Below are 52,610 nucleotides of genomic sequence, written 5' to 3'. Positions count from 1 at the left end.
ATCGCGAAGGGTCATGCCTCCTTCTGGAGCCCATTGCTCGAAGCCTGATTGCGGGAAAGCTGCGCCTCCGTTTTTCTGGATCATTTCAATCTCCTTGCTGATTAACCAAACACACGGAACTGCCCACGCAAGAACGCGAACGGCCAAATAGGCAGCGGAGAATGGGCAGTGCGGTGTGCTCGGGAGGGGAAGGGGTGACGCGCTTACATCAAATGGATAGCCAGCATCCCGCGATCCATGATCGACAGTTCGCCGGTGCTGTTCATGATTTCTCGTAAGGCTTTTACGCCTCCGGCGATGCCGGTGACTGCGGCCACCACCTGTAACTGACCGCTTTTATCTGCGCGGCGCAGTGCTGCGCGAATCCGATCGTCTTGCTTTGGATCAAGTACGCTCATCGCAATCTCCTATTGCTCGCTCACTGGGAGGCAGTGGCTACCTGTTGAATGGGGTGATGCAGAAGGCGGGCGCTGAACTCCCGCTTGCCAAGATTCCCAACGTTGAGGACTCAAAACCTCATCCGTACCTGGCTGGCGTCACATGCGCATCAGCCTGCGCTTGTTGCTTCATCTGCATCCCGAAGCTGACCGCCGCATGAGAGGAACGGCCACTAAGTCGCAACCTTCTCGATCAGCTTCGGGATGGGCACTCTTGCGAATGCCAATGACTTATTCGATGACGTGATCGGCGTGACGGGCATAGCGCTCCAGTTCATCCTCGGCGATCACCCCCTCACACTCGCCGGTTTCGAACGAGTAAGCGCTGATAGGGGTGTCGTTTGCAGCCAGAAGACCCGCCTGCTCTTCGTTATCTGCCGTCACGATTACTTGGCATACCGCAGTCAGGTAGAAGCTGTATCTGGGCATTCCGCATTCCTCTTGTTGATTTGGTGAGACTCAAAACCACACCGCCATCAGCCCCAACGCAAGGGCGTGCAGCGCAATGATTACTGTCAGCAGCCCCCATGCTTGGGGTGGTGATGGGATGGGTATCATGGGTGGCTCCGGGGTTAGCGTTTGGCTCGCGCCTTGATTTCTTGTTTTGCTTTCTGGTGCGCTTCCCAGTCGGCAAGTGCCTGGGCGATTTCTGCAGGTGTCATGTAGTTCTCCTTGGGCTGATCGATCAGTCGTTGATGTGGATGCTTGACCTCGTGCAGAACTGCGCCGGCGAACTTGCGCTGATTCATATGAGCGCTCAGAGTCATTGCCCGTTGCTGCTTGATATGGCCCATCATTGCGATCTGCGCGGTGTCGGCCGCTTCCTGAGTCAGCGCCTGTATTGCCGCCTCCTCGCTGCCGTACCACTTTGCGAGGAGCTTTGCGCAGGACGCTGCGGCCTCGTTCACAACTTCTTCGCTGACGCCGAATGTTTCGCTGATTGCTGTGTTCATCGGTGTTTCCTCCGGTTTCCCGTCTGGCCCTGTTACCAAGGCCAGCCAGTGAAATCTGTTTTTCAAATCAGGCCCCGGTCGCTCACCCGGTATCACGCTTCCACCCTCGTTGCGGCTTGCGTGTCGCTTGAATGACAGCTTCATGGCCGTCACACCTGTTTGCAGCATTGCCCTGTTGGGTTGCTGGCCTGCTATGCCTGCAGGCTCGGCGGTCTATCAGGTTTAAAGAGCGCGGCCTTTTCAGGCCCTGCCACTTCGTTCTCTGTGGCGTTGAGGTAAATATAAGCGTGCTTATCCAAGCCGTCAATAAGATTGCTTATATTTTTTTAGGGGGACGAAAAAAAGCCCACTCAAGGCGGGCTTTTGCGGCTAAAGAACTATTGCGCAGATTTCAGATTTGTTACAGGGCGGTCACTTGCGGCGCGGGGAGCGCCTTACCGTAGACCACCAAAACACCCGACCCAGCATACGAACGTCCTCAGCGAACTGCTCGGCGGTCATGAACTCGTCGGGAAATTCTTCCGAGTTCTCGCTGCGTATCCTGACGCTGCCACCTGGCAGCCTATGCAGGTACTTCACCCTCAGCATCCCCAGCTGGTTAAAGGCATAGATTTCACCATCAATGATCGAGGTGTCATCCAGATCGAAGCCAATAGCTGCACCGTCAAGTATAAGGCGCTCCATGCTTCGTCCTTTGATCCTTGCGCACGCTGCGCTGCTAGCCTCTACACCCGCTGCCTTCAATGTTGCCCCGCTGAATCGTAGCTTCCTATCGGCAATTTCAACGACTTCAGACATACCTTGTCCACCAGCGAATTCGACTTCCGCAAAATACGGTATTTCATACTCGTCATCATCTAGGGACTCACCTTCTTCCCAGGTGGCAATGTCACCTAAAAGCTCCGCGTTGGCTTCGATGTGCGAAAGTCGACCTTTCATCTCACCAATACCGTCAGACAGCCATATAGCACTAACTGAGCAGGCATGTGCGATTTTTGCAATGTGTGCGCTCTGAAGGTTTTTCCCAGTCTCAAGCTGTGAGATTACAGGCTGTTCAACACCCACAATCTCGGCGAGCTTCTTCTGGGTGAGCCGGGCGCTCTGGCGCGCCATTTTGATTCGTTTGGCAAGAGTATTCATTCGCACAACGTTATAAGCCCTCTTATCTTGTTGCAAATAAGCCTGCGCATCACTAGGATATAAGCAGGCTTATCAGGAGGGCTCTCGATGACCCCCATCGAACGACTTGTCGACTACTTCGGCAGCCAGGCAAAAACAGCAGCAGCGCTCGGCGTATCTCAGGCGTCGGTCTCTTTTTGGGCCAACGGCATCACTCGCATGAGCGCTGACAAAGCATTTCTCGCCGAAGAACTGACTGGCGGGTCGATCACTGCCCGAGAGCTTTGCATGACCCCCGGCCAATCTACTGCCGCCTAACCACCTTCAACCGCCACAGAGGAGTAATACCGATGCCAGAAGAACCACGCTTAAACGAAAAACACGTCAACCAGATCAAGGTTTTGCTGGATGACGAATTTGAAGGCCTTTTGATCTACGCCGCAAAAATCCACGGCACCAAAAAAGGCGTTCTCGCACGCGAAGTTTTGAAGTCCTGGCTGCTTGATCTTGTTGGCAAGTCTATCCGCGATGACCGTGCGGCCTGAAGCAAAACAGTAAGGACCCAATAGGGACCGGAGGCCGTATGCCAGACGAGAAAGGCATGGAGCTTAGCGAGTTGCTTGATCCGGAAGAGGTGAAGTTGTTGGAGGCGGAGGCGGCAAGGCGGGGGATGACCCCGATTGAGCTGGCGAAGCTTGGAATCCAGCAAGAGCTTACGAGAAGGACAAGGCCGAGAGCCATGACAGGGACGATACAAGCGTTCCGCAGGAACACCTGAACTGCCGAATTACAGACATGAAAAAGCCACCGGGCAAGGGTGGCTAATTCGATACAGCAAGTGATGGAGAGATCATGACAGACAGAGCGATTTTCATCAATACCCCAAGCCACCAACCGCTGATTCAGCCTGTGGCAGGCCCATGGCCCGTATACGCAACGTTCAAGACCCTCCCTGAGCAAGACCGCTGGTACATGTACGAGACGGCCAAGGCGCACCGTCGCCTGCTTGAGGCGAGAGGCTTTGAAATGTCCGAGAGCTACGACGAGTTCATCAAACGTGTCACCGATGAGCTGGAGATCTGATCCATGAATTTCTTCCCGTTCCATCCTGGCGATTACATGCTGCGCACAGCTCACCTTGATCCTATTGAGGACCTGGCCTATCGCCGCCTGATCGACCTGTACTACGTCAATGAAGCGCCTCTCACTGGCACCCCTGAGGAGCTTGCTCGGGTCATTCGCCTTCGTTCAAACGCGGCTGAGGTTTCTGCCGTACTGCGCGAGTTCTTTATTGAGGAAGACGGTACCTGGAACCACGGCCATTGTGACGACGTTATTGAGCAATACCGCGCCAAAGCCAAGCAGGCTGCGGAGAACGGTAAAAATGGTGGCCGTCCAAAGAAAACCAAGCAAGAACCCAAAGCTAACCCAGAAGAAACCCAGCCGGTTATTTCTGATAACCCAGAAGAAACCGGATCGAAAGCTAACCAAGAACCAATAACCAATAACCAAATAGATCAAGATCAAGAGATTTGCGCCGCTACCGCAGCGCCAGCTCCTGCCGAGAATCTCCAGAAGATCATCGTCCCTGATCAACCCAAGTCCAGCCGAGGCACCAGACTTCCTGCTGACTGGACACTTCCTCAGGAATGGCGCGACTGGGCCGCTGCAAACCGTTCGGACATCAGCGTAGATCTGGAGGCCGACAAATTCCGTGATCACTGGCATGCAGCCACCGGCACCAAGGCCACCAAAGCTGACTGGTTGGCCACCTGGCGCAACTGGGTGCGCAACGCCAACACCTCTCGCAACGTCCACGCTTTCCCGGCGAAGTCCAGGTACACCAATCTTCCGCAAGTGAACGCCGACGAAATTCGCGCCAAGACCGAAGAAAACAAGCGTCTGGGGGTTCGTCGTGCAAATTTCTAAGTTCGGCGCGCAGCCGCGAGTGAAAAGTCGCGTGGACGACTGTGAAGTTCACGGTCCGTTTGATCGCAAGCTTGTCGAGGCCTTCGATGGCGAGAACCGCGTATTTGGTTGCCCAAACTGCCTGTGGGAGTCAGTCAACACGGCGCCTACCGATTCTGAAGATCACGTCAAAGCGGTGGAGTTGAAGCGCTGGGAATCGCTCAATGACCAGCTGTTTGCCACTGGTGTCGCGCAGCGCTTCCGCCGTTGCTCACTTGAAAACTACATCGCGACCGAGGCAGGTCAAATTCAGGCGTTGAAAACCTGCCGAGCGTATGTCGACCAGTTCGAAGAGTGCATGGACGCCGGCCGCTGCCTGCTCATGCTTGGCAATTTCGGAAATGGCAAAACGCATCTGGGCTGCTCGATTCTGAAAGCGGTCGTTACTCGATACGGTTACAGGGCTTTGTATGCCCCAGCTCCGGACATCATTGCTGCGCTCAAGGCCAGCTTTGCAAAGGGCTCGACTGATACCGAGCAGGCGATTCTTGACGACCTGTGTGCTGTAGACCTCCTGCTGATCGACGAACTAGGTGCGCAGAGCGGGACTGAGTTTGAACGCCATTCTCTGCACACGATCATCGACAAGCGCTACCGCGCCATGCTGCCGACGATCATCACCTCAAACCTGCCGTCGTCGGAGCTGGCTGACTACATCGGTGACCGCGCGCTGGACCGCCTTCGCGAAAATGGTGGGGAAGCCATCGCTTTCACCTGGGCGTCTCACCGTGGGGGTGAGGCATGAGCCGGGATCTGTTCAACATCGAGGCAGAGCATGGGCTTCTGGGTGCAGTCTTGCTCGACAATTCGTTGTTCGACGACATCGCCTCAAAGGTGGCTGTTGCAGATTTTTACGACGAGGACAACGCCGTTCTGTTCCAGGCCATGATCGCCTGCCAAGCCTCCGGCGATCCAATCGACGCGGTCACCGTCAGCCTGTACCAGCAAGAGCTTCCGTATTCGGGAAGCACGCTGGCATTCGCAGCCAACATTGCTCGAAACGTTCCAAGCGCTGCCAACTGGAAGTCGTACGCCCGCGTAGTCAGTGAGCGCGCCGTCCTACGTCGCCTTGTCGATGCTGCGGCTTCGGTCACAGATATGGCCAGTGAAGATGCGCCGCTTGCCGACGTAATCGCCCGAGCGCAACAAGCTATGGCCGATCTTCGCAACCTCGACGATGGCGATGAGGACTACAAGCGACTGGACCAGATCATCGACAAGAACCTCGAGGTCATGGACGACAAAGTAAGTCACCGGTTTCTGGCTGGCGTACAGACCGGGCTTACAGACCTGGACAAGATGATCAAGTGCCTGAAGCCAAAGACTGTCACGGTCATTGGCGGTCTGCCGGGTAGCGGGAAAACAACCCTCGGCATGCAGATCTGCCAGCACAACGCCCTCAATGGCTACGGTACCGCGCTGGTATTCAGCCTGGAAATGCCAGAGGAAGAGCTTGGTAACCGCATGTTGGCGTCAGTCGGCGGTATCGATTTCGGGCGCATCGACATCGGCACCACCATGGAAGACGAAGACTGGGCCAAGTTGACCGGTGCAGTCTCCAAGATCAAAGGGAAGCCGCTATTCGTCTCCGACAAATCTGGGCTGACCCTTTCCCGAATCCGAAGCATTGCCCGCATGGTTCAGAAAAAACACGGGCTCGGGATATTGGCGATCGACTACATCGGCCTCATCAAGTCGGAAGAGAAGTCGCAGAACCGCACCGCTGAGCTTTCGAAGATTTCCACCGGAATCGTCAACCTGGCCAAAGAGTTGAACGTCCCCATTGTGCTGCTCGCCCAGCTCAACCGCGAATCCACCAAACGCCCTGGCAAGAAGCCTCTGGCGAGCGACCTCAAGGATTGCGGCCAGATCGAGGCTGACGCCCACATGATCCTGATCGTTCACCGAGACGCCGACACCGAAGAGGGCCAGAACGGCGTGACCGAAATAATCATGCCCAAATGTCGTCACGCAAAGGTCGACAGCTGCCTCGTCCAGCAACAAGGTAAATACCTACGGTTCGTCAACTTCGCCGGCGCGCGCGAGATCAGCCAGGAAGAAGTCGAGATGGGCCGCAACTTCGGAAGGGAGCGTTTCTGATGATCGTCACCAAACATAAACACCTGCTGAAAGGCACAGCCGATTTCGGCCACCTGGTAGCTAAGTGCGGGAAGACGGTATCGAGCCGTGCCATCACCGAGCACGAGGAATGGGCGACCTGTTCGAACTGCCTGCGCCAGGCGGCCAAGTCAGAAAGCAACGTTCGCGTGATCAGGGGGTGTGTATGAACAGTCGCAACCAATTCGAAGCCCGCTTCCCAGTACCCGAAGGCGTTGCCTGGAACCCTGAAACCTCGCGCTACGTTCTGGTCCACCTGAAGCGCGCGACTGTATCCATCTATGAGGCGCACGTTGAGCGCTGGGCGGTGTGGCAGGCGGCCTGCGATGCCATGCAAAAGGAACTGCATCCGTTTCGGCCAGCACAGGATCTGCCAACTATCGGGCACACCGGCTGTGTGATCTGCGGTCAGTTTACCGATCATGGGGGTCTCCAGTGCCCAAAACTTCGCGCTTACTCCTTTTGCGAAACTCGGGAGGTCCACCAATGACCAACCGAATCTGGATAACCCTAGCCCTGATCACCCTGTTACTCGGACTGGGTGCCTTGCCAAAGGTTGAGCGTGCTGTTGCGCCTGTAAGTCGTGGGGAACTTTTCAAATGAATATCGAGAAGATGCGGGCCGCATGGTCTGCCGTGAAAAAAAACGCAAAACGCGAACTGGGCATTCTGCTCGTTATGGTCATCTTCGGATTGGTCGCAGCAGTTATAGCTGTGACGATCATTCTGGGGAGTGCCTTCTTGCCCGACTGGGCTGTGTGCTCTCTAGTCGCCGCTGGGGTCATATGGATGGTTTTTGGCGAGACCATCGCTGCCGGCGTCCGTGCCTATCGCGGGGTGAAGCCATGACCGACTACATCAACCTTCAATCTCGCTGCCAGCGCGGCGAATCCACCCTGGCTGGTGCCAACAATCTTCTGGCTGAGTGTCACGCAGCGCTGGGCAAGTTGCTCGCGGAGGTTGAAAGCCTGCGCAAGGAATGCTCCCGGTTGGCAGCAGACAATCAGGCTTTGCTGGAAAACCCCGAGGACGCGCTATGACCGACATCAAAGCTTTGAAGGCGCTGATCGAATCAATCAAAGGGTTTGACGCTCAGGAAGAAGTGGATGCTGACCTGTACGAGCAGACGTTTCTTCAGTTTGAAGCCGCTACAAATCCTGACGCAGTTCTGGAGCTGATCGCGGATATTGAGCGCCACAAGGAAAATGTCCACCGCGCCGGACTGAAATTCCTTGAGGTTTGTACCCAGCGCGACCAGCTCAAAGCCATCAACACCGACCTGCACGCAACCCTGCAAGCTGCCAAGGGGGAGATTGAGCGCCTGCGCCTGGATAACCAGAGCAAAGACGGTTCGCTCAAAGCGCTAGGCAAAAACCTCAAGGACAGAGAGCGTCAGTTGAGGAAGCTTGGCGGTGTTGTTGAGGAGAACAAGGCGCTGCGTGAGTTGACGACCGAGCTTTACCGCTCAGTTGAATGCAGCAACGTTCATCACTGCAAGGCTGAGCAACATGGCGACGATGAGCCATGCAAGGTGTTGGCGCGCATCGAGGCCACCATGAGCAAAGGAGAGCAGTCATGACCGACAACCTTGCTAGACCGAGCGAAGGCATGATCATCCGAAACAAGCGCAGCGGGACCATGTATCAGATTGCGGTAGTTGAGTCTGATCGGGTTTACATAAAGCCCTATTGGCCGGGTCGCAATGCTCGGTCAACTTGGAAAACTCTGACCCGCCTCTGGTGCGACTGCTATCGCGTAGACGATACGGCGGTGACTCATGGCTGAGAAGATCCGCATCAACTCGCTTGCCGACCTGTCGAGCATCAACGCCGCGATCCGCCAGAAGGGTTTCCCCTGCAATGTGACGATCACTGGCGCCACCCGAAGCCTTCCGCAAAACGCACTTTTCCATAAGTGGTGTGAATGCGCTGCCCAGTTCTTCGTGAGCATGGGCAAGACCACGTTCGCCACTGGCGCCCCGATGAACATGGAAAACATGAAGCGCAACCTGAAACTGACTTTCCTCGGTGAAGAGGTGGTGCGCGACATCAACCTCAAGACCGGCGAAGTCACCGAGCGTTACGAACTGCGCCACACCAGCAACCTGGACAAGGGTGAGATGCATTCCTTCATGACCTGCATCGACGCATGGGCGCAAGAGCACGGCATCTACCTGCCGCATCCGGAAGACAGTGAATACATGAAGATGAGAATCGTCTTCGGGGAGGCAGCATGATCACTCTCAAGACCCTAATCCGGTCCCTGCTGACCATCCTCGAAGCTGGCTACCACTCCAACCCCATGTCTGTTCAGGTAGGGGGTGGGATGTGACAGCCATCGCCAAATGCCCACCCAAGCGCAAATCCAAGGTCTGCGCCAACCCTGCCTGTGGGAGTGAGTTCGTACCCGCTCGCCTCGGGCAGAAGGTATGCAGCCCTCGTTGTGGAATCGCCATCGCTCCCGTGAACGAGGTCAAGGTACGCAAGGCACTCGCTGACATAGGCCGCAAGGAGCTGAGAGCGGCCAAGGAGCGCGTCAAGACGAAAGGGCAGTGGATGCGTGAGGCTCAGACGGAATTCAACGCTTGGATTCGCCTCAGGGACGCCGCGCTGGGCTGCGTGAGCTGTGACAAGCCGGCAACTTGGCAGGGCCAATGGCACGCGTCGCATTTTCGCAGCGTTGGCTCATCGCCGGAGCACCGATTTAACCCCCTCAACGTGCATAAGGCTTGTTCGGTCTGCAACAACCATCTCAGTGGAAACATCCTCGGGTTCACTCCTGAGCTGATCCGTCGCATAGGCGCTGAAGCGGTCGAGGCCCTATTAGGCCCAAGCGAACCCAAGCGCTACACCATCGAAGACCTGAAAGCCATCAAGGCCAAGTACCGGGCACTGACCAGAGAATTGAAACGAGGAGACGCAGCATGATCTATTCCAGCGTATCAGGAGCAGTAGTCGCTGCGTTGGCGGCGGGCGAGAAGGGGGCTTCGAAAGGACAGGCATGGCAGAAGCTCTACAATTCGAACGAAGAGGACACTGGATGTCTCGCCTCCCTCGGCGGACATTCGGGCGGGCTGGACCGCACCCAGGTCGACTATTGGCTATCGGCGCGCCTTCATCACATGCTCATCCCTCGCCATTGGAATGCGCTGGGCGCTAAGTACAGCACCAATCGTGCACGCAAGCTGCAGGCCATCACAGGCATCATTCCGCTGATTGCCAGTCCTGCGCCTGAGCTGTTTGTGCACAAAGCCGTCACGGCCTGGGCGATTCCAAAGCTCAAGGGCGAGCGCCGCAAAGGTCCAGCGTCCGTTTCTGTCGAGATCCCCCTCGACACTCCGCCTAGTCGTCGCGAGGCAATCGTCAATGCAGCATTGGCGGCAGGCCGATCTGCACGCGCCAAAGCAGAAGCCCAGCAAACAGACCTGATCATCCTCCCTGACAGCTTCTACGACATGAACACCTGGGATCTGGACGGCACACCAGAGTCGACGCGTTACCGGTGGCGTGACGGGATCAAAGAGAAATTGAATGGGATGATCAACGATGCTTTGGCAGAGGTCAGGAAGATCCTCGAGGAGGAAGGACTGCTAATTCAAAATGCTGCGTGATTGCCTATTGACATCTGTGAGAGAGTGAGAGAAATTATCTCCATCCTGTCATTCCTGCGTGTGTAGCGGATAGACATCGAAAGCCCGGCCACTGCGTCGGGCTTTTTCGTATTCGGCTCACCCACACCCATTGCTCCGAGCTGGGAGTGCTGGTGATGCCGACTTGATTGAAGTGGCCTAATCAGGCCCTCAGTTTCCATCGCTGTCCCTCCAGCGCCTTGGCCGCCACCAGTCGGCCCTTTTACTCCGGAAAGCCCATGACTGACGTATCCCGCATCGCCGACAGCACGGTGTTTAAAATCGTCGTGCCTGTCCTGCAGACCGTTTTGTCTGCTGCCGCGATCGGTGCGTTCGTGTATGTCGTGGGTTCGTTGTCCACGCTTCAGGCCTCGCTGAACGCATACCAGACCAGCCAGGCGCTACTGACCCAGCGAGTTGACTCCCTTGAGCGCTCCCGCGACGCCGGTGACAAATTCATCGACACGCTGCGCAGCTCTGACCAGCGTCAAGACTTCCGCCTCGATGCGCTCACCGAGATGGCAAAGTCTTGGGGAAGACCAAAGTGAGGTGCGCACTGGTTGTAGTGCTGGCGCTTGCCGGTTGCGCGCCGAGAGAAGTGATTCATGACCCACGGCCAGCACAGCACACGACGGTATACCGCTACACCTCGGCGCCGGCGATATGTCCAAAGCCAGAGAATGCCAGCGAAGCCGAACTACGCCGCGTGACGAAGAGCCGTGACGACTGGAAGCGCTACGCCGAAAGCCTCGAAAAACTACTACCCGCGGACGCAACCAATGGCACTCATCCCTGAATGGCGGAAAGCCTGGCGATTAACCAGTGTGCAACTGGCAGTCGCTGGTGCTGTGCTCAATGCGGCAGCAGCGGGGTGGTCAGTGTTCCAGGGAGCGGTTGATCCTCTTGTGTTCGCTGTCGTGAACATGGGGCTCAGTATTGCAGTCGCGGTATCCAGGGTCGTCCAGCAATCGAAGCTGCATGAGCCACCGACTAACGAATAACTCTCGCTACGAATTCAGATGCGTCCATATCGTGGCGCGAGGTAGGCAAATGGCCAGGATCACTATGACCCTTACCGTCAGCTACTCATGGTGGGTGATGCCATACCTCAGCGCCGTAGACCTGTTCAGTCAATTCACAGGACTTGAGCCTGACTATGACCGGGTAGTTGCCACCGCTTTGCGTGGTTTGAAGATCAAGGCGGTTGATGAGCTATGACCACTACAAAACCGCGAATTCCTGTGACTTCTGGCGGGGTCATTACAACCGACAGTCTCTCGAACATGGTGGCCAACATCGGCACCAACAGGGACAAGCGTTCGCACAGTCAATTCGGCTTCGAGTTTGTCACCCCGTATGAACTGGAAGCGGCGTATCAGTCGAACTGGCTGGCCCGCCGGATCGTGGACAAGCCCAACGAGGATGCGCTGAGAGAATGGCGCGCCTTCAGTGGGAAGCAGGCCAAGCAGATCGCCAATGAAGAGCGCCGTCTGGGTGTTCAGCAAGCCTACCTCGATACTTGCTGCTGGGCTGACCTGTACGGTGGAGCAGCTATCCTTATGATCACCGGTCAGGACCTGAGCCAACCGCTCAACCTGGACAAGATCAAAAAGGGTGGGCTGAAGAACCTGGTCGTGTTCGACCGCTGGGATATCCAGCCGATGTACTTCAACTTCTCGGATCCGCTTGCGCCGAACTGGATGCTCCCCGAGTTCTACATGATGGTGAACGGGCAGCAGAGAATTCACTACTCCCATGTCATCCGGCGCACGGGTACTCGCCTGCCGCGCCGCATGCGCCAGTTCGAACAGGGCTGGGGTGATAGTCGTCTGCGTCGTTGTATGTCTGACCTGCGCGATGTGGTGGCGACTAAGGGCGGAATTGCCTCGCTGGTGCTTGAGGCAAACGTCGACACCGTTAGTGTTGATGGGTTGAAGGCTGCTCTGGCGAGCCCACAAAAAGATCAGGTCACTGAGCGTTACCGCCTCTTTGGGATGATGAAGTCCATCGTCAATCTAGCGTTGCTGGATAAGCAAAGCGAAACGTACGAGCGCAAGAGCATCGCCTTCTCTGGCCTGAGCCAGATCATGGAACAATTCATGGTGTGGACGGCAGGCGCTGCCGAGATGCCGGTGACCGAGCTTTGGGGTCAATCAGCCTCGGGCTTGAGCGCCAACGGCGAAGGCGACCTGAAGACCTACCACGGCACGATCAAGGGCAAGCAGGACGGCCAGATGCGCCTGGACCTCGAGTTACTTGACCAGGTGCTGATCCGCTCGGCGCTTGGCACCTACCCGGACGACATCGAGTTCGAATGGAATCCGCTGGCTCAGACCTCTGGTGTAGAGCAGGCACAGGAAGACCTGGCCGAGGCTCAGGCCGACTCGCTGTATCTGGAAAACGGGGTGATCAAGCCCAGCCATGCGATGCGCAAGGCTCAGGCCAAGGGCACCTACGCCATCACCGACGAACAGATCGCAGCGCAAGAGAAGCTGGAGAAGGATCAGGCCGATGGCAATTTCGACGACGGCGAAGGCCTCCCGGGCTTCTCCCTTGGCAAAGCTGACAGCGCAGAATCGGGCGCTGATGGAAAAACGGCCAAAGAAACCCCGAGCCCCTAAACCGGTCCTTCCGAGCAAGGGTGCGGAGCAGTTCTATCGTGGACAGCTTCGTGCCTTGGTCAGGCTGATGGCTGGATTGCTGGTTGAGGTACTTGAGCCTGAACTGAAGCGACTAAAGCCCGACTACATCGCTGATAGTCGCATGACACTCGATGGCAGTTGGACTGAAGAGATCCTGAAGGCGATCCGCAGCGTGTCACAGCGGTTCGTCACGCCCCTGTTTGAAGCGCAGATACAGCGAGTGGCTGCGAGCACGATCAGCCGCGCCGAAGCCGACAACGCTGAGGACTTCCGCGACTCAATAAATCGTGCTGTCGGTATCGATTTCGAGCTGATCACACGGCCCAAGGGCATGCAGGACTACCTTGAGGCGTCCACCGCTGAAAACGTGAACCTGATTAAGTCCATACCTGCTGACTACTTCCGCAAGGTCGAGACGATTGTGCTGGGCGGGATGAAGGGCGGGCTTGCACCTACCGCCATCGCCAAGCAGATCCAGGCAGAAACAGGTGTCACAGCGAGACGCGCCAAACTCATAGCGCGCGATCAGGTGTCTCAACTCAACTCGGATCTTACCCGCCAGAGGCAGGTGGCCGCAGGGCTTGAGTTCTACAAGTCAGTGGACGCCGGCGATCAGCGTGTGTCCGGCAACCCAGCGGGCAAGTATCCGAACGCAAAGATCAGCTGCTACGGCATCGCGCGCAAGGATATCGGCCACGGCCCGGGCGTCTACACCCTCGCCGACGGCGCTGAATGGGGCGGCAAGACAGGCCTTCACCCAGGCAAGCACCACCCACTCTGCCGTTGTGTCGCCATCGCCATGATCCCCGGCGTGAATTACTTTCCCGACAAGGGCAAATGATGAAACGAATGACCATCGACGAGACGTTCGCGCCTACGTCTCGCACTCTTACGCCTGAAGGTTTCCTCTGTGTGAAGGGTATCGCCGCGCGCACTGGGGTTTATCAGTACCTGTCGAGCGAGCTGGAGCTTGATGGGCCTGAGCGCATCGTCAACGTGTACCGCTCCCCTGAAGAGGTCTTCGATCCTGTATCGATGGCCACCTACCTCGACAAGGACGTGACCAACGATCACCCGTCAGACTTGGTTGACTCCAAGACATTCAAAGAAGTCTCGGTGGGTCATGTGCGCGGCGTCGAGCGCGACGGCGACAACCTCGTCACCGACAAGGTCATCAAGGATCAGTCAGCTATCGATGACATCGAGTCGGGTAAGGCTGAACTCTCCCCCGGCTACACGGCTGAATACATTCTCGCTCCCGGGATCGCTCCAGACGGCACGCCGTATGAGTACGAGCAGCGGGACATCAAGATCAACCACATCGCGGTTGTACAAGCAGCACGGGCCGGAAAGGTCGCCCGTATTTTTGACCACAAACCGAAAGGTAACCCCACTATGGCGACCCGGAAGCTCTTTCTGGACTCCAAGAAAACCCGCTCCGTCGTGCTTGACGAAGAACATGCCGTGATCGTGGAAGACGCTATCACCAGCCTGATTCGTTTCGCCGACGAAGAAACCGCCCGTGCCGATAAGGCCGAAGCCACCAAGGACGCAGCCGAAGAAGAACTGGAGGAAGCGAAAAAGGCCACCTCTGACGCTGCCATTGGCCTGCGTGTCAGAGCCACCCTCGACACCATTGCCCTGGCCTCGAAAGTCGTGAAGTCCTTCGACGCCAAAGGCCTGGTCTCCCCTCTGGAAATCAAGCGCGCCGCCATGGCGCAGCTGAAGCCGACCCGCGACTGGGCGAACAAGTCCGAGGCCTACGTTACCGCCGCATTCGATGCTGCCGCTGATGAAGCGGACGAGAAGGATGACGAAGACGATGACGGCACCAAAACCAACGACAGCCTGCGCCAGTTCGCGAAGGACGCCACCAAGGCACCGAAGCTGACCACCGATGGCTCCGACGCCTATTCCAAGTTCCTGCGAGGTGATAAGTAATGGCCACCGCAATTGATACATTTGGCCAGTACGCTGGCAAGGCCTACGAAGGTCAGATCAACGATCTGTCCATGGCCGATGTCACCACCGGCGTGGCAGATGTTGTCATCCCCTTCGGTCGCGCCGTTGTATCCGGCTCAGCCGCCAAGCGTGACGCTCTGCCTGGCGCAGGCGCTGGCTTCTTCCTGGGCATCTCGGTGACCAAAACCGTCGGCGTCAGCTCCAGCTACGTTACCGGTCAAGGTCAGGGCAGCGTAAACCTCCCTGGCTCCTATCGCGTTGGTGAAGAAACCAGCCGCGTCAGTCATGGCCGCGTATGGGTCAAGACGCTGGGCGGTGCAACCGTAGGCCAGCAGGTTTATGCCCTGCCAACCACTGGCGAACTGACCAACGCCGCTACCGCTGGCAACCACCTGCTTCCAGGCTGCACCTTCCTGACCGCTGCTGCGGCCGGTGAGTTGGCACTGATGCAAGTCAAGGCCATCAACCCAACCACCATTGCCGCTTAAGGAGCGCTCACATGAGAACAATGGACGCACAGGCCCAGGCGCAACTGGGCTTTCTGATCGGCAACCTGACGTACATCGAACAGGAGGTGCTGCGTCAGCCGTATCCCGAGATTCGATATCCATCCCTGCTGAACGTTGACACTTCGGCGCCGGACTACATCGAGTCAATCGGCTTCAAGGTGCTCGACTACAAAGGTGAGCCGGCTCCAATCGGCGACCTGTCTCACGACTTCCCGCTGGCCGAGATCGCATCTAAGATCGGCGGCGTGGACGTGGTGCAGGCTGGCCTGGGCTACACGTACACCCAGATCGAAGTCGGCAAGGCCATGGAAATGGCGAACGCTCAAGGCTTCGGCGGTGCGATCAACTACCTGGCTGAGAAGCCAATCGCGACCCGCACCCTGACCGAGCAGTGGCTCGACCGCGTTGCGATGGTCGGTGATGCGCGCTGGTCTTCGCTGGCAACCGGTGGATTGATCAAGTATCCAGGCGTTCCTGTACTCGCTACCGGCACCCTGCTGGGCGGCGCGAACAAGACCATTGCGCAGATCCTCGCTCAGGCGCCGGACACTGCTGCAAGCGAAATGCTGACCCTGCTGAACAAGCTGATCCTTCAGGTCTACTCGGTTCAGACCAACAGTATCTTCCGCCCGACCACCATCCTGCTTCCGCTGACGCAATACGGCCTGCTGGAAACATTCCGAATCCCGAACACCTCGGAAACTCTGATCAGCTACCTGGAACGCGTACTGCGAATCACCTTCGCGCCGGTGCTCCAGTTGGCGGGTGCTGGCGTAGGTGGCACCGACCGGATGATGGCTTACACCCAGAATCCTCAGTTCGCCAAGTTCCATCTGCCGCTCCCGTTTACGCTTAATGCGCCAATTCCATCCCATGGTGGATTGCGATTTGAGGCGGCAGGTCTCGTGCGCACTGCTGGTACAGAGCTGCGCGTTCCAATGAGCCATGCTTATGTGGATGGCATCTAAGGGGGTCGCATGACTTCGAAGAAGGTTTACACCAATACCAGTGCCAACCCGGTGTTCCTGTCGGACGGTACCTCGGTGGGCGTCGGCGAGCAAACCACCGATGCCCAATACGAACTGGCGAAAGGCTCGTTCTGGGAAGAGCATGGCGTGCTGGTTCCGGGCGCGCCTGAAATCGCCCCCGAGAACAAGGCTCAACTCGACGAACTTCGCGCCGAGAACGCCAAGCTGAAGGAGGACCTGTTCAGCGAGCAGTCCAGCCGCCAAAAGCTGGAATCGGACCTGAAGGACCTGCCTGGCCAACTGAAGACCGCGCAGGACAAGCTGACCGAAGAACAGGCCCGCTCCCAAAAGCTGGAATCGGACCTGAAGGCTGCACTGGCCAAGAAGTAAGGCCGCCAAGCAACACCAAAACCCCGCTAACCCCGGGGTTTTCTCATTTCATAGGTGCGCGACGTGGCAGAAATCAATGTTGATGTGACGCCGCAGATCGTCGCGGACTTCCGCGAGTTCTACGAAGAGTTTGCAGACGAGACCAAATGGTCGGATGCAAAAATCACCAAGGCGCTGAACATCGCCAAGGGTGAGCTCGGCACCTGCCGCTGGGGTCTGTACGAACCTTATTCCTTCCTGCAACGCGGCTGGTTCTCATTGACGGCCCATTACCTGACCTGGAATACGGCAACGACCTCCGCTACGTCGGCAGATGGCAGTGCCTCCACCCCCTACGCAGTGGCCAGCAAGAGCGTGCGCGATGAATCAGTGTCGTACGCAGTTCCGGCGGCGAACGCTTCCCTGACGGTATGGGAGGCAGCTCTGGCGCTGACCCCGTACGGCCTTGAATACCTGCACCTACGTGACAGGGCTGGGATGGGGGCCATCTGCGTATGATCAGGCCCGAAGTCAGCCTGCTTGGCACCCAGCAGGTTCAGAATGCCATGAAGAAGCTTTCCGAAAGACTCAAGAGCAATACCCGCGTGCTGGCTGGCGTTCCCAAGGGCGCTGGTGTCTATGAAGACGGCCTGACCCTGGCTACGGTGGCAGCAGTAAACAACTTCGGCTCGGCCGACGGAAAGATACCGCCACGCCCTGTGTTGCAGCCCGCGATCGAGAAAGGCGCGCTGCAGTACCAGCGCCTTGCTGAACTGATGATCCCCAAGGTTCTCACTGGCGAAATGGCGATGCGCATCCTGCTCGAGCAGATGGGCCAGCTTGCAGAGGGGCATATCAAGCAGGAAATCACTGACCTGCGCGACCCACCCAACGCCGAGTCGACGATTGCCAAAAAAGGATCGGACAACCCGCTGATCGATACCGGCGCTTTCCGGCAGTCCATTCGCTACGTCATCGACGACGGCACCGAAGCAATCGAAGAGGGGCTGTGATGGGCCTGAACATGCGCGGCCACGTCAGCGGCCCTTTCGTCAGTCATCGCGGCGTGCAGAGAGTTCGCTACAGCAGCCAGGTCATTGACTTCGAACAGAAGCTGACCATGACGCTGCTCGATACGTTCGACGCCAACGTCCAGCCGGCGAGCGACAAGGAAATCGAATTCCTCCAGATCGGCGCCGAGCGAATCAACGATATCCGGGTCATCCACCGCAACGATGGCAAGGGGATTGAGGTGTCGACTCCCGGCAACCTTGCGGACATCCTCGTTTTCGCCGAGACGCCAGACAAGCCCGCCACCTGGTGGAAGGCAATGGCAACGGATTACCGGCCGTGGCACAACTTCTGCCGCGCGGTGATTGCCAAGCTTGACCCGGCAGAGATCGCCAAGCTGGAGGGCCAGACCAATGCTTGACACCAAGGCGTTGTGCAAGACGGTCTGCCGCATCGTCGTCGCGGCCACCGGACTTCCTCCTGATCACGTCATCATCGGCGACCCGGGCGGTCCTTCCCCGGCTGGATCCTACTGCGCGGTGCGCTTGCAGGACCCTGCCCAGTTCGGCCAAGCCCACGTGACGCAGCGCAACGTCCCAGCACTGGACGACCCTCAATACGAAGACGTAATCGTTCGGGTTGCAACCCAGTTCACTCTTGGGTTCAGCCTGAACTTCTACCGTGCGGGCGCCATGGCCTACGCCGCATCGATCAGCGAGGCGAATAAGCGCGAGCCCATCAAGAACATCATGCGCCGCGACAAGCTCGGATGGTCGCGCGTGTCAGCGGTGAACAACCTGACCGGCCTGTATCAGGCGGCCATGGAAGAACGAGCCCAGCTCACCCTCTACCTATACGGCGAATCCATCGCAGAAGACCGCGTACAGCGGATCTATCGCGTCGGCTTCGAAGTGCAAACCGAACAATCTGGCGCGATCGCGCAAGGGGAAGTAAATGGCTTATCCGGCTGAAGACATCATCAACATCACCACGCTGATCAGTTCAGCCGGGCTCGGCAACGCCAACTTCGGCGCGGGCATGGTGTTCGCGGACTTCGACTCGTCCAGCGATGCGACTTTCGCGGAGGGCAGCTACCGCGACTACGGCAGCGCTTCGGCAGTGGCGGCTCACTTCGACATCGCGTCCGACCCGTACAAGGCCGCCCTGGCGTGGTTCTCGGCGATTCCCAAGCCGAAGTCGCTGCGCATCTACCTGCGTATCGAAGAAGACACCCCTGTCGAGTCGATGAACGACGCCATCAACAAGGGGATCTGGTTCTACTGGTTCGAATTCGAGACGACCATCCGCGCAAACGACGCCGACGTGCTGGCTCTGACCAGTGCTGGCGATGCGGCAGGCAAGTTCTACGCGTACACCACAAGCCAGGCAGCTGTGCGAGATCCGTCCCTGCAGACCGACATTGTCAGCAAGGCAGTGACGCAGGGTTCACGCCGGATGTTCGTGCTCAGCCATGCTACGGCACCCTACGCGGGCTTCGAGCTGGCGGCAGTATTCAGTCGCGTCAACTTCAACGCAGCCAACACCACCATCACCGGTGAGTTCAAGAAACTGCCAGGCATTGACGCAGAAGACCTGACCAAAACCGCTTACGCAGCGATGAAACAGAAAGGCGCCGTTTTCTACACTAAGGTGGAAACCGGTGGCGAATTTGATAACGGCCGCGTCATCAACTCGAAATCAACCTCGACGTTTGGCGAGTTTATCGACGACGTTTTCAACCTGGACGCCTTCGTCAACTTCCTCACTGTCGGCTTATACAACGCACTGGCGAAGGTTCCGACCAAGGTCAAGCAGACGCCGGAAGGCCAGCAAATCCTGATCGACGCTGCTGCTCAGATCGGCGAGAAGTTCATCGACAACGGTTACCTCGGCGCGCGTCTCTACACAAGCGATGTGACTGGCGAGCAGGTCCTGAGCCGGGGTTACGAAATTCTGACTGTGGCTAACGACATCCTCGACATCAGCGATGCTGAACGCGCAGATCGAGCCGCAGCCCCCATCACCATGCGCCTGTTCCGGGCCGGTGCCATCCATACCGTCGATGTCACGGTTCAAGTTGATTAAGGAGCAATAGAGCATGGCCTTGAGCGATCTCTCAGTAGAAAACACGATTGTCGTTATCACTGGCGTCGGAGTTATTGATGACTGGGGAGTTACTGACCCGCCGTTCACCGTTGAAGTAATCGATGATCAGGCCAACCTGCGCCGAGCGCTGGGCGGCAATGCCGTCAGGTTTCATCGAAAAAATCCAGGCCTGCGGTTGACGGTCAACCTCAACCCGGGGAGCCCGCAGTCTCTGGCTCTTCAAGCATTGGTTACGGCAAGGGCAGAGGTTTCGGGCTCCTACGCTTCAATCGCAGGGCTTGAAGGGGCGGTCTTTTCTGAAGGTGTTATCACCCGAGGAAAATCCATGGCGCGTGGCGGCCCAGGCATGAATGACGGAACCTTCGTCATGGAATTCAACAAAGGCGTGATTGTATGAATGCCGCTGAATCATTGATTCGGATCATCGAGTTCGAGGGTGTTCGTTACCGGTTCGCCATGCCAAGTGCTGAAAAGCAGCGTGCGGTACTGTTCAGACTGGGCAAATACGGCGTCGAGCCGATGATCCGTGGTCTGGCGCTGGCTGAAGTTGGTGGCGCGTCCTCGATCGCCATTGCTGGCGGTATCGTTGGAACCATGCTCGCCCGCGTCCCAGAAGATGACTTCAACTTCATCTGCGACAGCATGCTGGCGAAGCTCTTCAAGGAAGGTGAAACCACGGCTCTGACGCTGCATGACTTCTCTGGACGCCTCAAGACCTACTTCACACTGGTCGTTCTGGCGCTGGGGAATGCGTTCGAGGATTTTACCGGACTCCTGACCCTCTTCCAGAAATCTACCGATTCAGCCGAAGCGGTGGATCAGAGTCAGGAGAACGGCTCAACCCCGCAATCGACTGGGAACTCTGGCGACCCTGCATAGGGATTCCCGGCCTCTGCCCTCCATTGTGCGAATACAAGGACCTGCAGAACGGAACCTACTCGCTCGGGTGGGTGCGCCGGGCCAATCTAGCCATGGATGAGATGCTGTACGCCCGCCATCTGGCAGAAGCCAATCGCCCGAAATAGCCCTGCACTCGCGGGGCTTTTGCTTTCAAGGAGTGCGCCGTGAAGGTGCTTGAATCGTTTCTCATTGCCCTGGGTTTGAAGGTCGACAAAAAGTCCTTTGAGGCTGGCGAGAATGCATTCAGCGGCCTGACCAAGACTGCCCTGCAACTTGGCGCGGTGCTGGCGGGTAAGCTGGCCATCGACAAGGTGGTAGGTGATTTCAAGAACGCCGGTACAGAGCTGAACAACTTCAACAAACTGACCGGGCTGAGCACGCAAAACGTTCAGGCGCTTGGACAGGCTCTCACTGCTCAGGGCGGAAGCGCCGCAGACGCGTTCTCCGCCATGCAGAAGATCCAGGATCTGATGGCCTCGCCGATCACTGGCAACACCGGTTGGTTTGGCGACGTGGCAAAGCTCGGGCTGAACCCCGACGTGATCATCAGGGCGAATGACACCGCCGAGGCGCTGGCAAACATCGCAGGTGAGTTCGAACACATGACACCGCTGAACCAGCGTCTGGCCGGCAGTGCGCTCGGCCTGGACGACTCGACTGTTCGGTTGCTCATGCGTGGTCGTGCCGAAGTCGAGAAGCAGCTCGACTCTCGAAACAAGCTTGCCGTCATGACGGACAAGCAGGTTGAGGACGCTGCGCGCCTGACCAAGGCCACCAGCGAGCTTGACCAGGTGTTCACCGATATGGGTAACACCATTGCCGGCGAACTGGCCCCAGCTTTCGCTGAACTGGCCGAGGACTTCGTCGCCTTCTACCGAGGCAACAAGGAATTGGTCGATTCTGGCTTGCAAGAGTTCTTCGGCGGTCTGGCGAAGAACATCGAGTTGGTTTCTATTGCCGTAGCGCTGATGGGCGGCGCCAGTGCTCTCAAGGGCCTTGCTGCGCTCCGCGCGCTGGTCGGTCTTGGCGCTGCGGGCACAGGCGCAGCCGCTGCTGGTGCTGCCGCAGGTGGTGGATCGGCTGCCGCGGCCGTCGGCGTTTCAGGTCTGGCAGTTGCTGGTGTCAGCGGTGCCGCGCTTCTCTACTCGAGCAAGCTGAACGAGGGTGAGGATCAGGAACTGCTCAACAATCGGCTGAAGCAAGGCGGCATGGAGGCTGCCGGAGCGACCATCGACTTCTTCCGCCAGAAAGGCTGGACCGAAGAGCAGGCCAAGGGCATCGCTGCCAATATCCAGACCGAAAGCGGATTCAAGTCCGACGCCGTCGGTGACGGCGGGCAGGCCTATGGTTTGGCCCAGTGGCACAAAGACCGTCAGGACAACTTCACCAAGTTCTCCGGCAAAGACATCCGTAAATCCACCGGTGCAGAGCAGCTTGAATTCATCAACCATGAGCTCACCAAGGGCCGGGAAAAGTCCGCCGGTGAGAAATTGCGTCTCACATCGAGTGCCGAAGAAGCCGCAAGCATCGTTTCCACTGAATACGAACGACCGGCTGATCGCAGTGGTGAGGCCCAGCGCCGGGGCGAACTGGCGAAGTCCTACGGCGGGAGCGCGGACCCAAGCGTACCGCCTGCGGGTCGCGAGGTGACCGATGAAGAACTGACAGCGCTACGCCAAGGCTACAGCCAGCCATCGAAGCCCGAAGAAGGTCTGCTCGACAAGACGAAGGACTGGCTGGATTCCCACCGCAAGAAGGATCCGGTTCAGCCTCCCCAGCGAGAAGCGCCGCGTGAGTACTCGGTGGACACGGTTGTCCAGCCTCCGGCCAAAGCCATTGAAGCACCGGCAGCCGCCCCAATCGCTGCGCCGCCGCCTACCTCAATCAACGACAACCGTCAGTTCCACATCCACGGTGCCGATCCCGAGAAGGTCAAGCAGCTCTACAACGAGCAGTTAAGCGGCCTGACTGAGTCAACTATGGAAGATTTCCGGAGTCCCGAACGATGAGCATCGCCAGCGGCGTCATGAGTATTTTCTCCAAAACGCTGCCTGCTTTGGGTCTTATCGAGTTCGATGCGAAGCTGGAAGGAGTAACCAGCAAGGCTATTCAGCTCACGCAGTTCCCTGTCGAGTTCGGAGCCAACGTCAACGATCACGCGATATTGCTTCCTGATCGTTACATTCTCACAGGCGCGGTATCCAATACTCCGCTCGGGATTGGTCTGGATGACATTGGAATGATGGGGGCTGGCGCAGTTGCTTCGTCCGTTGGCGGGGTTGCTGGTGCGGCCATCAGCGCCGTATCTGCATACCTGCTGGCTGGCAGTGACGAAACACGTGCGGCGACCACCTGGCGCTCGCTTTCGGATCTGCTCAAGGCGCGCGCGCCCATCGAATTGGTCACCGAATATGAAACCTTGCCTGAGATGGTCATTGTTCGCCTTGACCAGCGGACGCGCCCAGAAGATGAGGACGGACTGATCTTCATTGCTGAGCTGCAAGAAATCCGGCGAATCAGCTCTCAGGTAGGACAAGGCGTCACCTCTGCCGACCAACTGGCTCAGAACGATCCGGTTGCAACTCAAGGTGCGCCGATGGTCACGACGGGTTCCGCCTCCGTGGAGATCATCGAATGAGTCGGTACAAAGTTGAGGTTCAGTCGCTTCCCGCACAAACCTTCAGTGCGGCCCTCGGAAATAACACGCTCACCATTGAAATCCAGTGGATGTCCAGGTTCGAAGTGTTTCGCGTGAACATCCTGAGTCCTCAAGGAGCACTGCTGACGGCGGGCCGATACTTGCTGCCTGACGTGGACCTGCTGGCGGGACTCTATCCACCGTCCGACATCGATTACGGATCTCTGATGCTGGAGGGCGAGCCGCCGACCCCCGCCAATCTTGGCATCACGAACACACTGGTGTGGTCAGATGGCTGATGAAATCTACATGCGCCGGTACCGCCTCAAGGTCGGGCGCGAGACAGGTTCGCTAACCTATGAAATGAACACGACTGGTGACGGTCTTCGGGTCACCTTTCAGATCATCCACTTCGCGGGTGGCGCCTTCAGTGTCGCCGAGATCACGATCTACAACGTTTCGGCATACACCACTCGGCAGATGCTCGGCGATGGCATTGCGAAGAAATACGAGTTCATCTCGTTTGATGCTGGGTACGCGGGATTATTCGGAAACATCTTCACCGGGCAGATCACCAATGCCCAGCGCGTACTTGAGGAAGGCGGCTCTACCCGCGGGGTTAGGCTTTTCTGCAAGTCATCAGCCAAGGCGCGCGACCAGAACATCATCAACCTGACACTCTCGGCCGAAACCGATCCGGTACAGATCATCGAAGCCTGTGCCGAGCCATTCAACGCCGAGATACGTTTCTACGGCGACTTCTCCCAACTCAAACGGCGCTCTCGAGGAACTGTTCTCCAGGGTAGTCCTACCGCCTGCATGAACGAGCTGGCCGAGACTTTCCAGTTCGATTGGATGGTGGAGAACGGTGCGATCAAGATCATCAAGCGCGGCTTCGCGATGCCGAACCAGGTCTACACGATCAGCGCCGCGACGGGAATGATTGGATCACCGGTGGTTACCGACACAGAAATCGGCATTCGCTCTGTGCTGAATCCAGCCTTGAAACTGGGCAGCACCATCAAGCTGGAATCGATGGCGCCTCAGTTCGAGTTCTCCGGGGCGTATTTTTACGAAGTGCCGCGCACCATCGGTGAGGGGTTTTACAAAGTGAACTCGCTCGCCTACCTGGGCGACTCGCATGGCGATCCGTGGGAAACACATATCAGCTGCTTACGGCTGAGTGCTGCAGCTCAATCCGGAATATCCCAAAGGGCAACTCGATGAATGACCCGCTCTCATCGCGCACGCAGGCGCAGTTCTCAAAAATGCTGAGAGAGATATTCGGCGAGTACCTGAAAGACAACGTGCGCACCAGCGTGCCTGGCCACGTCCTCAGCTTCGACCCAGACACCCAACTGGCGGAGGTCCAGATCGGGCTGATGCTGGAAGATCGCCAAGGCGTGCAGGCAACGAGGCGCCCCATCATCCACGTACCTGTTCAGTTCTGGGGCGCCGCGGGCGGAACGCTGGAATGCCGCGTAGCGGCTGGGACCGAGGGCGCACTGTTCTTTTCGCAGGAGTGCATCGACTCCTGGGTCGACCAAGGCGGCGTGGCCGTGAAATCTGAACCACGCCGATTCTCCATCAATGATGCCTACTTCATGCCGGGCATCCGATCGATACCTGGCGCTATTGTCGCTTTCGCAAATGATGGGATTCGCCTGCGCAGCCTGGATGGATCGGCTTACTTCTGGATTCACGACGACAAGACGCTGGAGGTTGATGGGGTCTCGCTCAACGTGAAGTGCACGACTAACTTCGAGCGGCCGGTCAATTTCGAGCAGGCCGTCACTACCGAAACCACGATTACAAACCACGGCGTGAGCATCGGTTTTGAGCACACCCACGTTGGGGTTCAGTCCGGTAACGGCACATCCGGGATAGTGAAGCCATGACAGTCAGAAAACTCGACGGCGATGGTGACCTGGCCTTGGGCCAGGACAAGCTGTTGACCGGCTACACCGCCGAAGAAGTTGCCCAGAACGTGCGCACCCGACTGAAATTTTTCCTTGGTGAATGGTTCTTGAATACCGCTGACGGAACCGACTGGTTCGGCAGCGTGCTGGGCAAGGGCTCCAGGCTCGCCTCCCGCGAGTCAGTCATACGTCAGCGGATCCTGCTCGCCCCGGGTTGCGCAGGCATGACGGCGTTTAGCGTCACCTCTGACGTCACGACCCGAGAACTCACCGTTAGCGCAACGATCGTCAGCACATCTGGCGAAAGCGCAGACATCAACTACGTGCAGGCGATCGTTTAATGGCTGAAATCACAGATCAAGGCATCACCGGCGAATCTCTCAACGATTACCTGACCGCCATCAAACAGAGCGTTCTGGCCATCGATCCAGATTGGAACCTTGACCCTGATTCGCCGGATGGAGAGCTGGTCGGCATTGAAGCCGAACTGATGGCTAACCTGGACGAAGGCCTTGTTGCAGCCTATCGCAGCAAGGACCCAGACAGCGCGACCGGGGAGGCATTGCGTGACATTGGGAAAATATCAGGCGTGCAGATTCGCGCCGCGACCTACTCGGTTGCGCCAATCACCATCACCGGCCCCGCTGGCACTGTTCTTCCCGCGCTTTCGCAGATCCGCAGCAAGGTCGATAACACCCTGTGGCTCACCACCTCGTCCATCGTCATCGGCATCAGCCAGAGCGCAACGGGATTCGCTACGTGCTCAACGTCCGGCCGGGTACTGGCCGCCGCTGGCGAACTCACCATCATCGGCACTCCATACCCTGGCTGGTCGTCTGTTACCAACGGTGAGGCCACGCCTGGCGAGGCGGCCGAGTCCGATGTTGAGTTCAGGGCGCGCCGGAACAACTCCGTCGCGCTCGCCGGCAGCAATATGAAGGACAACATGCTGGCCAGCATCGCTAACGTGCCCGGCGTCACTGACGTGAAGATTCTGGAGAACAACAGCGATTCACCCACCGACCCAGACGGTATTCCCTATACCGCGATTGCCGTGATTGTGAATGGTGGCTCAGACGCTGATATTGGTCGCGCGATGTACGCCAAGTACAACCCAGGCACCCCGATGTACCCCCGCTACAGCACCAAGACCGACACGTGGGTTGACCCACCTGGCACCACAGGTGTGAAAGTCGAGGTTACTTCTCCTGCCACTGGCAATATCGAGACCATGACGTATCAGCGCGCAGTTGGCCTGCCTATTTTTGTAGCGCTTGACGTGAAGAAAATTGGCAACTTGCCGTTCGACATCGAGGATCGTTTGAAGACCGCCATCATTGAGGATTCGACCAAGTCGCTGTTCGATGGCGAATCGGTATCCGGTTTCAACCAAGGCGGTTACGACATAGGCGAGCTTGTTCCGGTAGGTCGACTGTACACGCCAGTGAACAAGATACTTGGCCAGTATGGCGACAGTTACATCATCAGCCTGACCATTGGCACAAGCGCCGGAAGTCAGGGGTTGACGCCTATCCAGCCGGGTATTGCCGAAATGGCGACATTCGATCCCGACAACATTGAAGTGACGGTAACGATATGAATTTCGACCATGTCGCGCGCGCCAAGAAGCGAGTCATCAATCAGTATCGCGACAAGCCTCGCATGCTGAAGTGGTTGACCCACTTGCCGCAGATCGCCAACGAAAGACTGCAGCCTGCGACCGAGCAGATATACGGCAGCTACGACGTCGATACGGTGAAAGGCGAATTGCTCGACGTGATTGGCCGAATCGTTGGTATCCCGCGCCCAATACTTCGCGGCGCGGCGTATGACGTCTTCGGCTATGCGGGCAACGACAACTACACCAATTACAACGTCGCGCCCTACATCGGCGATGGCGCAGCCGTCGATGCGCTCCTGAACAATGATCTTTATCGAAAGCTGATCAAGGCCAAGATCGCGCGCAACGTTAGCGACGGAACCAGCGACAGTATTATTCAGTTGTTGGAAATCGTGATCGGCGTGAAAGTCACCGCACTGAGCAGCAACGGCGACAAGTCGTTCGATATCGGCATCGCTTCTGAGCTGGATAACACCACGCAGTACCTGCTCGAAAATTTCGACATCATTCCGCGACCGCAAGGAACGCGGATCGGGCAGATATTCATCCTGCCAACAAACATTGCCGCAATCGAGCAAGCCTCTGACCACCTCTACAACTTCGCAAACTTCACACTGCCCGGAGATTTGGCCTGATGGCAAGACAAGCCTTTAACAAGCGCTGGGCCGAAAACGTAGAGACTCAAGATAGCTCCACAGTCTTCCAGGCGCCTGGCGATATTCGAATTGGTACCGGATGGGAGGGGGGCCAGGACAAGGACGCGCCGCCCGCTGGACAAGAGAACTGGTGGCATAACAGGGTCGACTCAGCCCTTCAGGATATAGAGCGGCACGGGGTCATGACATGGCATGCTGAAGCGGTATACGACATTGGCGCCCCATCCTTGGCGGTCGATGGCCTCTATTATGAATCCATCGCCGACAATAACGTTGGCAACGCCCCGCCAAGCAGTTCCGCGTACTGGCGCTTGATTGGTGCGAGCCTTTATTCCAGCTTCAGCGTTGGTGAGTACAAGGATGTTGCCCACAACGGCTCACCAGACTCGGGATGGCTGAAGTGTAATGGCGCGGTACTCCTGAAGTCGGCCTATCCGAAACTATTCGCGCGGATAGGGGGCACATACAACGCGGGAGATGAGCTGAGCACTCAGTTCAGGCTTCCTGACTGGCGGGGGATGTTTCCGCGCTTCCTCGATGACGGGCGCGGGGTTGACTCTGGGCGTGTGTTGGGGAATACACCGCAACCTAGCCAGAACCTTGCGCACGGACACAGTGCTTCGACTGGTTCGGCGGGAGCTCACACGCACACAACGACGCTCAACAAGGATCGTACTGTCACCACTCCAGGGAACGCGGTGTACGGCGACGAGAATTTCTACGGCACCGAGACTCTGCAAACGAACAGCGCTGGCGCTCACGTTCACACTGTAAATATTGGATCAAGCGGCGGTACCGAAGCGCGCTCGATCAACCTGGTCCAAGTAAGATGGATCCGCTACCTATGAACCAGAAGACCGTTTACCAATACGATGCTGAAGGCTGGTACATGGGCGAGACCCTGGCAGATGCCGACCCAATGGTGCCCGGCAACTGGCTCCTACCCGCCCTGACAACCGAAACGAAACCACCAATTTTCACAGCGAACAAGACTCCCAAGTGGGTCGGGTACAAGTGGAAGCTGGTAAGCCAGCAGGAGTGACCCATGGAAAAGAAGCGGAAATTACGCTTCAGCCAGAAGATGGAAAACTTCTGTCTGGCCTACATCGAAGTTGGCAACGCCTCTGAGGCCTACCGCCGCGCCTATGACGTCAGCGGTATGGCCGAGAAGACAGCGCAGCGCGAGGGATGGAACCTTCTGAAGCGGCCGCAGATTGAAGAGCGCATCGCCGAGCTCCGCGCCGCCGTGATGCAGCGCAACGAGATCACGGTCGACACCCTGCTCGCAGAGCTTGAACAAGCGCGCACCACCGCCTTGACCGCAGAAACACCACAGGCCTCTGCCGCCGTATCCGCGACCATGGGCAAGGCCAAGCTGCTTGGCCTCGAGAAGAAGATCGTTGAACTCACCGGCAAGAACGGCGGCGCCATCGAGACGAAGTCGCAGGTTACCGTTGACAAGAAAACTCTCGAATCTGTGCTCGACCGCCTATGAACGATCTTCTCGACTGGGAAACCATGAGTCGGGAAGAAAAAGAAGCCTCAAAAATGATCAGCGAGCATTCCCCGCTCGCGTTCATGCGCGTCTTTTTCCAGATCAATCAGGGGATGAAGTTCCTGTGCAACTGGCACCACCGCTACATGGACCACACGGCTGTGCAGGTCCTGCAGGGAAAACTCAAGAACGTCGTGTTCAATATGCCGCCGGGCGGCACCAAGACCGAATACTGGTCAATCCACCTTCCGGCCTACGTCATGACGAAGTTCGACCGGACGCGCAATCTGAGCGTCTCCTATTCGAAATCACTGGTCGAAGAAAACTCCAATCGCATCAAGTCGATCATCACCAGTGCCGAATATCAGGAGCTATGGCCGTGCGAGCTCGGCAAGGCTGATGTTGCAAACTGGATCGTCACTGACCAGAACGGGCGCAATAAGCACCAGATATTCAGCCGCTCGACTGGCGGGCAGATCACTGGCGTACGCGGCGGGTACATCTCCGAAGGGTTCAGCGGCTTCATCAACCTGGATGATCCTGAAAAAGCCGACAGCGCGTTCAGCGCAACCATGCGGGCCAAGGCGCAGCGGATTGTCATCAACACCCTGCGCAGCCGCCGGGCATCGCCAGATACGCCGGTGATCTGCACTCAGCAGCGTCTGCATACGGATGATGTGTCAGGCTTCCTTCTCAAGGGCGGCATGGGGCTTGATTTCACCCACATCAAAGTCCCTGCACTCGTAACACGCGACTACATCGCCAGCCTGCCTGCAGAGGTGCGCGAGCACGCCGAGCGCGATGTGTTCAGTGGTCCGTCAGTGGTTCGCGGTGGAGTCGAATACTGGTCCTACTGGCCGGCCAAGGAGTCGGTCCATGACTTGATGGCCTTGTGGGATCGCGATTCCTACACGCTGGTCAGTCAGTACCAGCAGGAGCCGATCGCGCTGACTGGCGGAATGATCGATGCCGACTGGTTCAAGACATACGAGCAGCTTCCATTCATGGTCTGGCGCGGCGTTTACGTCGATACCGCCCAGAAGACCGGCGAGCAGCACGACTATTCGGTATTCAGCCATTGCGGCCTGGGCGTTGACGGCCACCTCTACATCATTGAGGTGGTTCGCGGGAAGTGGGACGCAGGCGACCTCGAGGCCGAAGCGCTTAAGGTGTGGCATCGCTGGCAGCCATGGGACCAGTTCCGTCCCTCGGCGCTGCGCTACATGCGCGTCGAGGATAAGTCCTCTGGTACCGGGCTGATCCAGACCATCAGCAAGAAGGGCTCGATCCCAATTGAGCCACAACCGCGCGGGCCCGCAGCGAACAAGGTGACCAGGTGCATGGACGCGGTTCCGTGGTTCAAGTCGGGGCGGGTCTACGTGCCCGCCATCTACGACGAACAGGGTCGCAAGATCGAGCACGTGAAGGACCACCGCGGCGAGATTGTGGCTGGCACCGACTGGGTGGTGCCTTTCCTCACTGAGGCTGCCGCGTTCACCGCAGACGACAGCCACGACTTCGACGACCAGATAGACACCATCTTTGACGCAGTAGCCGACATGTTGATCAGCAACAGCGGCGACTTCTTCTCCAGCAACTGGCTGTAACCATCTGACACTCACCGTCGACCACCACTGGTCGCGATCATCAAATTCGCCTCAAGGAAATAACATGGCTGACCAGACTCAGCGTCTCGAAATCGCGACTGTCCGTGCAGAAGTGGGCAGTAATATCGTGTACCGGTTTGCCAACGACGCAGAAAATGAAGGCGGTATCCCTACTGATTCGGGGAGCATCCAGAATCTCAAGCAGGTGATTATTGAGATCCAGGAGGATGCCGCTGACAAAATTAGCATAGCCACCACCATCTATCAGACTCCGGCGGCCGGGCTGGCGGCCACTGCGGATGGCGGAATTTTTCTTGTGCAGTCCTCCGATACGGACACGATCTATACCGTATGGAAGAACCAGGCTGGCGCCGCGGTCAACACTGGGAAGACCGCTATGTCCTCTCAGGCGGTTCAGGATGCCTTGACCGCTTCCAATGAAGCAGCCCAGGCTGCAGAAGATGCTGCTGACGTCGCAACAAACCGTACGGCGGGATTCCTTCAGCCGTCCGCTGAAGCACCGGTTGTTCGTGATGACGGCCTTCCATTACAAATTGGAGACCGGTATTTCAACACCGAGCAACAAGCGGAGTATCTCTACAAAGCAGGTGGGTGGCAGGCAAATGATTCGCTTGGTGCGATTGACGAGTTAAAAGATCCAGACGACCTTTCTAAAGGCGCGTCGCTGATACCTTACGACGGCACAAACCTTGGCGAGCAGCTTCTGCTGAGTCGAAAATTCCCGTCTTATGCCGCGTTGCGTGCGTATTCTGGCTCAGCCACGGTGCTTGAGCTGACCGGCCCAAGAATCGCTGGTCGTTTTTTCAGTAGGCCGCGATCCGTCAATGACAAGGATGACTTCGGCATCACTATCCTGTCGAATGATGGGCAGAGGACGCTCGTACGCGACTACCAAGGCATGGTCCAGCTTTACTGGTTTGACCCAGCTGGTGCCGGCGGCGCAGTTGAAGATTCCTTGGCCGCTGAGCGGTGCGCCAAAGCCACGCCAGGCGGACAGTTGGCCACTAACGATCAACTAGCCACGGGCGTTCCATATCCATACTTTGCATCCGCTTATGTAGGGCCGGGGAATTACAATTTCCAAACTCTTGTCGACACAGGTGGCAAGGTCTTCTCATGGGTCATGGATCACGCCGCCAGAATTACTGGCACTCCGGAAGCTCTGAACGCCGGTCGCGTTGAATGGATCGGCATTCGCACCTCCATGCCAATGCAGCCTGGCATTCGTGATGCTGCAAACGTCGTATCCTGGAGAGCTCATAACACGCCAAACGACGGCGCAGGTATCTCTGGCATCACTTCGCCAGCCAACCTGAGCCAGCAGGTCGGTTATGACTCCTGCACCGTCTATGCGGACAACGTCGCTCCGCCCCTGCTGATCAACGTTCCTGCCGCAACATATGCAGAGAACTCCATTACGCCTTCCGTAGCGCTTACAGCCTATCAGGTTAAGCTTCTTCGCCCGGGCATGATCATCAACACGTTTCATGCTCCGACGAAGTATGCAGCTTTCATTGTGGGCTGGGAGGCGGACGGATCGAAGATCTACACGACAAGCTGGTATCTGGCCAGCGGCACGCTTGGACCTGCTGCTACACCTCCCAACGGTCCTGGCGCCGGATTTAACCCAAAGACGAAGATCTGGACCGTCAACACGAACACCCAGGTAAAGGCGAATTCGCACGCAACGCGCGCGGCCGGCTATGAACTTGGAATGCTCAACGACAAGGCGCCATTGAACGATGCCAACTGGCCGCAAATGTGGGGGATGGATGTTGTAAGCCTGGGCGCCTACACGATTGAGCGGGCTTTCACATCTCGCGGCCCCCATGACGTGGGTATGCACGCTGAGGGCTCAACAAACGGTGTCTACGCTGACAATTGCACCTTGGGGTATCGCTATAGAGGGGCGGGAACACCTTGCCAGTTTACTACCTCTGCGCTTGACCCTATCTTTTCGGTGAGTCAGTCCGGTTCGATGCTTATGAGCAGCATGGGTAATACAGATGCAACATCTGTTTTCCATGAGGCGCGTCGTCGAAGAGCATCCAATACGGCGACTGTTGCGCTGGATCGCGTCTACACAAACAGGGCTTACGGATACGATGGCGCTTCGGAATATCTCGGCGCCCAGGTAATCGTAATCCAACGTTCGGCGTTTTCCAGCAACCTTGCCAGGTTCAGCTACGATATTCAGGCAAAAGCAAATGATGGAACTTCAGTAGGCGTCACCGTCAACGGCTCTGGAGATAAATCGTTTGCCCCGCTCGCAGATAACACGATCAGCTTCGGAACGTCATCTTCCCGCATAACTCAGCTGTTTGCTGTGACAACTACAATCAGTACCTCTGATGAAAAGCTGAAAACTCCATTCAGATCTTTTTCTGATATCGAGACCGAGGCCATCATCGCTTGTGGGGCGCATATTGATATCTATCAGTGGTTGTCAGATGTAGAGGAAAAGGGGGCTGAGCGTGCCAGACTTCATGCGGGGGTTCCAGCTCAGCGTTGTGTTGCCGAGTTCGAAAGCCGCGGCCTTGATCCTTGGCGCTACGCTTGGTTTTGCCGTGACAAAAAGATAGTAAAGGTGAAGGAGGTAATTAAGGATAAACGTCAAGTCGTAGACTTTGTTGATCAAGAAGAGAAATCAATCGAGTTTATCGATGGCGTTCCGACGCTTGTCGTGAGAGCGGTGAAAGCCGAGATTCCTAGGACTGAGAGTGTTGCGGTTCGAGATCAGAATGGTGAGATCATAATGCTCAGTAGTCGTGAGTTCATCGGGAGAGACGAAGATACAGGTCGGAGTCTTTACCAGGAGGTCAAGGTGCCGATGATGGTCGATGTCCCGGTCATGGAGGATTACGAGCGCGAGACCGAGACTGAGCAGGAGTCCGATGAATACATCTACGGCTTGCGTGAAAACCAGCTACTCATGGCATGGATGAAGGTCGTCTTGCAACGGACAGCAGGGCAAAGCCATTCCTGATAGCTTTTTGAAAGGGATTTTCCGGTTGAGAACAGCTTGAGTTGCCTAGGGTTTCCTAGGTAGAGTGCCGAACCAATCCCCGCCGCAGCTCAGGCGCCTCATCAGGAGATATCCGCAATGAATATCACGACAACGGAGATCAAAGGGCCGAAGAAGTGGAGCACTTTAGATATCCCAGACCGACCTCATATGGAGTACGAGGGGATAGACCTTTTCATTAAAAAGATGATAGATGCAAAGGTGTTTCTTGAGTATGGTTCTGGCGGAAGTACAATGTTCGCTGCGTACCAAGGCGCTTCGATCATTTACTCTGTAGAGTCGGATAAAAACTTTTTAGACGCTGTGACAGAGCGAGTTGCAGAGCTTGAGAATTTTCACCCTGAATTCTACCCTGTTCATGCGGACATTGGTCCTACAGGTGACTGGGGATCGCCAACAGATAAGGCTATGGCGGTAAGGTGGCCGAATTACTGTATAAAGCCTTGGGAACAAATCGTTAAAGATGGAAACTCCCCAGACGTTATACTTATAGATGGGCGATTCAGGGTGGCATCCTTTCTTGCGTCTCTAATGTTCGCCAAGGAAGGTGCTATTATCTTGTTTGATGACTACGTAGATCGGCAGAATTATCACGTTGTGCAAGAATTCATTATGCCGGTATCTGTCTCAGGAAGAATGGCTGAATTTGTTGTTCCTTCTGTGGTGAGGACCGAACAGCTAATCATGAGTTTGGTCAAATACTCGACTCATGCAGAGTGATCTGCATCTAAATCTTTTCGAGTAAATATTTGTAAATATCTGCTGATAGCAAGCCCGCCGAGCGCGGGCTTTTTTTTGTCTGGAGAAAAGTGAATGGCACGAATTTCAGAAACAGCCGCGGGCGGCCGGAACGTTCTTGCGTTCCTTGACCTGCTGGCCTGGTCGGAGCTGGGCAGCGGTTACCTCAAGCGGTCCGACGATGGATACAACGTGATCGTGACGGGTGTCGACGGCAAGCTCGAGCTGTTCACAGATTACAGCACCCACCCGTTCGCCGGCGGGCGTAAGTCGAAGGTGTTCAGCCGGAGCGGGCAGACCTCGAATGCCTCAGGCCGCTATCAGTTCATGCTCAAGGACTACGCGCACTATCGCGACCAGTTGAAGCTGCCGGACTTCGGCCCGGTCAGCCAGGATCGGTGGGCAATCCAACTGATCAAGGAGCGCAAGGCGCTGGACGACATCAAGGCCGGCCGAATCGAAAGCGCTATCCAGAAGTGTCGGAACATCTGGGCCAGTTTGCCAGGAGCGGGATACGGGCAACGCGAGCACAAGCTTGAGGATTTGTTGGCCGTTTATGTTGCGGCCGGCGGGGTGTTGGCATGAAATGGTCAGACATAGGAAGCATCGTAGGCCGTGCAGCACCAACGGTAGGCACTTTGCTGGGCGGCCCGGCCGGCGCCGCAGTTGGAGCATTGGTCGCAAGCGCGCTTAACGTTCCGAGCGATCCTGAGTCGGTTAATGCAGCGCTGACGGGAAATCCAGACGCTCTGGTGCGGGTGCAAGAGCTGCAGACTAACGCGCGGGTTCAGCTACAGCAGTTGGCCGTGACAGCAGAGAATAATCGCTTGCAGGCCGAGGCCGCTCAATACGCCGCCGAAGCAGCCGATCGAGACAGCGCTAGGCAGTTGGCAGCCAAACAGCCGAACGACCTGATCAGGCCGGCTATCACGATCATCCTGTTGGTTGGAGCGCTGTCCATCCTGGTGTGCATCTTCACCGGCATCGGTCTGGAAGCGCTGCAGAACCCCGTCGCAGCCAGCACGATCTCACTGCTGATCGGGCTGTGGTTCAGCGAATTGAAGCAGACCCTCGGGTTCTACTTCGGTATGACGAAGGAGTCGCAAAAACAGAACGCCATCGTCACACAGTTTGCTGTTGAGCCCGGTACAGTGACGAAGCCTGACAAGTGAGGTCACCTGTCGGCCGGAATTCCATCCAGTATTGACCCATGAGCATCGATTCTCGTTAACTGTATGTTTGTACAGTTACGAGATCAGTCATGCACTTCCTCATCACGCCGCGCCGACGCCTCGGTGTTGCTCTCACCAAGCAAGAAATCAGCTCAGCGCCGTTTATCAAAGGCGATGTCCACATAGGCGAAGACCGCAACAGCGTGTTAGGTCGCGCGACGATGGTCGCCAGCGTGTTCAGCACTGCGCCCGGGTGTCCTGATGCTTTACCGCCTTTGTTCGATGCCAACATCACCAGCATGGCCACACTGGGCTTGAACATTTCCGGCATTGAAGAGGTGGAGGGCGTTTTTTACTTTCAGTCGTGGTGGTGCCGCATTGAGTGACAATCCGCTGGCCGACTGGCGATCGGCGATCAAAGCGCGCGATGACCTGATAACCGATCCAGATGCTCACCGGGCAAAACTGGTTGGACTGGCGATGCTTGCCGGCCGGATGCGCCAGGTCGGTGCGGAGGAATTGAACGAGATGCTTGAGCTTTCCGATGCCGCTCGACTCTGGGCGCTGGTCGAGTGGGAGGAGGCTGAGCGGAGCGGTCTGTTCTCTGGTGGAGCGCCAGACCGGGCCGATGGGTTACAGGTTATAAAAGGGAGAGGGTGAACGTCGGCAGGACGCCGGAGATGGGTGGGACAATTCTGGGACACTGAATGTCCCAAATGGTCATCAATCGTGATGCATCGCTATACAGTTGAAGCCCCGTATTTACTGGTCTTCATCAGTTTAGGCCAATAAAATATGGGCTCAGAAACGGATTGCAAATCCGCTTACGCCGGTTCGATTCCGACCTCGGCCTCCACTATAAACGAGCTCTGTAGATCACTGATTTACAGAGCTTTTTTATTTGTACCCCAAAAGCTTTTCTGTCTCATTTTGAGGCAGATCAAGCTTGCTTCACCGGGAAGGTATGTATATATTTCCAGCTCTTGTCAGCCATGACAGCGACATTGCTACACGCTGAATGTGCATTTGCCCTGATGGTGAAATTGGTAGACACACCGGACTTAAAATCCGTCGTCCGAAAGGATGTGCCGGTTCGACTCCGGCTCGGGGCACCATTTTAAATCAGGCGCTTACGGATAAATCCGAGGCGCCTTCTTCCCTCGCCCGCGCAAGTACTGCTTGATGTGCTGTGGTTCGATTTCATCGAGCGGCGCCGGCGAGCCATTGAAGAAGGCCATCAACTGCTTCAACTCTGCAAGGTTGTCCTTCTGCGTCCGCATCGCCTTAGTCGGAAGAATTTCCACCCGGTATCGGCTCGCTACGTAGACAAACGTCACTGCAGACTTTGCGTGCGCCGCCGCCATCGACGTATTCGTTTTAACGCAGATGCGCTGCGATTCGGCGAATTTTGGACCCTGCCTTTCACGCTCAAGCAGCCATTCGCGTTGCAGTTTCCGAAGAAAGCCCAGGCTGACGGGGCTTCTGGGTGAGACGGTGACCCTTTTCTCGGTACGAGCTTGCAGCGCAGCTCGTCAGGCAGTCTTCAACGGTTTTATCAAGCTCTCCGCCGGGATGCCGAACATATCGTGAAGCTTCCAGATCATGGGCAGGGTTAATGAGCGCTTCCTGTTCAGGACCTCGTACACACGGTTCGTTTTGCCGATAGCGGGGGCCAAATCAGCGGCAGTGAGTCCAGACTGCTCCATGCGGAACTTGATGGCTTCAATTGGATCAGGTAGATCCACGGGGAAATGCTTGGCTTCGTAGGCCTCGATCACGGTGATCATGACTTCGAAAGCATCGCCTTCTGGGGTGCCAGGCTCAGGCTCCTTTTCGAACAAGGGAGAAATCTCCTTGAGCGCTGCCCGGTAGTCTTCATCGGTGCGGATTGGACGGATATTCATGATGGTTATTCCATCTCCACGGTGTTTGCGTCTATTTTGTCGTACTGCTGGTGAGTCCCAACAAATTTGATGTACACGGCGCCGAAGCGGTAGGCGATCGCGACCACCAGGCGATAGTCGTTACCCTTGATGTTGAAGACCACGCGGCGGCTCTTGAGAATGCTTGCGCTACCGTATTGCGCCTTGATGTCGTTGGGACTGGTCCAACTGGCTTGCTTGGCATCGTCAAGCCAGGCGCTGAGCTGCTGCTCGGAATCCGGGTATCTTTCCCAGAAGGCTTTCAGCTGGCTGATGGCGATAATTCTCATGGCTGAGAATATAGTCCCAAGGTGGGACTTATTCAAGCATTTACAAGCAACGGGTTGTCTGTTGCTTTGGCTTTTTGCAACTGCGCCTCAGGGCTACCCTCAGCTCGTCAGTGAGGGATCATCATGCGATTCTGATTGGGCGCTGGCAGTTGCTCTGCTGGGTCTGTGTCGTGCGCTTAGCGCGGCATGAACCGTAGCTGCCAGCTTCGGGGAATGGCTGCGGACATAGCGGCCAGTGACAGGGTAAACAGCCCGCTCACGATCATGGCCTTGATCCCGAATGATTGCGCCAGCAACCCACCGATGATCGCACCTGTCAGCATGCCAGCCCAGGGAATGAGCTGGACACGCCAGCCGTTGCGCCGTTCGCCCAAGCACCAGCGGCCCAGACCTCGTCCGAACCTGGACAAAGCGCCCGTTACGTAGGTCAGCCCGATTGGCAGGCCGTTCACTTCCTCGACGACGGCGTTGATCATGCCCATCGAGATGACGGCGAGGAGGAACGGCGCGGCGCCTCCACCGGACGCGCCGGACACGCAAAGCAAGACACCAATCGCCAGCAGCAGTGGCCAGGAACGTCGCCTGGAAAACCGCGCAGCAATGACGCCAAGCGCGTTTCCGCCGACAAATGCGGCGATGAGCATGCCGATGTGCAGGGCGAGGGCTGCGTTTGATTGGTCGATGGAAACCGCGAGGCGCGTAGTATTGCCGCTCATGAACGAGACGAAGTCACCGGTGACCATGAAACCGATGGCATCGGTCATGCCTGCGATGACCGACAGAAGGGCGACAAATAGAAGTCCGACCCGACCCCTCAGGCGAGCGAATCGCCTGCCCGCACTATTTACGGTCATCGTTTCAGGAAGCACCGGCACCTCGTAAGATTCGTCAGCAGCGTCGTGGATAAGAGCGGTTTAGCTCAACAGACGCCACTCTAGCAAGCCGTACGTGGAGTGGGGCATTCTCAAAGGCGTTTTGCCGAAGTCCGAGCGAAAAAAAAACCGGCCTCAACCTTCTCTGAGCCGGTGCTCTACTTTCCTTCCTGTTTTTCTCCGTTTGCGGTCGCTGCTTCTTTATGCAAGGTCTCCGTCTCGGCACCTGCGTTGGCGCCGGATGATTCTTCGCCTTTCTTGTTGGCTTTTTCCTGGTTGGATTCCTTGGGCTTCGCATGATTGTCTACGGGCAGTGCCGTCTTGGGGTCGTTGTCTTGCGCGACGGCCAGTAATGAGCAGGTCGACAGCAGGCCCGCCAGCGCGAAGGTAGTGATCAACCTGTTCATGGTCCTAACCTCTTGAAGGGTGTGTGCCTTTTGAGGCTTTTCGCGTCTGAAGGTGCGGCCGGGCGGACGAATGGAAGCCGTGTCCGCCCGGCCAGTGCCGTGTTCAGCCCGCAAGAATCGCCCGCAGGAACGGCGCCGTGCGGCTGGTCTTGACCTTCGCCACCTTCTCCGGTGTGCCGCTGGCGACGATATTGCCGCCTTGATCGCCAGCACCCGGTCCGACGTCGATCACCCAGTCACTCTGCGCCACGACGCGCATTTCATGCTCGACGACGATCACGGTGTGCCCGCCGTCTACTAGCGCATTGAGCTGTTTGAGCAAGCGATCGACGTCGGTCGGGTGCAGTCCGGTCGTCGGCTCGTCCAGCACGTAAAGCGTGGCGCCGCGTTGCGTGCGTTGCAGTTCAGTCGCCAGTTTGATGCGTTGCGCTTCGCCACCGGACAGCTCTGTCGCGGGCTGACCCAGGCGCAGGTAGCCCAGGCCAATATCACGCAGGACGGTCAGCGACCTGAGCACTGCCGGTTGGTCGACGAAGACATCGACGGCTTGTTCGACGGTCAGTTGGAGCACTTGGGCGATGCTGAGGTTTTGCCAACGGATGGCGAGTGTGTCGGGGTTATAGCGGGCACCGTGGCAGGTCGGGCAGGGTGCGTAGACGCTCGGCATGAACAGCAGCTCTACGCTGACGAAGCCTTCGCCCTCGCACACGGGGCAGCGGCCTTTGGCGACGTTGAAGGAGAACTGCCCGGCGTCGTAGCCGGCGGCCTTCGCGTCCTCGGTGGCGGCGAACAGTTTGCGCACGTTGTCGAACAGGCCCGTGTAGGTCGCCAGGTTGGAGCGAGGGGTTCTGCCGATGGGCTTCTGATCGACCTGAACCAGCCGCTTGATGGCGTCCAGTCCTCCTGAGATCCGGCCGCCGGTGAGCTGCGGAGCGTCGTCTTCCAAACTGGGTTCTTCCTGCTCACTGGCGCTGGAAGCAGGGCGGCCCAGTTCAGCCCCGACCAGTTCCAGCAACGCCTGGCTTACGAGGCTGGATTTGCCCGAACCGGAAATGCCGGTCACGGCGGTGAAACATCCCAGCGGAAATTCGGCCGTGAGGTCATTGAGGTTGTTTCGGGTGACGCCTTCCAGTCGCAGCCAGCCGGTGGCAGTGCGGCGTGAGGTGCGCAAATCGCTGTGTTCGGCAAACAGGTGCAATCGGGTTTGTGACGCCTCGATCTGCGCCAGTCCTGCTGGCGGGCCGCTGTAAAGGACGCGGCCTCCATGTTCGCCGGCAGCGGGGCCGACGTCGATCAACCAGTCGGCGCGGCGCATGGTTTCGAGGTCGTGTTCCACAACGAACAGAGAATTACCGGAAGCCTTGAGTTGCTGAAGGGCAGTGAACAACGCTTCGCTGTCCGCGGGGTGCAGTCCGGCTGAGGGCTCGTCCAGCACGTAGATCACGCCGAACAATTGAGACCCTAGCTGCGTCGCCAGACGCAAGCGTTGCAGTTCGCCCGAAGACAGCGTCGGCGTACTGCGTTCTAGGGCCAGGTAACCCAAGCCGAGGTCGGTCAGGGTGCTGACGCGCGTCAGCAGGTCTTGCGCAATCCGCTGTGCGGCCAGCCGCTTCTCAATAGACAGGTTGGGCGTCGTCCGGACGTCAGGCGCGCTTTCATGTGAGGCGCCGCCTGCCTTGATGCGCTGCTTGCGCGCCTTGGCGATTTGCTGACGGTCAAGGGTGTCGCTGTCCGGGGCGTCGTCGAACACACCTTCGGCCACCGGGCGCAGCACCTCAGCCAGCCGCAGCAGCGGCATTTGTGAGAGCTCACCGATGTCCAGGCCGGCAAAGGTCACAGAAAGGGCTTCGCGTTTGAGTCGCTTTCCATCGCACAACGGGCAGGGGCTGCCACGCATGAATTGCGAGACGCGCCGCTTCATCAGGGCGCTTTGCGAGTGGGTGAAGGTGTGCAGCACATAGCGGCGGGCGCCGATGAAGGTGCCCTGATAGCTGGGTTCAAGCTTGCGCTTGAGCGCCACGCGGGTTTCTTCAGGTGTCAGGCCTGCATACACCGGAACGGTGGGTTGCTCCTCGGTGAACAGAATCCAGTCACGCTGTTTTTTCGGCAGATCACGCCACGGGATGTCGACGTCGTAACCGAGGGTGACGAGAATGTCGCGCTGGTTCTGTCCTTGCCACGCCAGCGGCCAGGACGCAACGGCGCGTTGGCGAATGGACAGGGAGTCGTCGGGCACCATCAGCGCTTCGGGTACTTCGTACACGCGGCCCAGACCATGGCACTCGGGGCAGGCGCCTTGGGGCAGGTTGGGTGAGAAGTCCTCGGCATAGAGCATGGGTTGCCCGGCCGGGTAGTTCCCGGCCCGCGAGTACAGCATGCGGATCAGGCTGGACAGCGTGGTGACGCTCCCGACCGATGAGCGCGTGCTCGGCGTGCCGCGTTGCTGCTGCAAGGCCACGGCAGGCGGCAAGCCTTCGATGGAGTCGACGTTGGGCACGCCGACCTGATCGATCAAACGGCGTGCGTAAGGCGCTACCGATTCGAAGTAGCGACGTTGCGCCTCGGCATACAGCGTCGAAAACGCCAACGATGACTTACCCGACCCGGAAACGCCGGTGAACACCACCAGCGCATCGCGGGGGATGTCGACGTCTACGTCCTTGAGATTGTGCTCACGGGCGCCACGCACGCGGACAAAGCCGGGTTGGTCAGGTGCGACGGTGGAGGAAACGGATGACTGTGGAACGGCATCGTCGGCGGAATGTGGCGCAGGGGTCATGTGCGGGCCTTGGTGGCGGATGGAGGGGAGAGATCGCAAGGCTCAAGCTTAATCGGCATCGGGGACTTTGGGGGTATGTCCGGCATCGTCGTTCTTTCCCCCGGTCATGGACTGTTCTTTGCGACTCTCGTCCGTCCGTTCGCGGTCGTCCGCAACGTCTGCCGGTTTTGCTTTGGGGTTGTTGATTTCCTTGCCGGGAAATGAGTGCTGCTTCATGCTTTTTCTCCTGTTGATTCGCGTAATGCTTCAGCGGCCTGCAGGCCTTGTAAAAATCCGGCCAGTGCCGCTTCTTCAAGCCGCAGCCCCTTGCGCTGTCGTGAGCGGGGCAGTTTCGCCAGTTCGCCGACGACGAACGCTTCCAGAACCGCCGGGTGGATGTAGCATTTGCGGCAGACCGCGGGGGTATTGCCTAGCAGCCGGGCAACTTCCTTGACCATGGCGACGATGTGTTTCTTCGCATCGGACTCCGGTTCCCAGTGCAGTTTGCGCAATGTCGCCAGCGCCATGGCGCTGCCCGCCCACGTCCGGTAGTCCTTGGCGGTGAAATCGGCTCCGGTGAGCTGGTGCAGGTACTGATTGATGTCTGACGAGGTGACCGTGTGACGGTGGCCATCTTCATCCAGGTACTGGAAGAGGTTTTGTCCTGGCAATTCCATGCAGCGTTTGATGATGTTGGCCAGACGCCGGTCGGTGACGCTGACCTGATGCTCCACACCGCTTTTACCGCGAAATTCGAAGATGATTTTACTGCCGTGCACGTCCACATGTTTGTTGCGCAGGGTTGTTAGCCCGTAGGAGCGATTGTCTCGCGCGTACTGGCTGTTGCCGATGCGGATCAGCGTCTGATCGAGCAGCGACACGACCGCCGCCATGACTTTCTCGCGGCCCATGCCGGGGGCTGCCAGTTGCGCCTCCAGCTGTTTGCGCACCTTGGGTAGCACCAAGCCGAAGGCGATCATTCGCGAGTATTTGTTCTCGTCACGAATTTCGCGCCAGCGCGGGTGATAGCGGTATTGCTTGCGGCCTCGGGCATCGCGCCCGGTCGCCTGCAAATGGCCGCGCGGATCTGCACAGATCCACACGTCGGTGTAGGCGGGCGGAATGACCAGCGCATTGATGCGCTTGATCTCGGCTTCATCCCGAATGCGTTCGCCCGACGTGTCGAAATACGCGAATTTCCCGCGAAGAATCTTGCGAGAGAAACCCGGCTGACTGTCGTCGACGTAGTGCAGATCCTTGGGCAAGTCTTCTTTGAGGGTGGTGTCCGGCATGTGCGGCAATCCTGAGTGCTGGTCTTTGCATTGACCGTCCCGTTGCACAGTGGTGCCGATTATTTGGTGCGTCTTGCGCTGGCTACTAGGCGAGCAGTGCCACCGATTTGATCTGCGCCCAGAGCCGCTGGCCTGGATGAAGGTGTAACTGATCCCGGGAATAGCGCGTGATTCGCGCCAGCAAGTGTGTGCCCTCGGCATCGAGCCGTACGAGCACATGGGCTGCGTTGTCGGCGGTGACTTCGCTGACCACCGTGACTGGCAGGCGATTGAGGATACTGCTCTGGTCGTCGGGTTGCAGATTGAGGCTGACATCCCGTGCCTGGATCTTGAAGCGCAACGATTTGCCCGCCTCCAGTGGGGAGTGCGCCACGCGAATCGACAAGCGGCTGGTGGGGAGGCGCACCGTCACCAAGTGATACGTCGTGTCGTATGCAATCACCTGACCCTCGATCACTACGCCAGCGTCGTCGCCCATGGCCAGCGGCAGGTCCAGGCGCGCCAGCGTTTCGCCAATGGGCCCGCTGGCCAGCGTTTTGCCGTCGCTCAGCAGTACCAGATGGTCGGCCAGGCGTGCGACTTCGTCCTGGGAGTGACTGACGTAGAGCATCGGAATGTCGAGTTCGTCATGCAGGCGTTCAAGGTACGGCAGGATTTCGCGCTTGCGAGAAGCGTCCAGCGCCGCGAGCGGTTCGTCCAGCAGCAGCAGGCGAGGACTGGTGAGCAGCGCCCGGGCAATGCCGACGCGCTGGCGTTCGCCGCCGGACAGTGTGTCAGGCTGACGCTCCAGCAAGTGATCGATGCCCAGCAACGCCGTCGCGTGATCGAGTTTGACCCTGCGTTCGCCCACCGCGATGCGTTTGAGGCCGAATTCCAGGTTGCTGCGCACCGTCAGGTGCGCAAACAGGCTCGCTTCCTGAAACACATAACCCAGCGCACGTTTGTGCGGCGCGAGAAAGATACCGTTGGCGCTGTCGTGCCAGGCCTCGCCGTTGACGCGAATGAACGCGTCCTTTGGTTTTTCCAGGCCTGCGATGCACCGAAGGCACGTGGTCTTGCCTGAGCCGGAATGGCCATAGAGCGCCGTGACGCCGCGCCCCGGAAGTGACAGGTCAACACTGAGCGAAAAGTTCGGGAAGTCCACGTTCAGACGGACGTCGATGGAGGGTGTCATGGGTCAGTCAGCTCCAGGCCGATCGGGTTTTACCGCTGGCGTAGAGCGCCAATAGAACCAGGAATGAGAACAGCAGCATGGCGCCGGCCAGCCAGTGAGCTTGTGTGTATTCCAGCGCTTCGACGTGGTTGTAGATTTGCGTCGACACCACGCGGGTTTTCTGCGGAATGTTGCCGCCAATCATCAACACCACGCCGAATTCGCCGACGGTGTGCGCAAATCCCAGAATCGCGCCGGTCAGGAAGCCTGGGCGCGCCAGCGGCAATACGACCGAGAAAAAGGTGTCCCAAGGGCTCGCACGCAGGGTCGCGGCGACCTCAAGGGGACGAGGTCCGATCGCCATAAACGCGTTTTGCAGAGGCTGTACCACGAACGGCATGGAATACAGAACCGATCCGATCACAAGGCCGGTAAAGCTGAAGGTAAAAGTGCCGAGCCCCAGTTTCTGGGTCAATTGTCCCAGCGCGCCATTCGGGCCGAGCAACAACAGCAGATAGAAGCCGATCACCGTGGGGGGTAACACCAGCGGCAAGGCCACCACGGCGCCAATCGGTCCCCTGAGCCACGAGCGGGTGCGCGCCAGCCACCAGGCGATAGGCGTGCCGATCACCAGCAGGATCAGGGTGGTCAGCGACGCCAGTTTCAGCGTCAGCCAGATCGCGGAGAGATCGGCATTGTCCAGTGGCATTTACAGTTGATACCCGAACGACTTGATCACGGCCGCTGCTTTCGGGCTTTTGAGGTATTCCATCAGCGCTTTGGCTGCGGCGTTGTCCTTGCCTTTATTGAGGATCACGGCGTCCTGTTTGATCGGCTCATGCAGATTGGCCGGCACGATCCAGGCCGAGCCGCCGGTCAGCTTGCCGTCCTTGTAGATCTGGGACAGCGCGACGAAGCCCAGTTCGGCGTTACCGGTCTGCACGAATTGATACGCCTGGGCGATGCTCTGACCTTCAACGATCTTGGGTTGGGTAGCGGCAGTCAGGCCCAGCTTGTCAAGCACTTGAGTGGCGGCCAGGCCATAAGGCGCCGCCTTAGGGTTGGCGATGGAGAGGTGGTTGTAAGTGTTGTCTTTGAGCACCTGACCTTTGTCATCCACGTAACCGTCTTTGGCGGACCACAATGCCAGGGTGCCGACCGCGTAGGTGAAGCGCGAGCCTTTGACGGTCTCGTTTTCGCGCTCAAGCCTGGCCGGGGTGGTGTCGTCAGCGGCGAGGAACACTTCGAAGGGCGCGCCATTCTTGATCTGGGTGTAGAACTGGCCGGTGGCGCCGAACGAGGCCACCAGTGTGTGACCGGTGTCTTTTTCGAAATCCTTCGCGATGGCCTGAATCGGCGCTGTGAAGTTGGCGGCCACGGCCACCTGGACTTCATTGGCCCATGCACGGGTCGCCGAGAGCGCAGCGACAGTGATGGCCAGAGAATTAAGTGTCAGGCGAAGGACGGTTGCGCGCATGAACAGCTCCGTGGTGGTGGGATGAGGTGAGGGCGGGGATCAGCCGAAAACCGACCAAACGCTATGCACTGAAATATATAGCGAGTCATCACCTCAAGGAAGCGTGTTCTTTTGCGCGCGAGCTCAATCGCTGGTCAGTTTCTGACGCCAGCCAGTCGTTCGAGGGTCTGAATGGCCAGTTGGCGCGTCCATGCCTCGGCTGGCAGTTGATGCTTGATCCCCACCGCCTGACCCGCCCAGAGGTTCATGAACCCGCTGTCGCCTTGAGGTTCGGCTTTGGCGCGCAGCGGCATCAGAGCGCCACCGGCGGTGGGGAAGTCAGGCGCGGCTGCGTTGATCGGGCCGATCTCCCTCATGATGCGATTGACGATCCCGCGTGCAGGGCGACCGGTGAACAGGTTGGTCACAGCGGTCTGACTGTCGGTGGCGCTTCGCAGCGCAGCTTGATGCAACGTCGAGGTTTTGGCTTCCGGGCAAAACAGATAAGCCGTACCCACCTGGACGGCCGAGGCGCCCAGCATGAATGCAGCTGCAACACCGCGGCTGTCGGCGATCCCTCCCGCTGCAATCACCGGCACGCTGACGGCGTCGGCGATTTGCGGGACGAGCGCCAAAGTACCGACCTGGGTGTACAGCTCATGACTGAGGAACATGCCGCGATGGCCACCCGCTTCGTTGCCCATGGCGATAACGGCGTCGCAGCCATGCTGCTCCAGCCAGACGGCTTCTTCGACCGTGGTCGCAGAGGAAATCACCTTGGCCCCGGCGGCCTTGACGCGCTTTACGTAGTCGGCAGACGGCAGGCCGAAGTGGAAGCTGACCACTTCAGGTTTTAGTTCTTCCACCAAGACGCAGCTCATCTCATCGAAAGGGGCGCGGTTTGTGGTCGGCGTGGGTGCATCGAAGTCCGCGCCCAGTTCCTGATAGTAAGGCTGCAACAGGTCTTTCCAGGCCTTGGCGGCTTCGGGATTCGCGTCCGGGTTCTGGTGGCTGAAGAAATTGAGATTTAGCGGTGCGTGCGTCCCGGCACGGATCGCGGCGACCTCTTCGCGGATCTGGTCGTGGCTGAGCATGGCGCAGGGCAACGATGGGAGCCCACCGGCCTTACCGACTTCGATCGCCAGTGCCGAGCCTGCCGCGCCTGCCATTGGCGCAAGCAGAATAGGCACCTCAATGCCGAGCAGTTTCAGAATGCGGGTGTCGGGCCAGGCAATCATGGGCAGATTCTCCAAAGGCGGTTAGAAGAAGGCGTGCTTCACAGGCTTTGGCGCCTGAAACAGGCGCAAGCTGACAGACGTTTACGCAGATCCAGAAGGTGGGTTGATTTAATAGTCGATCAGTCTAATATGCAACCCCATGAACGAGACGCTCGAAAAACCCAAACGTCGTGGCCGTCCACCCAAGGTTGCCCGCGACGAACCCTTCGACACCCGCACGGCGCTGGTGCGCTGTGGCGTGGAAGTGCTCACTGAACAGGGCTTCATGGCAACGGGCATCGACGGCATTCTCAAGCGCGTCGGCGTGCCGAAAGGCTCTTTCTACCACTATTTCCCCAGTAAGGAAGCCTTTGGTCTTGAGGTCCTGGAAAGCTATGCCGGTTACTTTGCCAGACGCCTCGACCGCTGGTTGCTTGACGAGGCGCTGTCGCCGCTTGAGCGACTGGCCGGGTTCGTCCAGCACTCCAAGGTCAGCATGGCGCGCTACGGTTACCGCCGTGGCTGTCTGGTGGGCAACCTGGGGCAGGAAGTCAGTGTGCTGCCGCACGGGTTTCGTGAGGCACTGGAAAGCACGTTCCTCGACTGGCAACGACGGTTGAGTGCCTGCTTTGATGCGGCGAAACAAGCAGGGGAGCTTCCCGCGAACGCGGATTCCCAAGCGCTGGCGGCGTACTTCTGGATCGGCTGGGAAGGTGCCGTGCTTCGCGCGCGACTGGTACAGAGCGATGGTCCCCTCAATATTTTTATCGCCGGCTTTCTTCGTGGGCTTCCGCGATGAGGCCCATGCCATTTCTTATCCATGACTGCTTATAGACGATCGGTCTATAACGGAGGCTTAACATGTTCGACGGCATTCTGATTGACAAGGACGACAGCGGTTATCACGTCCAGCTGACCGCCATTGACGAAGCGCGTTTGCCTGCGGGTGACGTGACGGTCCGTGTGGCCTACAGCACGCTCAACTACAAGGACGCGATGGCGATCACCGGTAAAGGGCCGATTGTACGCACGTTTCCCATGATCCCAGGCGTAGACCTCGCGGGAACCGTGGAGCAGAGCAGCAACCCGGACTTCAAACCGGGTGATCAGGTGTTGCTCAATGGCTGGGGTGTCGGCGAGGGCCATTGGGGCGGCCTTGCGCAAATGGCGAGGCTTGAAGGCAAATGGCTGATTCCACTGCCGGCGGCGTTCAGCGCAGCGCAGGCCATGGCCATCGGGACAGCGGGGTACACGGCGATGTTGGCGGTGATGGCGCTGGAGAAGAATGGCGTGACACCGGACAAGGGCGAGATCCTGGTGACGGGTGCCAATGGCGGCGTCGGCAGTTTTTCCATCGCCATTCTGGCGAAGCTGGGTTACCACGTCGTGGCTTCGACGGGGCGTCTGGAAGAAAGCGAATACCTCAAACAGTTGGGCGCGGCCGAAGTGATTGACCGAGCGACGCTGTCGCAGCCCGGGCGTCCGTTGGCCAAGGAACGTTGGGCGGGCGCCATTGATTCGGTCGGCAGTCACACCCTCGCGAACATCTGCGCCAGCATGCGTTACTGGGGTACCGTGGCGGCATGCGGTCTGGCACAAGGCATGGAGTTTCCGGCATCGGTGGCGCCGTTCATTCTGCGTGGGGTGACGCTGGCCGGGATCGACAGTGTCATGCGCCCGCGTCAGGACCGTATTGACGCGTGGGCACGTCTGGCGACGGATCTGGACCGGTCGCGGCTGGCGCTGATCACGCATGAAATCGGCCTGGGGGAGGTGATTGATACCGCGCAACGGCTCATGGACGGGCGGGTGCGCGGCAGGGTGGTGGTCAACACTCAGCGTTAATCTGTTTAGCGTGCGCGGGTGATGCCATAAATGAAATCGCTCGTTTGCACGACCTTGACCTGAGCCATGGCCGGGTGTTTTGGATTGATCATCAGGCAACGGGTGTGATCCGTTGTCGCCGATGGCAAGATCAGCCCCAATTGATCGGTGCGCTCAAGCCAGGCGGTACCGAAGTCCATACTGGCTTTGTCGGCGGGCAGTGCGTCCCAACCGGGTGGTAATTGGGGGCGAGAGGGCTCGGCGTACAGCGCTGGATCGTCGGGCAGTCGCAGTTCGACGAGTTTCAAGGGCAGGCACGGCACGTGGCCCGCCAGCATGATGGTGTCCAGGGCACAGCCGGCGGCGCTCAGACCCAGATACAGTGCGGGATGATCGGGATGGTTCCAGCGGCCGCCGTACAGCGCGGCGCCCGCGCCGGTGAGTTCGTTTAGGTCTCGGGCCTTGCCGATTCGCCAGGCCCGCATCAAACGACCCCGCCATGCTGCAGCGCCGCCAACGTGCGCCGTACCTGAATGGCACCTATCTCGGTTTCGCAAAGGGTGATCGGGGCCTGGTCATTCAGGGCGCGGTTCGGGGTCATCATCCAGCGTCGCGCGGTGTCCTGGTCCTCGAATACTTCCGCGGCGCGGACAGCAAGCGTGGCGACGCGGTCCAGTCGTTCGGAACCCACCAGATCAAGCGGTCGCTGCTGCCGTTGGCGGCGCTCTAGCGTGGAAACCGATGTGCTGAGCAGCGCCTCCAACTGACTGTTGCTGAGCTGGAATGCGCAGCGTACCGCCTTGACCCAGCCGGGAGGGAAACCTGTGCGGATGTAGGCCAGGCGTTCGGTTTCGTTGCGAGTATTGAGCTGATCGGCTATCAGCCAGAAGGCGGGGGCGGCGGTGTCGATTGATGCGTGAGAAATGGCTGGCACGTCCATGCTCCTTGATTCAGATTCCGAGCTCTGGACGTTACGCCCCTCTCAGCGTTTCTCAAGGGTCAAGCTGTTACAGGTATTTGCCTGAGTCTCAGGGTCCAGCGGATGACGTTTCGCGTCCCGAGCGATTAGCGTCGGTGAAGCGCTGCGAAACTCCCGGCGTTGCGCTGAAACTCAGGCCAGCATCGGCGGCAATGTGCCCAGCAGCGAAACCGCCGCCAGTGCCGCTGATCCGAACAGACATTCGAACAGCACGCTCACGCGCAGTGCCGATAGCCGAAGATCGGTCGCCCGGGCCAGGCTTCGGTTGACTGCTGCAAGCGCCAGCATGCATAGCACCATGCCCACCTTGACAGCCAGCACCTGGCCGAAACCGGAGAACGCGGGTTGGGGCCAGAGCGCGCCGCTCAAGGCCCGCACGTTGATCATGCCGGTGGCGACGATCAGCGCGACCAGCCCATAGCCAATCCCGCTGAATCGCACCAGCACCGCCCGTACATCAACCGTGCCGGGGCTGCTCAGCAGTACCGCCAGCATCAGGAGGCCGCCAAGCCAGGTGCCAACGCCGATCAAGTGCAGCATCTGATTGAAAATCAGCAGTTGGCCCTGCGTTCCGTCGTACATGGCCCCATGTCCGACGGGCGCCAGTGTCAGAAGCAGCAACGTATTGACCAGCAACCCGAGCCTTGGCCGGGACCGCGGCCCTGGCAGGCAGAACAGCACGGCAAGCAGGCCGAGGAAGAGATGGGCGATCCACACATGACCGAAAAAAGTATGGCCGATCACGGACCCGATTGTCTGCAGGCTCACCGCGTCGTGCCAGTCATCGGCCATGCTCGCGGCCGTCAGCATCAGCCAGGCCATGGCACTCATCAATCCCAGGATGGCGAGCCCGGCCATTGCCCGGTCAAGTCGACGGGTCATCCCGGCTTCAAAGGATGACAAGTAAGAGGCGAACAGTACGGAACGAAACAGTTCGACGCCGAACAGCAGCAAAACTGCGCCGAAATGCACGAACCGGCACAGAATCAATCCATCCTGCATGGGGTTAAGGCGTCACCTTGAAGCGATAAACGCCTTCACTCTTGTGGGTGTCGACTGACACGGCATGCCACTCGACCTTGTATTTGCCGGGTGCCAAGGGCACGGCGGGCACGACGATCAGGACTTTCTTGTCCGCCGGATCGGTGGTCACGCTTTGGGTCTGGATGATCTCGGTGCTCTCGCCGGGACCGTCCAGGCTCAGGGCGACTTTGGTGAACTTCTCTTCAACACCTTCAGAGAAGGTCAGGCGCAGTTCCTTGGGGCTGGTCACTTCGCTGTCCGCTGCGGGGAGCTGGCTCTCCAGGTGCGCATGGGCGAAAACGGCGGTGGTGGTCAGGCCTGCCAGAAGGGGGAGGCAGCAGAGGGCTTGCTTGAAGCGAAGGGCAGACATCAATGGCACCTTTGGTTGTGCGGCAACGGGTTGCAGCAACGTTCGTGACAGAAACCGATACGTGTCGATTCCGAGCAATTCGAGCGCTACTAGACCAGAAAGTGCCTCCAGACTCCAGTTAATAACCGTCCCGACAGGTCACGCCGGCAAGCCTTTTTGTGCACTGCGCGCCATGAGCCGCAGGTCTTCGAAGGGGTTCTTGCCGATCAGCATGAACGCATGTGTCCCATTCGACCAATACACCACATTCAGGCCCTTGCGCTCTTCGCTGGCAAGCGGCTCGCTGCCGGTGCTGGCGGCCATGGTGATGCATAACGCCAGCGGTCCGTGTCGGGGATCAAGGTAGGTCAGTTGACCGATCAGCACGCCCTCGTAGTCCAGAATCTGTGCGCGTCGAAATTCGGCGCCAGGCAGGGCGACGGTATCGGGCGTCAGCGCAAGCTCCAGTTGCTCGCCAACCGAGTTCAACTGCGCCTGGTGGGAGCTGGCGTCGGACGTCAGGTTAGCCAGGGTGTCGGGGGTGTACAGGGCCATATATTCGGCAACCGAAGCGCGCCAGCCGCCCTTGGTTTCGGCGCTTTGCCAGTTCATGAACAGACGGTCGGCGGCAATACCGGCCATTACGAAACCCGCAGCGGTCGCCAGAAATCCACGGCGGCTCATGGATGCTGCCCTGTGCGGCGTTGTCTGCGGCGGCAATGAGTCGAGCATGGCTTGCAGGCGATCGGTCGGGGCCTGGTCAAGCACGGAGTCGAACGCAATCCGGAAGGGCATGTCGCCACTTTCGAGATAATCAAGGCGTGCGGCGACCGGCCCTTCGGTGCGCAGCAACTGGTCGATGAACTGGCGTTGTTCTCGGTCCAGTTCGTCGTCCAGGTAGGCCACCAACTGTTCGTCTGTGGGGAGCGGATGTGCCTTGCTGTGTGTCATCGCCGTTCTCCTGTCGATTTATCCGACATGGCGCGTGGTGGTGCAGTTTCAGCCAGTTTCAAACGTGCAGCGGCCAGTCGACTCATCACCGTGCCCACCGGAATATGCAGGATTTCCGCAGTTTCTTTGTACGAAAGTCCTTCAACGTAAGTCAGGAAAACGGTTTCGCGTTGCGCCTCGGGCAGGGCGTTGACGCGCTTGATGACCTGCGCGGCCAGCACTTCGTCCTGCGCTTGGGTTTCACCGTCGAACGACAGTTCATGTTCGGCGTCGACAAAACCCTGACCCTGTCGCACCCGTTGCGAACGCAATTCGTTGAGCCAGATCGAGTGCATGATTGCCAGCAGCCAGCGATCCAGTCGTGTGCCGGTCACGAACTGCTCAGCGCGTTCGAGCGCGCGCACGCAGGTGGCTTGTACCAGATCGTCCGCCAGATGTTTTTGTCGAGACAGCACTAACCCGTAGCGCCACAGGCGTGGCAACAGCAGGCCCAGTTCACTACGAAACTCTGCGTCTCTGGCTATGACCGCCTCCCG

The 52,610-nt window shown here is 58.2% G+C and carries 74 protein-coding genes and 1 tRNA gene (1 of these 75 running past the window's edge); 52 read left to right on the top strand and 23 right to left on the bottom strand.

The genetic code is table 11. The annotated features are described in order from the left end of the window. From BMY73_RS00625 to BMY73_RS00605, 5 genes are all read right to left on the bottom strand, one after another. Window positions 1–84 carry the 5' end (the start) of a hypothetical protein gene (locus BMY73_RS00625; RefSeq protein WP_092404269.1) on the bottom strand. Its footprint begins 141 nt before the window's first position, so 84 of the gene's 225 nt are visible here — the first part of the coding sequence; its start codon is at window positions 82–84; the stop codon falls past the left edge of the window. 119 nt (window positions 85–203) lie between these two features. Beyond that, window positions 204–398, bottom strand: coding sequence for a hypothetical protein (locus BMY73_RS00620; RefSeq protein ID WP_092404267.1), 195 nt, complete (start codon window positions 396–398; stop codon window positions 204–206). A 270-nt stretch (window positions 399–668) separates the two neighbouring features. Beyond that, on the bottom strand, window positions 669–866 hold the full coding sequence (locus BMY73_RS00615) for a hypothetical protein (protein ID WP_092404265.1): 198 nt from the start codon (window positions 864–866) through the stop codon (window positions 669–671). A 143-nt stretch (window positions 867–1,009) separates the two neighbouring features. Continuing rightward, a complete protein-coding gene (locus BMY73_RS00610; RefSeq protein WP_139214051.1) occupies window positions 1,010–1,534 on the bottom strand; it encodes a hypothetical protein in 525 nt (174 codons plus the stop codon). Window positions 1,535–1,801: 267 nt separating this feature from the next. Continuing rightward, window positions 1,802–2,530: an XRE family transcriptional regulator gene (locus BMY73_RS00605; protein ID WP_256570758.1), complete on the bottom strand. Its 729-nt coding sequence runs from the start codon at window positions 2,528–2,530 to the stop codon at window positions 1,802–1,804. Window positions 2,531–2,617: 87 nt separating this feature from the next. On the opposite strand from BMY73_RS00605, the gene BMY73_RS00600 reads away from it, so the two are divergent. The 50 genes from BMY73_RS00600 (at window position 2,618) to BMY73_RS00350 (ending at window position 36,696) form a co-directional block, all read left to right on the top strand. Next, the gene (locus BMY73_RS00600; protein ID WP_092404259.1) at window positions 2,618–2,827 is read left to right on the top strand and encodes a transcriptional regulator; all 210 of its coding nucleotides are present in this window, start codon (window positions 2,618–2,620) and stop codon (window positions 2,825–2,827) included. 32 nt (window positions 2,828–2,859) lie between these two features. Then, the gene (locus BMY73_RS00595) at window positions 2,860–3,054 is read left to right on the top strand and encodes a hypothetical protein (protein WP_092404257.1); all 195 of its coding nucleotides are present in this window, start codon (window positions 2,860–2,862) and stop codon (window positions 3,052–3,054) included. A 38-nt stretch (window positions 3,055–3,092) separates the two neighbouring features. Beyond that, window positions 3,093–3,287, top strand: a complete 195-nt coding sequence (locus tag BMY73_RS00590) for a hypothetical protein (RefSeq protein ID WP_092404255.1) — start codon at window positions 3,093–3,095, stop codon at window positions 3,285–3,287. A 74-nt stretch (window positions 3,288–3,361) separates the two neighbouring features. Then, window positions 3,362–3,592 (top strand): hypothetical protein, encoded by a 231-nt coding sequence (locus BMY73_RS00585; RefSeq protein ID WP_092404253.1) that lies wholly within the window; start codon window positions 3,362–3,364, stop codon window positions 3,590–3,592. A 3-nt stretch (window positions 3,593–3,595) separates the two neighbouring features. Next, window positions 3,596–4,438: a YdaU family protein gene (locus BMY73_RS28455; RefSeq protein ID WP_256570757.1), complete on the top strand. Its 843-nt coding sequence runs from the start codon at window positions 3,596–3,598 to the stop codon at window positions 4,436–4,438. Further along, the gene (locus BMY73_RS00575; protein ID WP_139214049.1) at window positions 4,425–5,222 is read left to right on the top strand and encodes an ATP-binding protein; all 798 of its coding nucleotides are present in this window, start codon (window positions 4,425–4,427) and stop codon (window positions 5,220–5,222) included. The genes BMY73_RS28455 and BMY73_RS00575 overlap by 14 nt, the downstream gene beginning before the upstream one ends. Beyond that, on the top strand, window positions 5,219–6,577 hold the full coding sequence (locus BMY73_RS00570; RefSeq protein WP_092404247.1) for a replicative DNA helicase: 1,359 nt from the start codon (window positions 5,219–5,221) through the stop codon (window positions 6,575–6,577). The genes BMY73_RS00575 and BMY73_RS00570 overlap by 4 nt, the downstream gene beginning before the upstream one ends. Further along, on the top strand, window positions 6,577–6,765 hold the full coding sequence (locus tag BMY73_RS00565; RefSeq protein ID WP_092404245.1) for a hypothetical protein: 189 nt from the start codon (window positions 6,577–6,579) through the stop codon (window positions 6,763–6,765). Before BMY73_RS00570 ends, BMY73_RS00565 begins: the two co-directional genes overlap by 1 nt. After that, a complete protein-coding gene (locus BMY73_RS00560) occupies window positions 6,762–7,085 on the top strand; it encodes a hypothetical protein (protein ID WP_092404243.1) in 324 nt (107 codons plus the stop codon). The genes BMY73_RS00565 and BMY73_RS00560 overlap by 4 nt, the downstream gene beginning before the upstream one ends. A 109-nt stretch (window positions 7,086–7,194) precedes the next feature. Beyond that, on the top strand, window positions 7,195–7,443 hold the full coding sequence (locus BMY73_RS00555) for a hypothetical protein (RefSeq protein ID WP_092404242.1): 249 nt from the start codon (window positions 7,195–7,197) through the stop codon (window positions 7,441–7,443). Beyond that, window positions 7,440–7,634, top strand: coding sequence for a hypothetical protein (locus tag BMY73_RS00550; RefSeq protein WP_092404241.1), 195 nt, complete (start codon window positions 7,440–7,442; stop codon window positions 7,632–7,634). Before BMY73_RS00555 ends, BMY73_RS00550 begins: the two co-directional genes overlap by 4 nt. A 14-nt stretch (window positions 7,635–7,648) precedes the next feature. Beyond that, window positions 7,649–8,173 carry a hypothetical protein gene (locus tag BMY73_RS00545; RefSeq protein ID WP_139214047.1) on the top strand — a complete coding sequence of 175 codons (525 nt, stop codon included), beginning with the start codon at window positions 7,649–7,651 and terminating at the stop codon, window positions 8,171–8,173. Continuing rightward, window positions 8,170–8,379 (top strand): hypothetical protein, encoded by a 210-nt coding sequence (locus tag BMY73_RS00540; protein ID WP_092404238.1) that lies wholly within the window; start codon window positions 8,170–8,172, stop codon window positions 8,377–8,379. The genes BMY73_RS00545 and BMY73_RS00540 overlap by 4 nt, the downstream gene beginning before the upstream one ends. After that, complete coding sequence (locus tag BMY73_RS00535) at window positions 8,372–8,830, top strand: recombination protein NinB (RefSeq protein WP_092404235.1); 459 nt, start codon at window positions 8,372–8,374, stop codon at window positions 8,828–8,830. The genes BMY73_RS00540 and BMY73_RS00535 overlap by 8 nt, the downstream gene beginning before the upstream one ends. A gap of 91 nt (window positions 8,831–8,921) precedes the next feature. Beyond that, window positions 8,922–9,521, top strand: a complete 600-nt coding sequence (locus BMY73_RS00530) for a recombination protein NinG (RefSeq protein WP_371914931.1) — start codon at window positions 8,922–8,924, stop codon at window positions 9,519–9,521. After that, entirely contained in the window at window positions 9,518–10,204 is a 687-nt protein-coding gene (locus tag BMY73_RS00525) for a hypothetical protein (RefSeq protein ID WP_092404233.1), read from the top strand. The genes BMY73_RS00530 and BMY73_RS00525 overlap by 4 nt, the downstream gene beginning before the upstream one ends. A 257-nt stretch (window positions 10,205–10,461) precedes the next feature. Continuing rightward, complete coding sequence (locus BMY73_RS00515) at window positions 10,462–10,770, top strand: hypothetical protein (RefSeq protein ID WP_092404229.1); 309 nt, start codon at window positions 10,462–10,464, stop codon at window positions 10,768–10,770. A gap of 502 nt (window positions 10,771–11,272) precedes the next feature. Continuing rightward, window positions 11,273–11,440 (top strand): hypothetical protein, encoded by a 168-nt coding sequence (locus BMY73_RS28220; protein WP_175500106.1) that lies wholly within the window; start codon window positions 11,273–11,275, stop codon window positions 11,438–11,440. Beyond that, window positions 11,437–12,843 carry a DUF1073 domain-containing protein gene (locus BMY73_RS00505; RefSeq protein ID WP_092404225.1) on the top strand — a complete coding sequence of 469 codons (1,407 nt, stop codon included), beginning with the start codon at window positions 11,437–11,439 and terminating at the stop codon, window positions 12,841–12,843. Before BMY73_RS28220 ends, BMY73_RS00505 begins: the two co-directional genes overlap by 4 nt. Further along, a complete protein-coding gene (locus BMY73_RS00500; protein WP_256570756.1) occupies window positions 12,734–13,705 on the top strand; it encodes a phage head morphogenesis protein in 972 nt (323 codons plus the stop codon). The genes BMY73_RS00505 and BMY73_RS00500 overlap by 110 nt, the downstream gene beginning before the upstream one ends. After that, window positions 13,705–14,805, top strand: coding sequence for a DUF2213 domain-containing protein (locus tag BMY73_RS00495; protein ID WP_175500105.1), 1,101 nt, complete (start codon window positions 13,705–13,707; stop codon window positions 14,803–14,805). Before BMY73_RS00500 ends, BMY73_RS00495 begins: the two co-directional genes overlap by 1 nt. After that, complete coding sequence (locus tag BMY73_RS00490; RefSeq protein WP_092404221.1) at window positions 14,805–15,314, top strand: structural cement protein Gp24; 510 nt, start codon at window positions 14,805–14,807, stop codon at window positions 15,312–15,314. The genes BMY73_RS00495 and BMY73_RS00490 overlap by 1 nt, the downstream gene beginning before the upstream one ends. An 11-nt stretch (window positions 15,315–15,325) precedes the next feature. Continuing rightward, complete coding sequence (locus tag BMY73_RS00485) at window positions 15,326–16,303, top strand: major capsid family protein (RefSeq protein ID WP_092404219.1); 978 nt, start codon at window positions 15,326–15,328, stop codon at window positions 16,301–16,303. A 9-nt stretch (window positions 16,304–16,312) separates the two neighbouring features. Then, entirely contained in the window at window positions 16,313–16,693 is a 381-nt protein-coding gene (locus tag BMY73_RS00480; RefSeq protein WP_092404218.1) for a hypothetical protein, read from the top strand. Window positions 16,694–16,756: 63 nt separating this feature from the next. Continuing rightward, the gene (locus tag BMY73_RS00475) at window positions 16,757–17,191 is read left to right on the top strand and encodes a DUF4054 domain-containing protein (RefSeq protein WP_175500104.1); all 435 of its coding nucleotides are present in this window, start codon (window positions 16,757–16,759) and stop codon (window positions 17,189–17,191) included. Then, the gene (locus BMY73_RS00470; RefSeq protein ID WP_092404216.1) at window positions 17,188–17,685 is read left to right on the top strand and encodes a hypothetical protein; all 498 of its coding nucleotides are present in this window, start codon (window positions 17,188–17,190) and stop codon (window positions 17,683–17,685) included. Before BMY73_RS00475 ends, BMY73_RS00470 begins: the two co-directional genes overlap by 4 nt. Next, on the top strand, window positions 17,685–18,104 hold the full coding sequence (locus tag BMY73_RS00465) for a hypothetical protein (protein WP_092404215.1): 420 nt from the start codon (window positions 17,685–17,687) through the stop codon (window positions 18,102–18,104). Before BMY73_RS00470 ends, BMY73_RS00465 begins: the two co-directional genes overlap by 1 nt. Beyond that, entirely contained in the window at window positions 18,097–18,654 is a 558-nt protein-coding gene (locus BMY73_RS00460; protein ID WP_092404214.1) for a phage neck terminator protein, read from the top strand. Before BMY73_RS00465 ends, BMY73_RS00460 begins: the two co-directional genes overlap by 8 nt. Next, window positions 18,638–19,768, top strand: coding sequence for a DUF3383 family protein (locus BMY73_RS00455; protein ID WP_092404213.1), 1,131 nt, complete (start codon window positions 18,638–18,640; stop codon window positions 19,766–19,768). Before BMY73_RS00460 ends, BMY73_RS00455 begins: the two co-directional genes overlap by 17 nt. Before the next feature lie 13 nt (window positions 19,769–19,781). Beyond that, window positions 19,782–20,186, top strand: coding sequence for a hypothetical protein (locus BMY73_RS00450; RefSeq protein ID WP_092404206.1), 405 nt, complete (start codon window positions 19,782–19,784; stop codon window positions 20,184–20,186). Further along, a complete protein-coding gene (locus tag BMY73_RS00445; protein WP_092404204.1) occupies window positions 20,183–20,668 on the top strand; it encodes a phage tail assembly chaperone in 486 nt (161 codons plus the stop codon). The genes BMY73_RS00450 and BMY73_RS00445 overlap by 4 nt, the downstream gene beginning before the upstream one ends. A gap of 185 nt (window positions 20,669–20,853) precedes the next feature. Then, a complete protein-coding gene (locus tag BMY73_RS00440; RefSeq protein WP_092404202.1) occupies window positions 20,854–22,698 on the top strand; it encodes a phage tail tip lysozyme in 1,845 nt (614 codons plus the stop codon). Next, a complete protein-coding gene (locus BMY73_RS00435) occupies window positions 22,695–23,327 on the top strand; it encodes a phage baseplate protein (protein ID WP_092404197.1) in 633 nt (210 codons plus the stop codon). Before BMY73_RS00440 ends, BMY73_RS00435 begins: the two co-directional genes overlap by 4 nt. Next, entirely contained in the window at window positions 23,324–23,626 is a 303-nt protein-coding gene (locus tag BMY73_RS00430) for a phage baseplate plug family protein (RefSeq protein WP_092404195.1), read from the top strand. Before BMY73_RS00435 ends, BMY73_RS00430 begins: the two co-directional genes overlap by 4 nt. Further along, window positions 23,619–24,554: a baseplate hub protein gene (locus BMY73_RS00425; RefSeq protein ID WP_092404193.1), complete on the top strand. Its 936-nt coding sequence runs from the start codon at window positions 23,619–23,621 to the stop codon at window positions 24,552–24,554. The genes BMY73_RS00430 and BMY73_RS00425 overlap by 8 nt, the downstream gene beginning before the upstream one ends. Continuing rightward, entirely contained in the window at window positions 24,551–25,225 is a 675-nt protein-coding gene (locus BMY73_RS00420; RefSeq protein WP_092404191.1) for a Gp138 family membrane-puncturing spike protein, read from the top strand. Before BMY73_RS00425 ends, BMY73_RS00420 begins: the two co-directional genes overlap by 4 nt. After that, window positions 25,222–25,587 (top strand): contractile injection system sheath initiator, encoded by a 366-nt coding sequence (locus tag BMY73_RS00415; RefSeq protein WP_092404189.1) that lies wholly within the window; start codon window positions 25,222–25,224, stop codon window positions 25,585–25,587. Before BMY73_RS00420 ends, BMY73_RS00415 begins: the two co-directional genes overlap by 4 nt. Further along, complete coding sequence (locus tag BMY73_RS00410) at window positions 25,587–26,846, top strand: baseplate J/gp47 family protein (RefSeq protein WP_092404187.1); 1,260 nt, start codon at window positions 25,587–25,589, stop codon at window positions 26,844–26,846. The genes BMY73_RS00415 and BMY73_RS00410 overlap by 1 nt, the downstream gene beginning before the upstream one ends. Further along, complete coding sequence (locus BMY73_RS00405) at window positions 26,843–27,502, top strand: baseplate wedge 1 family protein (protein ID WP_092404185.1); 660 nt, start codon at window positions 26,843–26,845, stop codon at window positions 27,500–27,502. The genes BMY73_RS00410 and BMY73_RS00405 overlap by 4 nt, the downstream gene beginning before the upstream one ends. Further along, entirely contained in the window at window positions 27,502–28,371 is an 870-nt protein-coding gene (locus BMY73_RS00400; RefSeq protein WP_092404183.1) for a tail fiber protein, read from the top strand. The genes BMY73_RS00405 and BMY73_RS00400 overlap by 1 nt, the downstream gene beginning before the upstream one ends. Beyond that, window positions 28,368–28,565: a hypothetical protein gene (locus tag BMY73_RS00395; RefSeq protein WP_092404181.1), complete on the top strand. Its 198-nt coding sequence runs from the start codon at window positions 28,368–28,370 to the stop codon at window positions 28,563–28,565. The genes BMY73_RS00400 and BMY73_RS00395 overlap by 4 nt, the downstream gene beginning before the upstream one ends. A gap of 3 nt (window positions 28,566–28,568) precedes the next feature. Further along, window positions 28,569–29,018: a terminase small subunit gene (locus tag BMY73_RS00390; RefSeq protein ID WP_092404179.1), complete on the top strand. Its 450-nt coding sequence runs from the start codon at window positions 28,569–28,571 to the stop codon at window positions 29,016–29,018. After that, window positions 29,015–30,625 carry a phage terminase large subunit gene (gene terL / locus BMY73_RS00385; protein WP_092404177.1) on the top strand — a complete coding sequence of 537 codons (1,611 nt, stop codon included), beginning with the start codon at window positions 29,015–29,017 and terminating at the stop codon, window positions 30,623–30,625. The genes BMY73_RS00390 and terL overlap by 4 nt, the downstream gene beginning before the upstream one ends. Before the next feature lie 64 nt (window positions 30,626–30,689). Then, window positions 30,690–33,632 (top strand): tail fiber domain-containing protein, encoded by a 2,943-nt coding sequence (locus BMY73_RS00380; protein ID WP_092404175.1) that lies wholly within the window; start codon window positions 30,690–30,692, stop codon window positions 33,630–33,632. Window positions 33,633–33,749: 117 nt separating this feature from the next. Then, window positions 33,750–34,391, top strand: a complete 642-nt coding sequence (locus BMY73_RS00375) for a hypothetical protein (RefSeq protein ID WP_092404173.1) — start codon at window positions 33,750–33,752, stop codon at window positions 34,389–34,391. Between the two features lie 93 nt (window positions 34,392–34,484). Further along, entirely contained in the window at window positions 34,485–34,994 is a 510-nt protein-coding gene (locus BMY73_RS00370; protein WP_092404166.1) for a glycoside hydrolase family 24 protein, read from the top strand. 53 nt (window positions 34,995–35,047) lie between these two features. Further along, window positions 35,048–35,581 carry a hypothetical protein gene (locus tag BMY73_RS00365; RefSeq protein ID WP_218190137.1) on the top strand — a complete coding sequence of 178 codons (534 nt, stop codon included), beginning with the start codon at window positions 35,048–35,050 and terminating at the stop codon, window positions 35,579–35,581. A gap of 89 nt (window positions 35,582–35,670) precedes the next feature. Next, window positions 35,671–35,967: a hypothetical protein gene (locus BMY73_RS00360; protein ID WP_092404164.1), complete on the top strand. Its 297-nt coding sequence runs from the start codon at window positions 35,671–35,673 to the stop codon at window positions 35,965–35,967. After that, entirely contained in the window at window positions 35,960–36,241 is a 282-nt protein-coding gene (locus tag BMY73_RS00355) for a hypothetical protein (protein ID WP_092404163.1), read from the top strand. The genes BMY73_RS00360 and BMY73_RS00355 overlap by 8 nt, the downstream gene beginning before the upstream one ends. A 368-nt stretch (window positions 36,242–36,609) precedes the next feature. Continuing rightward, window positions 36,610–36,696: transfer RNA gene (locus tag BMY73_RS00350), tRNA-Leu, on the top strand. Window positions 36,697–36,711: 15 nt separating this feature from the next. On the opposite strand, the gene BMY73_RS00345 is transcribed toward BMY73_RS00350, so the two are convergent. The 12 genes from BMY73_RS00345 to BMY73_RS00295 form a co-directional block, all read right to left on the bottom strand. After that, the gene (locus BMY73_RS00345) at window positions 36,712–36,945 is read right to left on the bottom strand and encodes a hypothetical protein (RefSeq protein ID WP_092404161.1); all 234 of its coding nucleotides are present in this window, start codon (window positions 36,943–36,945) and stop codon (window positions 36,712–36,714) included. A gap of 168 nt (window positions 36,946–37,113) precedes the next feature. Then, on the bottom strand, window positions 37,114–37,485 hold the full coding sequence (locus tag BMY73_RS00340) for a helix-turn-helix domain-containing protein (RefSeq protein WP_092404159.1): 372 nt from the start codon (window positions 37,483–37,485) through the stop codon (window positions 37,114–37,116). Window positions 37,486–37,490: 5 nt separating this feature from the next. Next, window positions 37,491–37,793: a type II toxin-antitoxin system HigB family toxin gene (locus tag BMY73_RS00335; protein ID WP_062381433.1), complete on the bottom strand. Its 303-nt coding sequence runs from the start codon at window positions 37,791–37,793 to the stop codon at window positions 37,491–37,493. A 176-nt stretch (window positions 37,794–37,969) separates the two neighbouring features. Next, window positions 37,970–38,662, bottom strand: a complete 693-nt coding sequence (locus tag BMY73_RS00330; RefSeq protein ID WP_371914934.1) for a YoaK family protein — start codon at window positions 38,660–38,662, stop codon at window positions 37,970–37,972. A gap of 161 nt (window positions 38,663–38,823) precedes the next feature. After that, complete coding sequence (locus BMY73_RS00325; RefSeq protein WP_092404157.1) at window positions 38,824–39,072, bottom strand: hypothetical protein; 249 nt, start codon at window positions 39,070–39,072, stop codon at window positions 38,824–38,826. Between the two features lie 103 nt (window positions 39,073–39,175). Further along, a complete protein-coding gene (locus BMY73_RS00320; RefSeq protein WP_092404152.1) occupies window positions 39,176–41,851 on the bottom strand; it encodes an excinuclease ABC subunit UvrA in 2,676 nt (891 codons plus the stop codon). Between the two features lie 48 nt (window positions 41,852–41,899). After that, the gene (locus tag BMY73_RS28215) at window positions 41,900–42,067 is read right to left on the bottom strand and encodes a hypothetical protein (protein ID WP_162770507.1); all 168 of its coding nucleotides are present in this window, start codon (window positions 42,065–42,067) and stop codon (window positions 41,900–41,902) included. After that, complete coding sequence (locus tag BMY73_RS00315; RefSeq protein ID WP_062381439.1) at window positions 42,064–43,122, bottom strand: DNA topoisomerase IB; 1,059 nt, start codon at window positions 43,120–43,122, stop codon at window positions 42,064–42,066. Before BMY73_RS00315 ends, BMY73_RS28215 begins: the two co-directional genes overlap by 4 nt. An 85-nt stretch (window positions 43,123–43,207) precedes the next feature. Then, window positions 43,208–44,296 (bottom strand): molybdenum ABC transporter ATP-binding protein, encoded by a 1,089-nt coding sequence (gene modC, locus BMY73_RS00310; protein WP_092404150.1) that lies wholly within the window; start codon window positions 44,294–44,296, stop codon window positions 43,208–43,210. Window positions 44,297–44,303: 7 nt separating this feature from the next. Continuing rightward, the gene (modB, locus tag BMY73_RS00305; RefSeq protein ID WP_092404139.1) at window positions 44,304–44,984 is read right to left on the bottom strand and encodes a molybdate ABC transporter permease subunit; all 681 of its coding nucleotides are present in this window, start codon (window positions 44,982–44,984) and stop codon (window positions 44,304–44,306) included. After that, window positions 44,985–45,752 (bottom strand): molybdate ABC transporter substrate-binding protein, encoded by a 768-nt coding sequence (modA, locus tag BMY73_RS00300; RefSeq protein ID WP_092404137.1) that lies wholly within the window; start codon window positions 45,750–45,752, stop codon window positions 44,985–44,987. A gap of 134 nt (window positions 45,753–45,886) precedes the next feature. Further along, window positions 45,887–46,969 carry an NAD(P)H-dependent flavin oxidoreductase gene (locus BMY73_RS00295; RefSeq protein WP_062381447.1) on the bottom strand — a complete coding sequence of 361 codons (1,083 nt, stop codon included), beginning with the start codon at window positions 46,967–46,969 and terminating at the stop codon, window positions 45,887–45,889. A gap of 139 nt (window positions 46,970–47,108) precedes the next feature. On the opposite strand from BMY73_RS00295, the gene BMY73_RS00290 reads away from it, so the two are divergent. Together BMY73_RS00290 and BMY73_RS00285 are read left to right on the top strand one after the other, a co-directional pair. After that, on the top strand, window positions 47,109–47,747 hold the full coding sequence (locus BMY73_RS00290; protein WP_092404135.1) for an acrylate utilization transcriptional regulator AcuR: 639 nt from the start codon (window positions 47,109–47,111) through the stop codon (window positions 47,745–47,747). Window positions 47,748–47,809: 62 nt separating this feature from the next. Then, on the top strand, window positions 47,810–48,793 hold the full coding sequence (locus tag BMY73_RS00285; RefSeq protein WP_092404126.1) for an acrylyl-CoA reductase (NADPH): 984 nt from the start codon (window positions 47,810–47,812) through the stop codon (window positions 48,791–48,793). Between the two features lie 5 nt (window positions 48,794–48,798). Here BMY73_RS00285 and BMY73_RS00280 read toward each other — a convergent pair whose 3' ends face one another. From BMY73_RS00280 to BMY73_RS00255, 6 genes are all read right to left on the bottom strand, one after another. After that, the gene (locus tag BMY73_RS00280) at window positions 48,799–49,257 is read right to left on the bottom strand and encodes an RES family NAD+ phosphorylase (RefSeq protein ID WP_092404125.1); all 459 of its coding nucleotides are present in this window, start codon (window positions 49,255–49,257) and stop codon (window positions 48,799–48,801) included. Further along, window positions 49,257–49,706 carry a type II RES/Xre toxin-antitoxin system antitoxin gene (locus BMY73_RS00275; protein WP_238591697.1) on the bottom strand — a complete coding sequence of 150 codons (450 nt, stop codon included), beginning with the start codon at window positions 49,704–49,706 and terminating at the stop codon, window positions 49,257–49,259. The genes BMY73_RS00280 and BMY73_RS00275 overlap by 1 nt, the downstream gene beginning before the upstream one ends. A gap of 177 nt (window positions 49,707–49,883) precedes the next feature. Further along, complete coding sequence (copD, locus tag BMY73_RS00270; protein WP_092404123.1) at window positions 49,884–50,753, bottom strand: copper homeostasis membrane protein CopD; 870 nt, start codon at window positions 50,751–50,753, stop codon at window positions 49,884–49,886. 4 nt (window positions 50,754–50,757) lie between these two features. Continuing rightward, window positions 50,758–51,144 carry a copper homeostasis periplasmic binding protein CopC gene (gene copC / locus BMY73_RS00265; protein ID WP_062381460.1) on the bottom strand — a complete coding sequence of 129 codons (387 nt, stop codon included), beginning with the start codon at window positions 51,142–51,144 and terminating at the stop codon, window positions 50,758–50,760. A gap of 138 nt (window positions 51,145–51,282) precedes the next feature. Beyond that, window positions 51,283–52,074: an anti-sigma factor gene (locus tag BMY73_RS00260; protein ID WP_092404121.1), complete on the bottom strand. Its 792-nt coding sequence runs from the start codon at window positions 52,072–52,074 to the stop codon at window positions 51,283–51,285. Next, window positions 52,071–52,568 carry an RNA polymerase sigma factor gene (locus BMY73_RS00255; RefSeq protein WP_062381465.1) on the bottom strand — a complete coding sequence of 166 codons (498 nt, stop codon included), beginning with the start codon at window positions 52,566–52,568 and terminating at the stop codon, window positions 52,071–52,073. Before BMY73_RS00255 ends, BMY73_RS00260 begins: the two co-directional genes overlap by 4 nt. Window positions 52,569–52,610: the final 42 nt, after the last annotated feature.

The organism is Pseudomonas sp. NFACC02, from assembly GCF_900110765.1.
In the GTDB taxonomy this organism is placed as follows: domain Bacteria; phylum Pseudomonadota; class Gammaproteobacteria; order Pseudomonadales; family Pseudomonadaceae; genus Aquipseudomonas.
Note: the sequence above shows the minus strand (reverse complement) of the source record. Positions and strands in the feature narration are given on the sequence as shown.

Excerpts from the sequence above, each read along its gene's own strand:
- BMY73_RS00315 (WP_062381439.1), bottom strand. The coding sequence starts at position 43,122 with ATGCCGGACACCACCCTCAAAGAAGACTTGCCCAAGGATCTGCACTAC.
- BMY73_RS00570 (WP_092404247.1), top strand. The coding sequence starts at position 5,219 with ATGAGCCGGGATCTGTTCAACATCGAGGCAGAGCATGGGCTTCTGGGT.
- BMY73_RS00450 (WP_092404206.1), top strand. The coding sequence starts at position 19,782 with ATGGCCTTGAGCGATCTCTCAGTAGAAAACACGATTGTCGTTATCACT.
- copD (WP_092404123.1), bottom strand. The coding sequence starts at position 50,753 with ATGCAGGATGGATTGATTCTGTGCCGGTTCGTGCATTTCGGCGCAGTT.
- BMY73_RS00465 (WP_092404215.1), top strand. The coding sequence starts at position 17,685 with ATGGGCCTGAACATGCGCGGCCACGTCAGCGGCCCTTTCGTCAGTCAT.
- BMY73_RS00620 (WP_092404267.1), bottom strand. The coding sequence starts at position 398 with ATGAGCGTACTTGATCCAAAGCAAGACGATCGGATTCGCGCAGCACTG.
- BMY73_RS00345 (WP_092404161.1), bottom strand. The coding sequence starts at position 36,945 with ATGGCGGCGGCGCACGCAAAGTCTGCAGTGACGTTTGTCTACGTAGCG.
- BMY73_RS00420 (WP_092404191.1), top strand. The coding sequence starts at position 24,551 with ATGAATGACCCGCTCTCATCGCGCACGCAGGCGCAGTTCTCAAAAATG.
- BMY73_RS00425 (WP_092404193.1), top strand. The coding sequence starts at position 23,619 with ATGGCTGATGAAATCTACATGCGCCGGTACCGCCTCAAGGTCGGGCGC.
- BMY73_RS00335 (WP_062381433.1), bottom strand. The coding sequence starts at position 37,793 with ATGAGAATTATCGCCATCAGCCAGCTGAAAGCCTTCTGGGAAAGATAC.
- BMY73_RS00375 (WP_092404173.1), top strand. The coding sequence starts at position 33,750 with ATGAATATCACGACAACGGAGATCAAAGGGCCGAAGAAGTGGAGCACT.
- BMY73_RS00285 (WP_092404126.1), top strand. The coding sequence starts at position 47,810 with ATGTTCGACGGCATTCTGATTGACAAGGACGACAGCGGTTATCACGTC.
- BMY73_RS00600 (WP_092404259.1), top strand. The coding sequence starts at position 2,618 with ATGACCCCCATCGAACGACTTGTCGACTACTTCGGCAGCCAGGCAAAA.
- BMY73_RS28455 (WP_256570757.1), top strand. The coding sequence starts at position 3,596 with ATGAATTTCTTCCCGTTCCATCCTGGCGATTACATGCTGCGCACAGCT.
- BMY73_RS00605 (WP_256570758.1), bottom strand. The coding sequence starts at position 2,530 with ATGAATACTCTTGCCAAACGAATCAAAATGGCGCGCCAGAGCGCCCGG.
- BMY73_RS00435 (WP_092404197.1), top strand. The coding sequence starts at position 22,695 with ATGAGCATCGCCAGCGGCGTCATGAGTATTTTCTCCAAAACGCTGCCT.
- copC (WP_062381460.1), bottom strand. The coding sequence starts at position 51,144 with ATGTCTGCCCTTCGCTTCAAGCAAGCCCTCTGCTGCCTCCCCCTTCTG.
- BMY73_RS00485 (WP_092404219.1), top strand. The coding sequence starts at position 15,326 with ATGAGAACAATGGACGCACAGGCCCAGGCGCAACTGGGCTTTCTGATC.
- BMY73_RS00500 (WP_256570756.1), top strand. The coding sequence starts at position 12,734 with ATGGCAATTTCGACGACGGCGAAGGCCTCCCGGGCTTCTCCCTTGGCA.
- BMY73_RS00515 (WP_092404229.1), top strand. The coding sequence starts at position 10,462 with ATGACTGACGTATCCCGCATCGCCGACAGCACGGTGTTTAAAATCGTC.
- modC (WP_092404150.1), bottom strand. The coding sequence starts at position 44,296 with ATGACACCCTCCATCGACGTCCGTCTGAACGTGGACTTCCCGAACTTT.
- BMY73_RS00590 (WP_092404255.1), top strand. The coding sequence starts at position 3,093 with ATGCCAGACGAGAAAGGCATGGAGCTTAGCGAGTTGCTTGATCCGGAA.
- BMY73_RS00260 (WP_092404121.1), bottom strand. The coding sequence starts at position 52,074 with ATGACACACAGCAAGGCACATCCGCTCCCCACAGACGAACAGTTGGTG.
- BMY73_RS00280 (WP_092404125.1), bottom strand. The coding sequence starts at position 49,257 with ATGCGGGCCTGGCGAATCGGCAAGGCCCGAGACCTAAACGAACTCACC.
- BMY73_RS00480 (WP_092404218.1), top strand. The coding sequence starts at position 16,313 with ATGACTTCGAAGAAGGTTTACACCAATACCAGTGCCAACCCGGTGTTC.
- BMY73_RS00395 (WP_092404181.1), top strand. The coding sequence starts at position 28,368 with ATGAACCAGAAGACCGTTTACCAATACGATGCTGAAGGCTGGTACATG.
- BMY73_RS00400 (WP_092404183.1), top strand. The coding sequence starts at position 27,502 with ATGGCAAGACAAGCCTTTAACAAGCGCTGGGCCGAAAACGTAGAGACT.
- BMY73_RS00460 (WP_092404214.1), top strand. The coding sequence starts at position 18,097 with ATGCTTGACACCAAGGCGTTGTGCAAGACGGTCTGCCGCATCGTCGTC.
- BMY73_RS00505 (WP_092404225.1), top strand. The coding sequence starts at position 11,437 with ATGACCACTACAAAACCGCGAATTCCTGTGACTTCTGGCGGGGTCATT.
- BMY73_RS00405 (WP_092404185.1), top strand. The coding sequence starts at position 26,843 with ATGAATTTCGACCATGTCGCGCGCGCCAAGAAGCGAGTCATCAATCAG.
- BMY73_RS00555 (WP_092404242.1), top strand. The coding sequence starts at position 7,195 with ATGAATATCGAGAAGATGCGGGCCGCATGGTCTGCCGTGAAAAAAAAC.
- BMY73_RS00610 (WP_139214051.1), bottom strand. The coding sequence starts at position 1,534 with ATGAAGCTGTCATTCAAGCGACACGCAAGCCGCAACGAGGGTGGAAGC.
- BMY73_RS00540 (WP_092404238.1), top strand. The coding sequence starts at position 8,170 with ATGACCGACAACCTTGCTAGACCGAGCGAAGGCATGATCATCCGAAAC.
- BMY73_RS00525 (WP_092404233.1), top strand. The coding sequence starts at position 9,518 with ATGATCTATTCCAGCGTATCAGGAGCAGTAGTCGCTGCGTTGGCGGCG.
- BMY73_RS00535 (WP_092404235.1), top strand. The coding sequence starts at position 8,372 with ATGGCTGAGAAGATCCGCATCAACTCGCTTGCCGACCTGTCGAGCATC.
- BMY73_RS00295 (WP_062381447.1), bottom strand. The coding sequence starts at position 46,969 with ATGATTGCCTGGCCCGACACCCGCATTCTGAAACTGCTCGGCATTGAG.
- BMY73_RS00430 (WP_092404195.1), top strand. The coding sequence starts at position 23,324 with ATGAGTCGGTACAAAGTTGAGGTTCAGTCGCTTCCCGCACAAACCTTC.
- BMY73_RS00320 (WP_092404152.1), bottom strand. The coding sequence starts at position 41,851 with ATGACCCCTGCGCCACATTCCGCCGACGATGCCGTTCCACAGTCATCC.
- BMY73_RS00495 (WP_175500105.1), top strand. The coding sequence starts at position 13,705 with ATGAAACGAATGACCATCGACGAGACGTTCGCGCCTACGTCTCGCACT.
- BMY73_RS00340 (WP_092404159.1), bottom strand. The coding sequence starts at position 37,485 with ATGAATATCCGTCCAATCCGCACCGATGAAGACTACCGGGCAGCGCTC.
- BMY73_RS00595 (WP_092404257.1), top strand. The coding sequence starts at position 2,860 with ATGCCAGAAGAACCACGCTTAAACGAAAAACACGTCAACCAGATCAAG.
- BMY73_RS00390 (WP_092404179.1), top strand. The coding sequence starts at position 28,569 with ATGGAAAAGAAGCGGAAATTACGCTTCAGCCAGAAGATGGAAAACTTC.
- BMY73_RS00550 (WP_092404241.1), top strand. The coding sequence starts at position 7,440 with ATGACCGACTACATCAACCTTCAATCTCGCTGCCAGCGCGGCGAATCC.
- BMY73_RS00585 (WP_092404253.1), top strand. The coding sequence starts at position 3,362 with ATGACAGACAGAGCGATTTTCATCAATACCCCAAGCCACCAACCGCTG.
- modA (WP_092404137.1), bottom strand. The coding sequence starts at position 45,752 with ATGCGCGCAACCGTCCTTCGCCTGACACTTAATTCTCTGGCCATCACT.
- BMY73_RS28220 (WP_175500106.1), top strand. The coding sequence starts at position 11,273 with ATGGCCAGGATCACTATGACCCTTACCGTCAGCTACTCATGGTGGGTG.
- terL (WP_092404177.1), top strand. The coding sequence starts at position 29,015 with ATGAACGATCTTCTCGACTGGGAAACCATGAGTCGGGAAGAAAAAGAA.
- BMY73_RS00360 (WP_092404164.1), top strand. The coding sequence starts at position 35,671 with ATGCACTTCCTCATCACGCCGCGCCGACGCCTCGGTGTTGCTCTCACC.
- BMY73_RS00560 (WP_092404243.1), top strand. The coding sequence starts at position 6,762 with ATGAACAGTCGCAACCAATTCGAAGCCCGCTTCCCAGTACCCGAAGGC.
- modB (WP_092404139.1), bottom strand. The coding sequence starts at position 44,984 with ATGCCACTGGACAATGCCGATCTCTCCGCGATCTGGCTGACGCTGAAA.
- BMY73_RS00325 (WP_092404157.1), bottom strand. The coding sequence starts at position 39,072 with ATGAACAGGTTGATCACTACCTTCGCGCTGGCGGGCCTGCTGTCGACC.
- BMY73_RS28215 (WP_162770507.1), bottom strand. The coding sequence starts at position 42,067 with ATGAAGCAGCACTCATTTCCCGGCAAGGAAATCAACAACCCCAAAGCA.
- BMY73_RS00615 (WP_092404265.1), bottom strand. The coding sequence starts at position 866 with ATGCCCAGATACAGCTTCTACCTGACTGCGGTATGCCAAGTAATCGTG.
- BMY73_RS00410 (WP_092404187.1), top strand. The coding sequence starts at position 25,587 with ATGGCTGAAATCACAGATCAAGGCATCACCGGCGAATCTCTCAACGAT.
- BMY73_RS00470 (WP_092404216.1), top strand. The coding sequence starts at position 17,188 with ATGATCAGGCCCGAAGTCAGCCTGCTTGGCACCCAGCAGGTTCAGAAT.
- BMY73_RS00370 (WP_092404166.1), top strand. The coding sequence starts at position 34,485 with ATGGCACGAATTTCAGAAACAGCCGCGGGCGGCCGGAACGTTCTTGCG.
- BMY73_RS00415 (WP_092404189.1), top strand. The coding sequence starts at position 25,222 with ATGACAGTCAGAAAACTCGACGGCGATGGTGACCTGGCCTTGGGCCAG.
- BMY73_RS00490 (WP_092404221.1), top strand. The coding sequence starts at position 14,805 with ATGGCCACCGCAATTGATACATTTGGCCAGTACGCTGGCAAGGCCTAC.
- BMY73_RS00290 (WP_092404135.1), top strand. The coding sequence starts at position 47,109 with ATGAACGAGACGCTCGAAAAACCCAAACGTCGTGGCCGTCCACCCAAG.
- BMY73_RS00455 (WP_092404213.1), top strand. The coding sequence starts at position 18,638 with ATGGCTTATCCGGCTGAAGACATCATCAACATCACCACGCTGATCAGT.
- BMY73_RS00380 (WP_092404175.1), top strand. The coding sequence starts at position 30,690 with ATGGCTGACCAGACTCAGCGTCTCGAAATCGCGACTGTCCGTGCAGAA.
- BMY73_RS00445 (WP_092404204.1), top strand. The coding sequence starts at position 20,183 with ATGAATGCCGCTGAATCATTGATTCGGATCATCGAGTTCGAGGGTGTT.
- BMY73_RS00565 (WP_092404245.1), top strand. The coding sequence starts at position 6,577 with ATGATCGTCACCAAACATAAACACCTGCTGAAAGGCACAGCCGATTTC.